General features: G+C 47.2%; 46 protein-coding genes, 6 tRNA genes and 1 pseudogene (1 of these 53 cut by a window edge). 25 read left to right on the forward strand and 28 right to left on the reverse strand.

Annotation, left to right across the window (positions count from 1 at the left end; translation table 11 throughout):
• Together FTT89_RS05505 and FTT89_RS05510 are read right to left on the reverse strand one after the other, a co-directional pair.
• On the reverse strand, nucleotides 1-2 hold a 2-nt sliver of the coding sequence (locus tag FTT89_RS05505; RefSeq protein ID WP_180057351.1) for a PilN domain-containing protein. It extends 634 nt beyond the left edge of the window; just 2 of its 636 coding nucleotides fall inside the window; the start codon is cut by the window's left edge — 2 of its three bases fall inside, at nucleotides 1-2; the stop codon falls past the left edge of the window.
• The gene (locus tag FTT89_RS05510) at nucleotides 2-1,060 is read right to left on the reverse strand and encodes a pilus assembly protein PilM (RefSeq protein ID WP_075174946.1); all 1,059 of its coding nucleotides are present in this window, start codon (nucleotides 1,058-1,060) and stop codon (nucleotides 2-4) included. The genes FTT89_RS05505 and FTT89_RS05510 overlap by 1 nt, the downstream gene beginning before the upstream one ends.
• A 171-nt stretch (nucleotides 1,061-1,231) precedes the next feature.
• On the opposite strand from FTT89_RS05510, the gene ponA reads away from it, so the two are divergent.
• Entirely contained in the window at nucleotides 1,232-3,808 is a 2,577-nt protein-coding gene (gene ponA, locus FTT89_RS05515) for a penicillin-binding protein PBP1a (protein ID WP_180006566.1), read from the forward strand.
• A gap of 49 nt (nucleotides 3,809-3,857) precedes the next feature.
• Here ponA and FTT89_RS05520 read toward each other — a convergent pair whose 3' ends face one another.
• The 8 genes and pseudogenes from FTT89_RS05520 to FTT89_RS05555 all read right to left on the reverse strand — a co-directional run bounded on the left by FTT89_RS05520 (nucleotide 3,858) and on the right by FTT89_RS05555 (nucleotide 13,070).
• Nucleotides 3,858-4,661 carry a putative RNA methyltransferase gene (locus FTT89_RS05520; protein WP_160232275.1) on the reverse strand — a complete coding sequence of 268 codons (804 nt, stop codon included), beginning with the start codon at nucleotides 4,659-4,661 and terminating at the stop codon, nucleotides 3,858-3,860.
• A gap of 65 nt (nucleotides 4,662-4,726) precedes the next feature.
• The gene (gene mraY / locus FTT89_RS05525) at nucleotides 4,727-5,845 is read right to left on the reverse strand and encodes a phospho-N-acetylmuramoyl-pentapeptide-transferase (RefSeq protein WP_005180530.1); all 1,119 of its coding nucleotides are present in this window, start codon (nucleotides 5,843-5,845) and stop codon (nucleotides 4,727-4,729) included.
• Nucleotides 5,846-7,255: a UDP-N-acetylmuramoyl-tripeptide--D-alanyl-D-alanine ligase gene (gene murF, locus FTT89_RS05530; RefSeq protein WP_180172754.1), complete on the reverse strand. Its 1,410-nt coding sequence runs from the start codon at nucleotides 7,253-7,255 to the stop codon at nucleotides 5,846-5,848.
• Between the two features lie 12 nt (nucleotides 7,256-7,267).
• On the reverse strand, nucleotides 7,268-8,761 hold the full coding sequence (locus tag FTT89_RS05535; RefSeq protein ID WP_016658439.1) for a UDP-N-acetylmuramoyl-L-alanyl-D-glutamate--2,6-diaminopimelate ligase: 1,494 nt from the start codon (nucleotides 8,759-8,761) through the stop codon (nucleotides 7,268-7,270).
• Nucleotides 8,762-8,764: 3 nt separating this feature from the next.
• Nucleotides 8,765-10,596: pseudogene (gene ftsI, locus FTT89_RS05540) on the reverse strand (penicillin-binding protein PBP3).
• A gap of 12 nt (nucleotides 10,597-10,608) precedes the next feature.
• A complete protein-coding gene (ftsL, locus tag FTT89_RS05545) occupies nucleotides 10,609-10,941 on the reverse strand; it encodes a cell division protein FtsL (RefSeq protein ID WP_005180539.1) in 333 nt (110 codons plus the stop codon).
• Between the two features lie 11 nt (nucleotides 10,942-10,952).
• Nucleotides 10,953-11,864 carry a 16S rRNA (cytosine(1402)-N(4))-methyltransferase RsmH gene (gene rsmH, locus FTT89_RS05550; RefSeq protein ID WP_005180541.1) on the reverse strand — a complete coding sequence of 304 codons (912 nt, stop codon included), beginning with the start codon at nucleotides 11,862-11,864 and terminating at the stop codon, nucleotides 10,953-10,955.
• A gap of 186 nt (nucleotides 11,865-12,050) precedes the next feature.
• Complete coding sequence (locus FTT89_RS05555; protein ID WP_005180543.1) at nucleotides 12,051-13,070, reverse strand: sulfate ABC transporter substrate-binding protein; 1,020 nt, start codon at nucleotides 13,068-13,070, stop codon at nucleotides 12,051-12,053.
• A 570-nt stretch (nucleotides 13,071-13,640) separates the two neighbouring features.
• On the opposite strand from FTT89_RS05555, the gene FTT89_RS05560 reads away from it, so the two are divergent.
• From FTT89_RS05560 to FTT89_RS05580, 5 genes are all read left to right on the forward strand, one after another.
• Nucleotides 13,641-13,952, forward strand: a complete 312-nt coding sequence (locus FTT89_RS05560; RefSeq protein WP_180172755.1) for a hypothetical protein — start codon at nucleotides 13,641-13,643, stop codon at nucleotides 13,950-13,952.
• A gap of 151 nt (nucleotides 13,953-14,103) precedes the next feature.
• On the forward strand, nucleotides 14,104-15,612 hold the full coding sequence (gene gltX, locus FTT89_RS05565) for a glutamate--tRNA ligase (RefSeq protein WP_016658437.1): 1,509 nt from the start codon (nucleotides 14,104-14,106) through the stop codon (nucleotides 15,610-15,612).
• 57 nt (nucleotides 15,613-15,669) lie between these two features.
• Nucleotides 15,670-15,745: transfer RNA gene (locus FTT89_RS05570), tRNA-Ala, on the forward strand.
• A gap of 28 nt (nucleotides 15,746-15,773) precedes the next feature.
• Nucleotides 15,774-15,849, forward strand: a tRNA-Glu gene (locus FTT89_RS05575).
• A 150-nt stretch (nucleotides 15,850-15,999) separates the two neighbouring features.
• Complete coding sequence (locus FTT89_RS05580; RefSeq protein ID WP_005180548.1) at nucleotides 16,000-16,341, forward strand: hypothetical protein; 342 nt, start codon at nucleotides 16,000-16,002, stop codon at nucleotides 16,339-16,341.
• Nucleotides 16,342-16,597: 256 nt separating this feature from the next.
• On the opposite strand, the gene ettA is transcribed toward FTT89_RS05580, so the two are convergent.
• Nucleotides 16,598-18,259: an energy-dependent translational throttle protein EttA gene (gene ettA, locus FTT89_RS05585; protein WP_005180550.1), complete on the reverse strand. Its 1,662-nt coding sequence runs from the start codon at nucleotides 18,257-18,259 to the stop codon at nucleotides 16,598-16,600.
• A 316-nt stretch (nucleotides 18,260-18,575) separates the two neighbouring features.
• On the opposite strand from ettA, the gene FTT89_RS05590 reads away from it, so the two are divergent.
• From FTT89_RS05590 to FTT89_RS05600, 3 genes are all read left to right on the forward strand, one after another.
• The gene (locus FTT89_RS05590; RefSeq protein WP_005180552.1) at nucleotides 18,576-19,853 is read left to right on the forward strand and encodes an O-acetylhomoserine aminocarboxypropyltransferase/cysteine synthase family protein; all 1,278 of its coding nucleotides are present in this window, start codon (nucleotides 18,576-18,578) and stop codon (nucleotides 19,851-19,853) included.
• A 308-nt stretch (nucleotides 19,854-20,161) separates the two neighbouring features.
• Nucleotides 20,162-21,049 (forward strand): SDR family NAD(P)-dependent oxidoreductase, encoded by an 888-nt coding sequence (locus FTT89_RS05595; protein ID WP_005180554.1) that lies wholly within the window; start codon nucleotides 20,162-20,164, stop codon nucleotides 21,047-21,049.
• Between the two features lie 81 nt (nucleotides 21,050-21,130).
• A complete protein-coding gene (locus tag FTT89_RS05600; protein WP_005180556.1) occupies nucleotides 21,131-21,445 on the forward strand; it encodes a hypothetical protein in 315 nt (104 codons plus the stop codon).
• A 51-nt stretch (nucleotides 21,446-21,496) separates the two neighbouring features.
• Here FTT89_RS05600 and FTT89_RS05605 read toward each other — a convergent pair whose 3' ends face one another.
• A complete protein-coding gene (locus tag FTT89_RS05605) occupies nucleotides 21,497-23,848 on the reverse strand; it encodes a Tex family protein (protein ID WP_180172756.1) in 2,352 nt (783 codons plus the stop codon).
• A gap of 335 nt (nucleotides 23,849-24,183) precedes the next feature.
• Between FTT89_RS05605 and ompR the strand changes: the two genes are divergently transcribed.
• From ompR to FTT89_RS05620, 3 genes are all read left to right on the forward strand, one after another.
• Nucleotides 24,184-24,948 (forward strand): two-component system response regulator OmpR, encoded by a 765-nt coding sequence (gene ompR / locus FTT89_RS05610; protein WP_005180561.1) that lies wholly within the window; start codon nucleotides 24,184-24,186, stop codon nucleotides 24,946-24,948.
• 260 nt (nucleotides 24,949-25,208) lie between these two features.
• Nucleotides 25,209-26,669 (forward strand): ATP-binding protein, encoded by a 1,461-nt coding sequence (locus FTT89_RS05615; RefSeq protein ID WP_005180564.1) that lies wholly within the window; start codon nucleotides 25,209-25,211, stop codon nucleotides 26,667-26,669.
• A 207-nt stretch (nucleotides 26,670-26,876) separates the two neighbouring features.
• A complete protein-coding gene (locus tag FTT89_RS05620) occupies nucleotides 26,877-28,394 on the forward strand; it encodes an acetyl-CoA hydrolase/transferase family protein (protein WP_005180567.1) in 1,518 nt (505 codons plus the stop codon).
• An 82-nt stretch (nucleotides 28,395-28,476) separates the two neighbouring features.
• On the opposite strand, the gene FTT89_RS05625 is transcribed toward FTT89_RS05620, so the two are convergent.
• The 4 genes from FTT89_RS05625 to FTT89_RS05640 all read right to left on the reverse strand — a co-directional run bounded on the left by FTT89_RS05625 (nucleotide 28,477) and on the right by FTT89_RS05640 (nucleotide 30,108).
• Nucleotides 28,477-28,986, reverse strand: a complete 510-nt coding sequence (locus tag FTT89_RS05625; RefSeq protein ID WP_168393890.1) for a hypothetical protein — start codon at nucleotides 28,984-28,986, stop codon at nucleotides 28,477-28,479.
• Nucleotides 28,987-29,247: 261 nt separating this feature from the next.
• Nucleotides 29,248-29,323 (reverse strand) — tRNA-Phe (locus tag FTT89_RS05630).
• Between the two features lie 133 nt (nucleotides 29,324-29,456).
• A tRNA-Phe gene (locus FTT89_RS05635) sits at nucleotides 29,457-29,532 on the reverse strand.
• 198 nt (nucleotides 29,533-29,730) lie between these two features.
• Complete coding sequence (locus FTT89_RS05640) at nucleotides 29,731-30,108, reverse strand: GNAT family N-acetyltransferase (RefSeq protein WP_180172757.1); 378 nt, start codon at nucleotides 30,106-30,108, stop codon at nucleotides 29,731-29,733.
• A 96-nt stretch (nucleotides 30,109-30,204) separates the two neighbouring features.
• Between FTT89_RS05640 and hisB the strand changes: the two genes are divergently transcribed.
• The 6 genes from hisB (at nucleotide 30,205) to FTT89_RS05670 (ending at nucleotide 34,732) form a co-directional block, all read left to right on the forward strand.
• Nucleotides 30,205-30,798, forward strand: a complete 594-nt coding sequence (gene hisB, locus FTT89_RS05645) for an imidazoleglycerol-phosphate dehydratase HisB (protein WP_005180581.1) — start codon at nucleotides 30,205-30,207, stop codon at nucleotides 30,796-30,798.
• Nucleotides 30,798-31,415, forward strand: coding sequence for an imidazole glycerol phosphate synthase subunit HisH (hisH, locus tag FTT89_RS05650; protein WP_005180583.1), 618 nt, complete (start codon nucleotides 30,798-30,800; stop codon nucleotides 31,413-31,415). Before hisB ends, hisH begins: the two co-directional genes overlap by 1 nt.
• Nucleotides 31,416-31,567: 152 nt before the next feature.
• Nucleotides 31,568-32,056: a DUF805 domain-containing protein gene (locus FTT89_RS05655; RefSeq protein ID WP_016658424.1), complete on the forward strand. Its 489-nt coding sequence runs from the start codon at nucleotides 31,568-31,570 to the stop codon at nucleotides 32,054-32,056.
• 74 nt (nucleotides 32,057-32,130) lie between these two features.
• A complete protein-coding gene (locus tag FTT89_RS05660; RefSeq protein WP_016658423.1) occupies nucleotides 32,131-32,799 on the forward strand; it encodes a 3'-5' exonuclease in 669 nt (222 codons plus the stop codon).
• Between the two features lie 178 nt (nucleotides 32,800-32,977).
• The gene (gene hisA / locus FTT89_RS05665) at nucleotides 32,978-33,709 is read left to right on the forward strand and encodes a 1-(5-phosphoribosyl)-5-[(5-phosphoribosylamino)methylideneamino]imidazole-4-carboxamide isomerase (protein ID WP_005180591.1); all 732 of its coding nucleotides are present in this window, start codon (nucleotides 32,978-32,980) and stop codon (nucleotides 33,707-33,709) included.
• Between the two features lie 87 nt (nucleotides 33,710-33,796).
• Nucleotides 33,797-34,732: a DMT family transporter gene (locus FTT89_RS05670; protein ID WP_180172758.1), complete on the forward strand. Its 936-nt coding sequence runs from the start codon at nucleotides 33,797-33,799 to the stop codon at nucleotides 34,730-34,732.
• Nucleotides 34,733-34,765: 33 nt separating this feature from the next.
• Here the strand turns inward: FTT89_RS05670 and FTT89_RS05675 are convergent, their stop codons facing one another.
• From FTT89_RS05675 to FTT89_RS05685, 3 genes are read right to left on the reverse strand one after another with little or no spacing between them, the layout of a single operon-like run.
• A complete protein-coding gene (locus FTT89_RS05675) occupies nucleotides 34,766-35,158 on the reverse strand; it encodes a membrane protein (RefSeq protein WP_045795233.1) in 393 nt (130 codons plus the stop codon).
• Between the two features lie 32 nt (nucleotides 35,159-35,190).
• Nucleotides 35,191-35,817 (reverse strand): DUF1294 domain-containing protein, encoded by a 627-nt coding sequence (locus FTT89_RS05680; RefSeq protein WP_005180601.1) that lies wholly within the window; start codon nucleotides 35,815-35,817, stop codon nucleotides 35,191-35,193.
• Nucleotides 35,818-35,834: 17 nt separating this feature from the next.
• Nucleotides 35,835-36,785: a homoserine kinase gene (locus FTT89_RS05685; RefSeq protein WP_005180603.1), complete on the reverse strand. Its 951-nt coding sequence runs from the start codon at nucleotides 36,783-36,785 to the stop codon at nucleotides 35,835-35,837.
• A 110-nt stretch (nucleotides 36,786-36,895) separates the two neighbouring features.
• On the opposite strand from FTT89_RS05685, the gene hisF reads away from it, so the two are divergent.
• Nucleotides 36,896-37,657, forward strand: a complete 762-nt coding sequence (gene hisF, locus FTT89_RS05690) for an imidazole glycerol phosphate synthase subunit HisF (protein ID WP_303113667.1) — start codon at nucleotides 36,896-36,898, stop codon at nucleotides 37,655-37,657.
• Between the two features lie 424 nt (nucleotides 37,658-38,081).
• Here hisF and FTT89_RS05695 read toward each other — a convergent pair whose 3' ends face one another.
• A complete protein-coding gene (locus tag FTT89_RS05695) occupies nucleotides 38,082-38,714 on the reverse strand; it encodes a hypothetical protein (RefSeq protein ID WP_104490373.1) in 633 nt (210 codons plus the stop codon).
• Between the two features lie 110 nt (nucleotides 38,715-38,824).
• Here FTT89_RS05695 and FTT89_RS05700 point away from each other — a divergent pair, with 110 nt between their 5' ends.
• Together FTT89_RS05700 and aqpZ are read left to right on the forward strand one after the other, a co-directional pair.
• Nucleotides 38,825-39,841: an AraC family transcriptional regulator gene (locus FTT89_RS05700; RefSeq protein WP_005180609.1), complete on the forward strand. Its 1,017-nt coding sequence runs from the start codon at nucleotides 38,825-38,827 to the stop codon at nucleotides 39,839-39,841.
• A gap of 103 nt (nucleotides 39,842-39,944) precedes the next feature.
• On the forward strand, nucleotides 39,945-40,631 hold the full coding sequence (aqpZ, locus tag FTT89_RS05705; RefSeq protein WP_180172759.1) for an aquaporin Z: 687 nt from the start codon (nucleotides 39,945-39,947) through the stop codon (nucleotides 40,629-40,631).
• 107 nt (nucleotides 40,632-40,738) lie between these two features.
• Here the strand turns inward: aqpZ and FTT89_RS05710 are convergent, their stop codons facing one another.
• A complete protein-coding gene (locus FTT89_RS05710; protein ID WP_005180612.1) occupies nucleotides 40,739-40,984 on the reverse strand; it encodes a hypothetical protein in 246 nt (81 codons plus the stop codon).
• A gap of 70 nt (nucleotides 40,985-41,054) precedes the next feature.
• Entirely contained in the window at nucleotides 41,055-42,137 is a 1,083-nt protein-coding gene (locus FTT89_RS05715; protein WP_005180613.1) for a DNA/RNA non-specific endonuclease, read from the reverse strand.
• A 264-nt stretch (nucleotides 42,138-42,401) separates the two neighbouring features.
• Between FTT89_RS05715 and FTT89_RS05720 the strand changes: the two genes are divergently transcribed.
• Complete coding sequence (locus tag FTT89_RS05720; protein WP_160255422.1) at nucleotides 42,402-43,049, forward strand: hypothetical protein; 648 nt, start codon at nucleotides 42,402-42,404, stop codon at nucleotides 43,047-43,049.
• An 88-nt stretch (nucleotides 43,050-43,137) separates the two neighbouring features.
• Here FTT89_RS05720 and FTT89_RS05725 read toward each other — a convergent pair whose 3' ends face one another.
• On the reverse strand, nucleotides 43,138-45,018 hold the full coding sequence (locus FTT89_RS05725) for a potassium transporter Kup (protein WP_104490119.1): 1,881 nt from the start codon (nucleotides 45,016-45,018) through the stop codon (nucleotides 43,138-43,140).
• A gap of 121 nt (nucleotides 45,019-45,139) precedes the next feature.
• On the opposite strand from FTT89_RS05725, the gene FTT89_RS05730 reads away from it, so the two are divergent.
• The 3 genes from FTT89_RS05730 to FTT89_RS05740 all read left to right on the forward strand — a co-directional run bounded on the left by FTT89_RS05730 (nucleotide 45,140) and on the right by FTT89_RS05740 (nucleotide 46,528).
• A tRNA-Ser gene (locus FTT89_RS05730) sits at nucleotides 45,140-45,229 on the forward strand.
• 772 nt (nucleotides 45,230-46,001) lie between these two features.
• On the forward strand, nucleotides 46,002-46,229 hold the full coding sequence (locus FTT89_RS05735) for a hypothetical protein (protein ID WP_005180651.1): 228 nt from the start codon (nucleotides 46,002-46,004) through the stop codon (nucleotides 46,227-46,229).
• A 223-nt stretch (nucleotides 46,230-46,452) separates the two neighbouring features.
• A tRNA-Thr gene (locus FTT89_RS05740) sits at nucleotides 46,453-46,528 on the forward strand.
• Between the two features lie 39 nt (nucleotides 46,529-46,567).
• Here the strand turns inward: FTT89_RS05740 and FTT89_RS05745 are convergent.
• The 5 genes from FTT89_RS05745 to FTT89_RS05765 all read right to left on the reverse strand — a co-directional run.
• Nucleotides 46,568-47,410 carry a cyclopropane-fatty-acyl-phospholipid synthase family protein gene (locus FTT89_RS05745; RefSeq protein ID WP_180172760.1) on the reverse strand — a complete coding sequence of 281 codons (843 nt, stop codon included), beginning with the start codon at nucleotides 47,408-47,410 and terminating at the stop codon, nucleotides 46,568-46,570.
• 3 nt (nucleotides 47,411-47,413) lie between these two features.
• Nucleotides 47,414-48,712, reverse strand: coding sequence for an FAD-dependent oxidoreductase (locus FTT89_RS05750; protein WP_034598019.1), 1,299 nt, complete (start codon nucleotides 48,710-48,712; stop codon nucleotides 47,414-47,416).
• 433 nt (nucleotides 48,713-49,145) lie between these two features.
• On the reverse strand, nucleotides 49,146-50,021 hold the full coding sequence (locus tag FTT89_RS05755) for a pirin family protein (RefSeq protein ID WP_180172761.1): 876 nt from the start codon (nucleotides 50,019-50,021) through the stop codon (nucleotides 49,146-49,148).
• Between the two features lie 201 nt (nucleotides 50,022-50,222).
• Nucleotides 50,223-50,786: an alkyl hydroperoxide reductase subunit C gene (ahpC, locus tag FTT89_RS05760; RefSeq protein WP_016658414.1), complete on the reverse strand. Its 564-nt coding sequence runs from the start codon at nucleotides 50,784-50,786 to the stop codon at nucleotides 50,223-50,225.
• 716 nt (nucleotides 50,787-51,502) lie between these two features.
• On the reverse strand, nucleotides 51,503-51,669 hold a 167-nt coding region (locus tag FTT89_RS05765; RefSeq protein WP_180047395.1), incomplete at its 5' end, for an integrase core domain-containing protein.

The raw sequence follows: 51,669 nt of genomic DNA on the forward strand, positions 1-51,669 counted from the left end.
ATTAATCAAAACTCCTCAATGCCAAGCCACATGCCACCATCAATGAAGAGGCATCGCTTTCAATTCTTTTAATATCAATTTTGGAGGAGAAACCCATCTGTAAAAACGGATTGGCAATGGTGACGCGGTAACCCAGTTTTTGCTGTAGTAGCTTGGCCAGGCCTGGAATATTGGCATTCCCACCGGCCAGCAGAATATGGTCAATTTCATTAAACTGCGATGAGGAGAAGAAGAACTGCAGCGAACGTGCCGCCTGCTGCACCACCGCCTCAAGGAATGGCTCCAACACTTCAACATCATAATCATCTGGCAAGGTACGGCTTTTCTTGGCGCGGCCGGCTTCTTCAAAGGACAGACCATAACGGTTCTGGATTTCCTGGGTCAGCTGCTTGCCACCAAAGACCTGCTCGCGAGTATAGATAATTTTATTGTCTTTGAGTACCGACAGCGTGGTCATAGTATGACCAATGTCTAACACACCAATGGTATTTACCCCCATCGGCAAGGTATCGGCGAAGACTTTAAAGGCATTTTCAATGGCAAAGCTTTCAACATCTGCCACTTTTGGGGTTAAACCGGCCAGTTCAATCGCTTCACAGCGACTCTCGACATTTTCCAGTCGTGTCGCCACCAGCAAAACATTGACCCGGTTTGGATTGGCCAGACGATCAGGCAGCACCTCAAAGTCCAGGCTAACTTCATCTAATGGGAAAGGAATATATTGCTCTGCATCCATCCGGATTTGAACTTCACGTTCGTCATCCGTCATATCGGCATCCATCTCAATGGTCTTGCTAATTACCATTGAGGTTGGAATCGCTAAAGCGGCAGCTGTTGTCGGTGTATTGGCCAAATTAAAGGCACGCTCGAGCGCATCCCCTACAGCTTCAGGATTCAGAATATTTTTCTCAACCACACTGCCCTCTGAGAGCGGTACCAAGGCGTAACTTTCCACCCAGTAACGATCATTCTTTACAGAGAGCTCCAATAACTTAACAGAAGTAGAACTAATATCTACACCTATTAACCCCTTACTCGGTTTACGATATAACCTGCGCACAATAAGTTTTTCCTATTATTTTTTTATCCCCAAAAAAAATGCCATTCACTAAGTTGCTTTGTGGTCTATATTTTTGTACGGATACAATAACTCATCTAACAATCCGTATGGGTAAAGGCTATACTGACCAGCAATTAGTTTGCCATTAGCTCTTATTAAAACTTACTTGTTATGAAAAAGCTATCTTGTTCGGGCCGTGTTCATCCATTTTTTTTGCTCATAATTATTGTGTTAGTTTCCATTCCGATGGGTTTTTATGGCATGTATCTCTATATTGCCCCATCTTTGCCGGAAATGACCACTCTAAAAAAAGCGCCTCTTTTGAAGCCTTTACAAGTTTATAGCACGGATAATCAGTTAATTGCAGAGTATGGTGGCAAACTTTCTGTACCTGTCGAGTACAACCAGATTCCCGAAAAGTTTATCTATGCCTTTTTAGCGGCTGAAGATTCGGCCTTTTTCGAACATAGCGGCATCAGCTTTAAAGGCCTAGGCCGTGCGGTGAGTGAAGCGGTGACCGGTTCTAATGTGCAAACCGGTGGCTCGACCATTACCATGCAGGTGGCCAAGAACTATTATTTAAGCCCGGAACGCACTTTAAGACGCAAACTGACTGAAATTTTTCTAGCCCGAAAAATTGAACAGAACCTGTCCAAAGAAGAAATTCTGACCCTGTATGTCAATAAAATCTTTCTCGGTAAAAATGCTTACGGGATCGCGGCAGCAGCCAAAATTTACTATAACAAAAGCTTGGAAGAACTGAGTATTGCGCAAATGGCGATGATTGCTGGTCTGCCAAAAGCGCCATCACGTTACAATCCAGTGGTCAATCCGGAACGTGCCTTAGAACGTCGCAACTGGATTCTGGGCCGGATGCTGCAACTCGGTTATATCAACCAGAATGAATATCAGGCTGGGATTGCCGAGCCAATTAACCTGGATATGCCGGATCGCAGTATCAGTAATATTCACCCCTATGTTGGGGAAATGGTCCGAGCTGAACTGGTCAAAAAATTCGGCAAGCAGGCGGTTGATTCTGGTTATAAGGTTTACACCACCATTGACAGTAAACGTCAGGCTTATGCCGAACAGGCGGTGCAAAATGGTCTAGAAGCATATGACCGCCGTCATGGCTGGCGCGGTGCCGAAGCGCATGACCAGCCACTGAGTGACTTTCGTGCCTTTGCCAACACCTATCCCGCACAAGTCACCAAAGTCCTGAACAATTCTTTTGAAGCTCTGATGCAGGATGGTTCTACCGTCACTGTCCCGTGGTCTGGCATGTCCTGGGCGCGTCCCTATCGCAATGCCAATAGTGTTGGCGCAGCACCAAACCGGGCAGCTCAAATTGTCAAAGTTAACGATATTGTCCGTTTACGCCCCAACCAGAACAAAAGTTCCTGGTCACTGGTGCAAGTTCCCAAAGTTCAGGGGCAGCTGATTGCAATTAACCCAAACAATGGCGCGATTGAAGCCATTGTCGGCGGTTATAACTTTTATCAATCGACCTTTAACCGTGCCTTGCAAGGCTGGCGCCAGCCAGGCTCAATTATCAAACCCTTTGTTTATGCGATGGCGCTGGAACGCGGCATGACTCCGCATACCATGCTCAATGACAGCCCAATTACCATTGGCAAATGGTCACCACGTAACTCGGATGGCCGTTATCTGGGCATGATTCCTTTACGCCGTGCGCTGTATTTATCTCGAAATACCGTTTCAGTCCGCTTACTTCAAACCGTCGGTCTGGACCGTACCCGCCAACTATTTATGGATTTTGGCTTGCAGGAAGACCAGATTCCGCGTAACTACACCATCGCCTTAGGTACGCCACAGGTGCTGCCGGTGCAAATGGCCACCGGCTATGCCACCTTTGCCAATGGCGGTTATCGGGTACAACCGCATTTTATTCAGCGTATTGAAGATGCGTATGGCAAAACCATCTATCAGGCCAATCCTGAATATGCCTGCATTGCCTGTATCAGTGAAGATGAAAAAAATCCTGAAACAGCTGAAGTAAAAACGCCAGATGATGAAGTGATTGAAGTCACCAATCAGTCAATCCAAACTGCAGATGCAGCGCCAGCCAACAAGATTGAACGCAGCCAGTATCGTCAGGCACAGCGTATTTTAAAATCCAGCTCGGCCTATGATATGGCCAATATTCTACGTGATGTGATTCAGTACGGTACCGGACGCGCTGCCCTGCGTATTGGCCGTAATGATATTGGTGGAAAAACCGGAACCACCAACGATGCCAAAGATGCCTGGTTCGCCGGCTTTAATGGTAAACTGGTGACCATTTCCTGGGTCGGTTTTGACCAGCCAACGACTTTGGGTCGTCGTGAATATGGCGGTGTCGCAGCCCTGCCGATCTGGACCGAGTTTATGGGTAAAGCCCTGCAAGGTACACCGGAAGCCTGGGTCAGTCTGGACCGTAAAGGCAACCAGCTAAGCCGCGATAGTGCCAGCAATGACAGCATGGAGCAGGAGTTGCAGCAGCGCTATCGTTCATCACCGCCATTGGCCCGTCCGCTGTATCGTCCTGCGCCGGCACCGGTCGCGCCTGCGCCACAGCATGATTTTGATGATTTGCCGGGTGAGGAAATCCTGATTCCGGATGAGGCGACTCCACCACCAATGCAGCCTCAGCCACAGCAACCGGCACAGCCGCAACAACCAGCGCAAAATCAGCAGCAGAATTCTCGCCCTGATGCGATTGAAAACCTGATTGATGAAGTCTTATAAACGCACAACAAAAAGCCCTCAACTGAGGGCTTTTTTTAGGACTAAACACTTACTTTTTCTGAAACAGATACATCTGGTATTGCGCATTCAGCGGGAACTGATCTTGCTGCTCCAGCGCCTGACGGCGTTCCGGTTTGGCCTTATAGGCATATGGCGTCATCGCAATCAGATGTTTTAAATCGCTCTGATTTAAGCACATTGCTGCATCAACCACATCTTCACTGACCAAGTCAAACGCATCTTTTAGCTGTTCCACAAACTTCTGCGGCTCATGCGCTTTAACTTCTTCAAACAAGGCTTCGCGCATCGCAAACAGATGCTGCGGTCCCGGGGTTACCACCATCAGATAAGCTTCCGGTTTCAACACCCGCAGAATTTCCTCTTTCGGAATTGGGCTAAATAGACTGGTACACAGATCAATTGATTTATCCAAAACCGGCAAAGTCGCACCGGTTCCCACCACCCAGGTCACGCCTTTATTCAGCTTGGCCGCCACCTGTACTGCATTTTTGGCAATGTCGACGCCCACACATTGCAGCACTTCAGCCTGCATGGCGTTGGTGTAATAGCCTTCCCCACAGCCAATATCGAGCAGGTTTTCAATACGCAGGCTGCGAATTTTCTCTACCACCGCCTGCTGCAGCGGCGCATAGTGTCCTGCACTTAAAAATGCCCGGCGCGCCTGTACAGACTCCGGGGTATCGCCCGGATTTTTACTGTGCTTATGTTGCACCACATGCAAATTGACATAGCCCTGTTTGGCCACATCATAACTGTGCTTGTTGTCACAGCGCCATGTTCGGTCGGTCAGGCTTAAGGGCTGACGACAGACAGGACACATCAGCAGGTTCATGTTTTTCTCCCAAGCTTGCTGCCATAAAAAAAGCCGGCAAGCGCCGACTTTTCAGTTCAATTTGCTTAGCGCAATTTTAAGGTCATTAAGCCTAAAACCACCAGCATAATTGTAATAATCCAGAAACGAATCACCACCTGGGTTTCACGCCAGCCTTTCTTTTCATAGTGATGATGCAGCGGCGCCATTAAGAACACGCGTTTATTACGCATCCGCAGTGAGCCGATTTGCAGGAAGACCGATATCGCCTCAACCACAAACACGCCACCCATAATCGCAAAGACGATTTCCTGACGCACCATCACCGCAATTGTGCCGAGCATCGCGCCTAACGATAAAGCGCCGACATCACCCATAAAGACTTGCGCCGGATGCGCGTTGTACCAGAGGAAGGCCAGACCGGCACCAATCATGGCGGCACAGATCACCACCAGTTCAGAGGCGTATTTGACATAAGGAATATGCAGATAATCGGCAAAGCGCACATCACCGGCCAGATAGGCAAATACACCTAAACCGGCCGCAACCAGTACAATTGGCATGATCGCCAGACCATCCAGACCATCAGTCAGGTTCACCGCATTGGAAGCACCATTAATCACCAGATAGGTGAAAATAATAAAGCCAATACCCAGTGGAATCATGGATAACGGAATGCTGAAATCTTTAAAGAACGGAATTAAGACATCCAGCATATCGGCGGTTTGCGCCGGGTTCGGCTGCTGTGTGGCAATATAGTACAGCGCAATACCTGCGCCCAAAGAGGCCACCGAAGTCCAGAAGAACTTCTTGCGTGCCGGTAGTCCGGCATTGTCTTTATAGCGGATTTTAATCCAGTCATCGGCCCAGCCGACTGCACCGAAGATCACCATAACCGCCAGCACAATCCAGACATAGGGGTTGGAAAGATCGGCCCAGAGCAGGGTCGAAATCCCAATCGACAGTAAAATTAGCACACCGCCCATGGTCGGGGTACCCATTTTTTTAGCATGCCCTTCTGGCGCAAACGAGCTGACTGCCTGACCGTATTTTAATGCCTGTAACTTACGAATCATCACTGGTCCAAGCAAAAGACCAATCCCGAGCGCTGTCAGGACACTCAGCAATGAACGTAATGTTAAATAACGAACCACCTGAAACGAGCTGTGATAGCCCGCAAGCTGTTCAAACAACCATAACAGCATTTAAAGTTTCTCCATCAATGCAGTCATCAACGTTTCCATATGGGTATAACGAGAACCTTTGAACAGGAAACTCATGGACTGAGGTTGATGTGTTTCGACTAGACTAATTAAAAATGGCAAGGCCTGTTCCTGATTCAAAAAGGCCTGGAGTTTTTTGCCGTATTGGGTACTGCGTGCCCCTTCCTGGCTGGCCGGAGCAAACTCGCCCACCGCCACCACAAAGTTCAGGCCTTTGAGCGACACCAGATCGCGGCCGAGCTTATAATGCTCAATTGCCGCCGATGCACCCAGCTCGCCAATATCACCGATGACCATGACCCGAATCCCCTCCTGCTGCGCCAGCACTTCACCGGCCGCCCGCATTGAGGTCGGGTTGGCATTATAGGTATCATCAATCAACAGATGCGCACCGTGCTGAATAAAATTCAGACGACCTTTGGCACCTTGGGCCTGTTCCAGTCCGACAACAATATCATCCAGACCAATGCCAATCGCCAGCGCAAACGCCGCTGCGGCTGTAGCATTCTGGATATTATGTTCACCAGCAAACGGTAAATCGACTGCACGCACGCCTTGCGGGGTATGCAACTGGAAACGGGCCGATTGGGGTTGGAGTTGAATGTCGGTGGCAAACACATCACCGCCATTACCAAAGCTGAGGCACTGTTCAGTGCGAACCGCCTGACGGATCGAGTCAGCAAAATCATCTGCGGCCGGTACAATCGAACATCCATCTGCCACAATATGCGCATAAATTTCAGATTTGGCCCGGCAAATACCCTCACGACCACCAAACTCGCCCAGATGTGCGGTGCCGATATTAATGATCCCGGCTACCTGTGGCTGTACCAGCTGTGAGGTATAATCAATTTCACCCTGATGGCTGGCCCCAAGCTCCATCACCGCATATTGATGTTCCGGACGCAGCTCCAGCAACATCATCGGTACGCCTAAATCATTATTCAGGTTACCGCGGGTAATTAAGGTCGGCGCCAGACGCGATAAAATACTGCCCAGCATTTCCTTGGTGGTGGTCTTACCACTGCTACCGGTCAAGGCAATTACTTTCAGATCGGGATATTGAGCACGACGATAAGCACCCAAATGACCCAGTGCCAAGCGGGTATCCGGCACCACCAACTGGAAAATATCGGCATCGACCGGCTGGCTGACAATCGCCACCTGACAGCCGCTGGCCGCCACTTGCGCCACAAAATCGTGGGCATCAAAACGCTCACCTTTCAGTGCTAGAAAAGCATCGCCGGCTTCGGCATGACGGGAGTCGGTTAAAATACGTTTAATTTCAGTGCTTGGCGTACGACCATTCAGCCAATAACCCTGGGTAGCCTGTTGTAACTGCGCTGCGCTCCACGGCGTTAGGACCGCAGTACTGGTGGTTGAAGTATGCATAAAAATTCCTGATTAGGCGGGATAGGCAGAGCTGGTAGCATGATGCTGGGCATCAATTGCAGCCTGAACTTCAACGACATCATCAAACCAGTGTCGCACCCCATCAATTTCCTGATAATTTTCGTGACCTTTACCGGCAATCACCACGATATCGCCCGGCTGGGCCTGCTTCACCGCAAACTTGATCGCTTCACGACGATCACGGATTTCATGATAGCTGTGGCCGCTAAAATCAATGCCCTGCTGCATGTCAGCAAAAATCTGGTCAGGCGATTCAGTCCGTGGATTGTCCGAAGTGAGCAAGGCGATATCGGCCTGCTCTAGCGCGGCTTGGGTCATTAACGGACGTTTGCCGCGGTCACGATCGCCGCCACAGCCAAAGACAGCCCAGAGCTGCTGCGATACATGCCGTTTCAGGGTAATTAACACCTGTTTCAAGGCATCTGGTGTATGCGCATAATCGACCACAAACAGACGTTCGCCATCACGAATCACCTGCATCCGTCCCGGTGCACCTTGCAGCTGTGGTGCGCTGGCAATTAAATCCGACAAGTCAAATCCGGCCTGCTCAACGGCAATCAGACTGGCCACCAGATTTTCCACATTAAAATGGCCCAGTAACGGACTGTGTACACGATAACGCTGCTGGGCGCTGATCAGTTCAAACTGCGCACCAGCCAGACTGTATTCGATATTCTGCACCTGATAATCCGCCGCTTGCGTGGTGGAATAAGTCAGGATTTTTGGTTGTGCCGGATTCTGACGCGCGGCGGTCAGCATAACTTCAGCAAAGGCATCATCCAGGTTAATGACCGCCACTTTTAAGCTGGCAAAACGGAACAGCGCGGCTTTGGCTTCAGCATAGGCCTCCAGCGTACCATGATAATCCAGATGGTCACGGCTTAAGTTGCTGTACACGGCAATTTCAATGCTACAGCCATTTAAACGACCCTGTTCCAGTCCGTGTGAACTGGCTTCAATTGCCGCAAATTCAGCGCCTTGCTGGGCATAGCTGTGCAGGGCCTGCTGGAGCTGTAAGGCATCTAGCGTGGTATGCGAAGAGGCTTCCAGATTCGGCAAAATGCCATTGCCGGTGGTGCCCATCACCGCACACGGTTTGCGCTGTAACATCAGCAGTTCTGCCATCAGACGGGCGATGGTGGTTTTGCCATTGGTACCGGTAACCGCCAGAATACGTGCAGCCTGCAGCGGCTGCGTGGCATGCAGATACTGTTTTTGCCACTGCCCCATTAAGTGACGTACCTCCGGTACGATCAGCTGATTCGGCAGACCCAAATCGGTTTCTGCAATAATGGCCAACGCGCCACGTGCCAACGCTGCTTCGGCAAACTGGACGGTTTTTTCAGGCTGCGAAAAACTGGTCAGGGCAATAAAAATTTGCCCTGCTGTAACTTTGCGGCTGTCTAAGCTGAAGCCTGCAAAGGGTTGTGACCTCCATCCAGCAACATGCTCAACGGTGTAAAGATCTTGAAATGTAATGGACATTCATCACCTATTTACTGGATTTGTGCTGTATCTAAAGGTTTATCTAAAGGTACATTCATTAAACGTAAGGATTCCTGCATCACCCGTGCAAACACTGGCGCAGCGACCAGACCGCCATAGTATTGACCGGTCGGGTTTTCTACCACCACAAACATGGCCAGACGCGGGTCACTGACCGGTGCAATTCCGGCAAACAGGGCGCGGTATTCATTTTGCGAATAGCCTTTGCGGTCGGCACGCAATTTATGTGCGGTACCGGTTTTACCGGCAACACGATAACCCGGAATATTGGCCTGACGCGCCGTACCGCCCGGTAAAGTCACCGCTTCCATCATCAGCAGAACCTGCTCGGCAATTTTCGGGTCAAGAATCTGCTCGCCCTGCACTTCGCCTTCCAACTTATACAGACTCAGCGGCAGTTTTTTGCCCTGATTGGCAATCATGGCATAGGCATCGACCAGTTGCAGCACGGTCGCATTCAGACCATAACCATAGGACATGGTTGCCACTTCAGAGACATTCCACTTGCTTGGCGGTAAAATCAGGCCGGCACTTTCACCCGGGAATTTCACAGCCGAACGCTGGCCAAAGCCCAAGCGTTTATAGAAGGTGGGCAAGGTTGAATAGGGCAAAGACAGGGCAATTTTCGCCACGCCGACGTTAGACGATTTCTGGATAATGCCAGCCAGGGTCAAATTGCCATAATTGCGGGTATCACGGATGGTATGGTTACCAACACGCATCGAACCACCCCCTAAATTGACCACAGTATTGGCCGAATATTTACCACTTTCCAGCGCCATGGCCACGGTAAATGGCTTCATGGTCGAGCCCGGCTCAAAGGAATCGACTGCCCCGCGGTTACGCATGGCATCTTTGTTCTCCAGGCCCTTTTTGTCATTCGGGTTATACGATGGCCAGCTGGTCATGGCTAGAATTTCACCGGTTTTCACATCGACTGCAATGGCTGTGGCAGAACGGGCATTATTGGCCACGCCGGCAGCGGTCAGTTCACGATACATGATGTATTGCAGGCGCGAGTCGATACTTAAAGTGATATTTTCACCGTGCTCGACTTCTTTAATCACTTCCGGATCTTTAACCCGGTTACCACGTTTATCACGGATAATTTGCTGTTCGCCATCGACCCCAGCCAGACGGCTGTTCAGCTGCATTTCCAGACCTTCAATCCCGGTGCCTTCACTATTGGTCAGGCCAATAATCTGGGCATTCGGCTGTGGCTGCGGATAATAACGCTTATAGTTTTTCTCGGTATAGACACCCTGGAAGTTGCGCTTCAGGATCAGCTCCGCCTGCTGTGGCGGTACTTCTTTTTGCAGCACCAGATAACGCGAACGCGGACGCTCATGCATTTTCTGATGCAATTCCTGACGGTCCATGCCCACCGCATCGGCCAGTTCATCCAGATTCAGGTTTTTATTGGGCAGTTGACGCTTGAGTTTGCGGTTATTCGGGTCTTTGGCCAGCTCGGCCATGGTGTCGTCATACAGCTCTTTGGCCTCAAAATAATCACGCGGATCAATCACCACTTTCATGATGGGGGTACTAATCGCCAAAGGCACGCCATGCCGGTCGTAAATCACGCCGCGCATGGCTTTGAGTTTTTCAGTTCTTAGAATATTGGCATTGGCCTTATTCTGCAGAAAATCATGATTGATAATCTGCACATAAAAGGCCCGGCAGACCAGCGCCACAAAGACCAGCAGCACCGTTCCCCACATCAGGTAGAAGCGCCACATATCGACATTTAAACTGCTTTTTTGGGTAACAGACTGCTGTTTTTTACCTGTTTGCTTCTTACGCGAATTTACCATGTACAGCCAGCCCTATTGTTTCTGTTCTGAAGTCGTCGGCAATGAAATCACCACAGTTTGTGCGGTGGGTGGTGAATACATGCGTAACTGGGTTACGGCACGTGTCCCGATCTGGGCGGTGGCACCAAAGGTCTGCTGTTCAATCAGCAGACGGCCCCACTCGGCATTGAGATCATCGCGCTCACGCATAAAAGAACTGAGCTGACGATAATCATGTCGATATTCAAACACCTGAAAGACCACCATGAGCGCACTGATAAACACCAGGGCCAACAAAATCAAATAGACGACCATTTTTTTCAGTCGTGACTGTTCTGTATTGTTTTCAACTGCTTTGGTTTTCATTCTTCGCCTGTTCAAGCTAACTTTTCAGCCACACGCAGCCACGCACTGCGTGAACGCGGATTGGCTTTGACTTCCTCTTCACTCGCACGGATACGAGCAATCTTTTTTAAACGGCGGGTATCTTGTTGTACTTGCGGCAGCCCCCAACCGGTATCTTCTGCCAAGCTTGATTCTTTTTGAATAAACTGTTTAATCAAACGGTCCTCTAAAGAGTGGAAGCTAATGACCGCCAGACGGCCTTCAGGCTTCAGCACTTCCACGGCCTGAGGCAAGAAAATATCAATATCTTCTAATTCTTTATTAATAGCAATACGAATGGCCTGAAATGTTCGCGTTGCCGGATGTTTATGCTTTTCCCATTTTGGATGGGCAGTTTTTACAATTTCGGCCAGCTGGCCGGTGGTTTCAATCAAACCGGCGTTTTTAATGGCTTTAGCTATACGGCGGCTATAACGTTCTTCGCCATATTTAAAAATAATATTGGCCAGTGCTTCTTCTTCAATCTGCAGCAGCCACTCTGCCGCGGTTTCACCTTGCGAGTTGTCCATACGCATATCCAGCGGGCCATCCTGCATAAAGCTAAAACCGCGTTCAGCCTGATCCAGCTGCGGAGACGATACGCCCAGGTCGGCCATCACGCCATCGACCTGTTCAATACCACGTGCGGCCAGTTCCTGCTTTAAATCGGCAAAGCTGGCATGAATAATTTTAAACCGCGGATCTTGCTGTTCCAGTTCTGCTGCAACCGCTAAGGCTTGTGGGTCTTTATCAAAGGCATACACACGCGCATGTTCATCTAATTTGGACAGCAATAAACGGGTATGCCCGCCGCGGCCAAAGGTGCCATCGACATAAATTCCTGTATTGCGTTCTGCCAGCAAGGCATCAACAGTTTCGTGGAGTAATACAGAAATATGCGACATAGGGATTCAATCAATACAGCCAAAATTTAACTGCACATTATTACCTTGTTTTGACAAAGCTCCAAACGACTTTTTGTACAGAAATATTACTTTTCATAGAGAAAACCGTTTTGTGATTTTGCCAAATATTCAAAAAGCCTCACAAGGAGGCTGTTTGAATTTATTTTTTAACCAGTCCGCAGATGATTAACGCTTGCTGCTATAAATCTGGTCGAAGATGGCGCCGTTCGCAAAGTGGGTTTGCTGTGCTTTGGCCCAGCCACCAAATACTTCATCAATGGTGAAGGTTTTCAATTTCGGGAACTGATGCGCATACTTGGCCAGTACCTTTTCATTGCGTGGACGATAGAAATGTTTGGCTGCCATTTCCTGACCCAACGGTGAATATAAATAGTTGATATAACCAGTTGCCAGCCACTTGTTGCCATTACGCTCTACGGTACGGTCAACAATTGCCACTGAAGGCTCGGTTAAAATCGACATCGATGGATAAACAATATCGAACTTGTCTTTACCCAAGGTTTTCAGGGTCACCAGCGCTTCGTTTTCCCAGGTCAGCAGTACATCGCCAATACCACGTTCTGCGAAAGTGGTCATTGAGGCACGTGCTGCAGAGTCCATCACTTTAACGTTGTGATACATCTTGCTGACAAAATCTTTGGCTTTGGCTTCATTGCCACCCGGCTGTTTCAATGCATAGCCCCATGCAGACAGGTATACCCAACGTGGCAGACCACCGGTTTTCGGGTTTGGGGTAATAATCTGTACGCCCGGTTTGGTTAAATCGGTCCAGTCTTTGATGTGCTTTGGATTGCCCTTACGCACCATAAATACGATGGTTGAGGTATATGGTGCCGAGTTATGCGGGAACTCTTTTTGCCAACCCGGCTGGATTTGACCCGATCTGACGATTTCTTCAATATCGTTGGCCAGTGCCAAAGTCACCACATCACCTTTCAGGCCATCGACCACTGAACGCGCCTGTTTGCCTGAACCGCCATGAGACTGCTTGAAATTCACGCTTAAACCGGTGCGCTTTTTCCAGTAATCACCAAACGAGGCATTAAATTCATCATAGAATTCGCGTGTCGCATCATAAGACACGTTTAAAAATTGACGATCTGCTGCCTGGGCAGAATTGACTGTTGCCGCAAGGCCGGTTGCCAGCAAAGCCGCTGAAAATAAAGCTTTAATTTGAGATTTCATGACAGCACAAATAGGTTATCTACATTAATGCTAACTATATGAAATAAAATCATAAATCGCAATTCAGAAAAATTTTTACTTTCGTTTTAAGATGGGCAATTTTTTCTTTTAATCATTTGTTTTTCTTTTAAAAAGCAGCATAACCGATGGGCCAAAATCAGGTTATAGCTTTTTATGGAATAGATATTCAAAAATATGAATAAACCCGGCTTTCAGACGCTTGGCAAACCGTGCTGATTTAAAGCAAGATTAAGATGAGATAGCCCGCGCTTGATCCATTCACCTAAATACCCAGTTACATATCAATAAAATGCGAAACTTGCATAATTATATATAAAAAAATATGATATAAGATAAGTTTTGTTGCTGATCTTCACTTTCTCTTCACAGTTATTTGCTAAAACATGTACTCAACAGCGAAATGTGAATAGAAGTAACCAGCAGCCTGACATTTTTTATATTTTTGTAAAAAGTGTGATGCAGTTCTTACTTTTTACATTTTATCTGTGGTTATATAGTAGCCACAACGTAAAAAAATTAAATCCAAAACCAGTTTGGGGGAGTATCAGGATGAAACAGTCAGTCTATGTACTGTATTTAAGTTTAGGATTGGGCCTGATGGCGCAAACCAGCCATACGGCAGTGGTTAAAAATACCCATACTGCGGTGAAAATGACGCCAGCAAAACCTTCCCTCATTGAAAAAGCCCTGTTGCAGCAAAAAGAACAGTTAGGCACCACCAAAACAGACAAGCTGCAAGCCGATAATGACCTGAAAATGATGACGTCAATTAAAGCAGCGCCAACCCAGAATTTCTTTGCTTCACAAAACCAGCGTTTTAGCCGTTTTGTACAATCCTTCTTCAGCTCGAACCAGTCTTAATTGACCGGATTGAACTGAACCTGCGCGCGACTGATTCCCCCTCAAGCCGCGTGCTGTTGCAGCCTGATCATCGAATGCAGAATAAAGCATTAAGTGATCAGGCTTTTTCGTTATAATAGATTCCAATTTACATTCTGACTCATTACTGATTATGACTGTTCGTACCCGTATTGCTCCTTCTCCTACCGGTTTTCCGCATGTAGGCACTGCATATATTGCCTTGTTTAACCTGTGCTTTGCCAAACAGCATGGCGGCGAGTTTATTTTGCGTATTGAAGATACCGACCAGCTGCGCTCGACCCCTGAATCTGAACAAATGATTCTTGATTCTTTGCGCTGGTTAGGCCTGAACTGGTCAGAAGGTCCAGATGTGGGTGGCCCACATGCGCCATACCGTCAATCGGAGCGTATGGACATCTATAAACAGTATGCCCTGGAACTGGTTGAAAAAGGTCATGCCTTCTACTGCTTCGCGACTGCAGAAGAACTGGACCAGATGCGTGCTGAACAGCAAGCACGTGGCGAATCTCCACGTTATGACGGTCGCGGTTTACAGCTTTCTGCCGAAGAAGTTCAGCGTCGTCTGGCGGCAGGCGAACCACATGTAATCCGCATGAAAATTCCAACCGAAGGCATCTGCAAATTTAACGACATGCTGCGCGGTGAAGTGGAAATTCCTTGGGCGCAAGTCGACATGCAGATTCTGCTGAAAACTGATGGCCTGCCAACCTATCATTTAGCCAACGTGGTCGATGACCATTTAATGCAAATCACCCACGTCATTCGTGGTGAAGAATGGATTCCATCAGCACCAAAACATCAGTTGCTGTATCAATACTTTGGCTGGGATATGCCAGTACTGTGCCACATGCCGCTGCTGCGTAACCCGGACAAATCCAAACTGTCAAAACGCAAGAACCCGACTTCAATCAACTACTATAAAGACATTGGCGTACTGCCAGAAGCCTTGCTGAACTATTTGGGCCGCATGGGCTGGTCAATGCCAGACGAGCGTGAAAAATTCACCCTGGCAGAAATGATTGAACACTTTGACATCAACCGTGTGTCTTTGGGCGGTCCAATCTTTGATGTGGAAAAACTGAACTGGCTCAACGGTCAGTGGATTAAAGCCCTTTCTCCGGCTGAACTGCTGGATACCTTGTTAGCCTGGAAAGCTGATCGTGCCAAACTGGAAGAAATTGCTGCCGCGATTCAGCCACGTATCAACTTATTATCTGAAGCCGTGAACTGGTCTGCGCACTACTTCAACCATTTCCCGACACTTTCAAAAGAACAGTTTGAAAATAAAAAACTGTCTGAAGAACAGGTTCGTCAAAGCTTGCAGTTTGCCATCTGGCGTCTGGAAAGTCTGTTCACCTGGAACAATGACACCGTGAGCCAGACCTTAATGGACCTGGCCGCACAAATGGAAATTAAACTGCGCGACTTTATGCCGGCATTCTTTATTGCCATTGCCGGTTCAACTGCCTCTACGCCAGTGATGCAGACCATGGTCACTATTGGTCCGGATTTAACTTTTGCCCGCCTGCGCCATGCGCTGGAAATTGTGGGCGGACCAAGCAAAAAAGAGCTAAAAGCTTGGGAAAAACTCAATGAAAGCTTAAAATTGCCGAAAAATGATGCAGTTGATGCAAGTTAATGCAGTTTTTTGTTGACGTGTGAGCATTATCTTCATAATATAGCGCTCACACAGACTGGGGCCATAGCTCAGTTGGTAGAGCGCTACAATGGCATTGTAGAGGTCAGCGGTTCGATCCCGCTTGGCTCCACCATGGTTTCATAATTGTGTTGCCTCAATAAGTCCCTATCGTCTAGAGGCCTAGGACATCGCCCTTTCACGGCGGTAACCGGGGTTCGAATCCCCGTAGGGACGCCATATTTAAGCTCACTTTTAAAGTGATCTGATAAAAAACCCAAGCATTATGACTTGGGTTTTTTATTGCCTGTTGTTTTATTTTGCTGTGCTTTTTTGCTTTCTGATGTATTCCGATTAAAATAAACCACAGATTAGAATTTTGGAGTTGTAATGCAATACCGTTGCCCGAAGTGTCAAAGCCCGAAAATCATGCCTGTTGCGCAAGCAGGCCAAGCAGCTCCACGTCCGGTGGTGCCAAAAAGCCTGGTATTTCTGATTCCAGCCATTTTTATTTTATTGCTGCTGGTGCTGATTAGTATTGCCATGTGGATTTTTGGTGATGGTGCGGGCACTACCCTGCAAACAGCAACCGTAATTGTCTTTGTGATCTGTTTAATTGCTGGCTTCATGTTCTATCGTGATTTGCCAGATTTTAAAATTTCAATGCAGGCTTTTATGCAAAACCAGAAGAAATGGAAATGCCGCGAATGCAACCATGAGTGGGAAATCTGATTTTTCTCATTGATTCAAACAAAGCTGCATCTGGCGTTGATCAGGATAGCTCCCAACGCCAGCCCATGATTATAAAAAGGTAAAAAATCATCTCCTTCAATGAAGTGCTAAAAGTATTGCACACTTCCTGCGATCGCTACACGCCTTCCTTCTATATCTATATAGCGCGACCAGGATAATACCCATCTCTTTATAGCTCTCTATTCAAACTACATAAAAAAACCAGCCCGAAGGCTGGTTTTTTATTTAGATGGGATTAACCACCAATTTTGCGATATTTCTGACGCTTGGTAATCAGGTCATCACCATCACGTTTACGACGGTATTCTTCGAACTCCGCATAGTTACCAGTGAAGAATTCAGGGGTTTCACCTTCGAATGACAAGATGTGCGTTGCAATACGGTCCAGGAACCAACGGTCATGCGAGATCACCATCACGGTACCCGGGAAGACCAGAATTGCATCTTCAAGCGCACGTAAAGTTTCGATGTCCAGGTCGTTTGACGGTTCATCGAGCAGGATGACGTTAGCGCCCATTTGCAGGATTTTTGCCAGTTGTAAACGGTTACGCTCACCACCTGACAATTGACCAACACGTTTTTGCTGATCTTGGCCTTTAAAGTTAAAGCGACCAATATAAGCACGTGACGCAATTTCGTATTCACCAATACGTAAGATGTCTAAACCGCCAGACACTTCTTCCCACACGGTTTTGTTGTCATCTAGCGTGTCACGAATCTGACCCACGTAAGCGACTTTAACCGATTCACCCAGTGTTACCGTACCGGTATCTGGTTGCTCTTCACCGGTCATCATACGGAACAGTGTGGTTTTACCTGCACCGTTCTCACCCACAATACCGACAATTGCTGCAGGTGGTACAGTGAAGGTTAAATCTTTATACAGGGTACGATCACCAAATGACTTGCTGATGCCTTCAACCTCAACGACCTTGTTACCCAAACGTGGACCAGGTGGAATGTAGATTTCAGAAGTTTCGTTACGCTGCTGGAATTCGCGTGAGTTCAGCTCTTCAAAACGCTCCATACGCGCTTTGTTTTTCTTTTGCTGACCTTTAGCATTTGAACGAACCCATTCAAGTTCTTTTTTCAATGCCTTCGCAAAAGATTCTTCCTGCTTCTGCTCTTGCTCTAAACGCGCGTTCTTTTGCTCTAACCAAGACGAATAGTTGCCTTGATATGGAATACCATGTCCGCGGTCAAGCTCCAGAATCCACTCGGCAACGTTATCAAGGAAGTAACGGTCGTGCGTAATCGCCACGATGGTGCCCGGGAAGTCTTTTAAGAAACGTTCTAACCAGGCTACAGATGAAGCATCTAAATGGTTCGTCGGTTCGTCCAGCAGCAGCATGTCTGGTTTAGACAATAGCAAACGGCACAGTGCCACACGACGGCGCTCACCACCTGAAAGCTTAGTCACATCTGCATCCCATGCTGGCAGGTTTAATGCCGCTGCGGCTTGCTCCAGCTGGTTATTCAGGTTGTGCGCATCCCAAGTCTGAATAATGGCTTCCAGCTTTTCCTGCTCTTTTGCAAGCGCATCAAAGTCTGCATCTTCAGCTGCATATTCAGCGAATACTTCGTCCAGACGCGCCAATGCATCAAGCGCTTCACGTACGCCATCTTCCACGTTACCACGAACGTCTTTGGTTGGATCGAGCGGTGGTTCTTGCTCAAGGTAGCCGATTTTAATTCCTGGCTGTGCACGTGCTTCACCAGAGAAATCTTTATCTACGCCCGCCATAATACGAAGCAAGGTCGATTTACCTGCACCGTTTAGACCAAGCACACCAATTTTTGCGCCTGGGAAAAATGATAAAGAGATGTCTTTTAAGATTTCGCGCTTCGGCGGAACCATCTTCGACACTCGGTTCATCGTATAAATATATTGGGCCACGTAGGACTCCTCAATAGAAAAACCAATTTCGGGGGCAAAACCGCCACCCCTACTCAAATGAGCGAAAAAATAATCGGCTATTATACCTGAAAGCCAGAAAAAGATAAGGGATCGGCCTCATCTTCCACGCTTTGTTACAACTCTTTAAAGTGCCCAAAATTCAGGCATACATTGCAGCCTTATCCGCCGTTGAAATTTTAAAATGAGGGCGTCTTTATGAAATTTAAAGATAATTATTGCAGATATTTCCCTCTTTATTTCATAAATAGACCTGCTACACTTGATCAAAATATAACTCACGCAAGATGAACGAAAAATGACGTATAAAGCTGAAACTTTGGCCATTCATGCTGGCTACACCCCTGAACCGACCACCAAAGCTGTGGCAGTACCCATTTACCAGACCACCTCTTATGCCTTTGACAATACCCAGCACGGTGCCGATCTGTTCGATTTAAAAGTACAAGGCAATATTTATACCCGTATCATGAACCCGACCACGGCAGTGCTGGAACAACGCGTGGCAGCGCTCGAAGGCGGGATTGGTGCGCTGGCACTCGCATCGGGGATGGCGGCAATTACCTATACCATTCAGACTCTGGCCGAAGCCGGCGATAATATTGCATCGGTTTCAACCCTGTATGGCGGTACCTACAACCTGTTCGCACATACGTTGCCCAAACAGGGCGTCGAAGTCCGTTTCTTTGATTATCAGAACCCGGAAGCCTTACGCGAACTAATTGATGACAAAACCAAACTGGTTTTTGTGGAATCCATTGGTAATCCGCTCGGCAATATTATTGATTTAGAAGCCATCTCCCAAATTGCGCATGAATATGGCATTCCGGTGGTGGTGGATAACACGGTGGCCACACCGGTGCTGCAAAAATCCTTTGATTTTGGTGCCGATATTGTGGTGCATTCACTGACCAAATATATTGGCGGCCATGGCACTTCGATTGGTGGAATTATTGTCGATAGCGGTAAATTCCCGTGGGGCAAATATCCTGAACGTTTTAAATCTCTAAATACCCCTGACCCAAGCTATCACGGGGTGAATTATGTCGAAGCCTTGGGCGAAGCGGCCTTTATTGCCCGCGCCCGCGTGGTGCCGCTACGCAATACCGGTGCAGCGATTAGCCCGCATAATGTTTTCCTGATTCTACAAGGACTGGAAACCTTAAGCCTGCGCATGGAACGTCATACCGAAAATGCCCAAAAAGTGGCGGAATATTTGCAGCAGCACCCTAAAGTGAAATGGGTCAATTACGCCGGCTTAAAAGATCATCCACAACATGCGCTGGCGCAAAAATATGTTAAAGGCAAACCGTCTGCGATTCTATCCTTTGGTGTGCAAGATGGCCGTGAAGGCGGCACCCGCTTTATTGATGCGCTGCAACTGTTTACCCGTTTAGTCAATATTGGCGATGCCAAGAGTCTGGCCTGCCACCCGGCTACAACAACGCATCGACAATTAAATGATGAAGAGCTGAAAGCGGCGGGGGTAAGTGAAGATATGGTGCGCCTGTCGATTGGCATTGAACATATTGATGATTTGATTGCCGATCTGGAGCAGGCACTGGCTAGCGTCTAATTATTGCAATTTCACGACAAACGGTCTGCTTTTGCGCTGCAATGGCAGACTTTTTGCTTTTTAAACATAGAAACAAGGACTTGCTTTGTCGAAAAATTTTAAGCAGAATTTACCAATCCACCAAAACACCCCATTAGAGCAATTACTCTAAAATAACTTTCAATTTCAAGCACTTATTTTATAGCTTTTTTTTAAACTTCGGTTATTATAATGCCCATCATAACAGCCCGAACCAATGAGATTGGGCGCAAAAATTCAAATAACAAAGACCATTGAGTCTGATCTTTTAATCAAGCAGGGATACGAGTGTGAAGGCAAAACTAGAGAAACTTTTCAAGAAAAAAGTAAATGGAAAAACCGTACTGATTACCGGTGCATCCAGTGGTATCGGACTGACCACCGCTTATCGTCTGGCAGAGGCGGGAGCGCATGTACTGCTGGTGGCACGTACCCAGGAAACCCTGGAGCAGGTCAAAGCAGAGATTGAAGCCAAAGGTGGCAAAGCATCTATTTTCCCGTGTGATTTAAACGATTGGGAAGCCATTGACCAGACTTCAAAAGATATTTTAGCGTCTGTCGATCATATTGATATTTTAGTTAACAATGCCGGACGTTCAATCCGTCGTGCCGTGCATGAATCTTTAGACCGTTTCCACGATTTTGAACGCACCATGCAGCTGAATTATTTTGGTGCCGTGCGTCTGGTGATGAATATCCTGCCACAAATGATGGTACGTCGTAGCGGCCAGATTATTAACATCAGCTCGATTGGCGTATTGGCCAACGCGACCCGTTTCTCGGCTTATGTTGCCTCTAAAGCCGCATTGGATGCTTTTAGCCGCTGTCTATCGGCCGAAGTACATTCACACAATATTGCAATTACCTCCATTTATATGCCGCTGGTGCGCACTCCAATGATCGCACCGACCAAGATGTATAAATATGTCCCTACCCTTTCACCAGAACAGGCTGCCGATTTAATCTGCTATGCCATTGTTAAACGTCCGAAAAAAATTGCCACGCATTTAGGCCGTTTGGCTTCAATTACTTATGCGATTGCACCGGATATTAACAACAAGCTGATGTCGATTGGTTATAACCTGTTCCCAAGTTCATCGGCTTCGGTGGGTCAGCCACAAAAGCTGAACTGGGTACAAAAAGCGTATGCCCGTTTGTTCCCGGGTGAACACTGGTAAAACAATCCTTTTAAAGACCTGTCTAATGACAGGTCTTTTTATGTTATAAAACCCCTCATTTTGAACAGTTAAAGTAAGACTATGCGGACCTTTTCCCTTATTCTGCAATATGGGTGTTTTGCCTTTGCCCTATTTCTGGGCTATCAGGTGGCGATGGCGCTGTATCATCAGGATTATGAGCTGATGGAATTGATTGCCGATGTGGGCACGATTCTGATCTGTATTGATTTAGGTGTGTTTTTATTTTCCAGTAAAGCTGCCAATAAGCTGAGTTTGCAGGAATATGCCAAACAGCTGGAACAGCCGCCTACGCCACTGGTGAGTTTTACCCGCAAGCTGGGGCATTTGGGCATTATGCTGATTTTATGTAGCTGGATTGTGCCGATGGTCAATTAAATAGGGCAATAAAAAAACCTCCCAATTGGGAGGTTTTTTCAGAGCTAAAGATTACTTTGAACCTTTAATCCCGGCTTGCAATAACAATGCACCTAAACCACCAATCTTATTGTCTTGTGGTTTTGCCGCTTGCGACTTTTTGCCCTGAGGACGATCACCCTGCGGACGCGCCTGTTGCGGACGTTTACCCTGCGGCTTACGTTCAGTACGCTGTTCATTTTGGTCACGGCGTGGCTGACGTGGCGCTTTCGCTGCAGCAGCACCTTCCGGACGCATCGACAGGTTCACACGGTTACGCTCAACATCTACCGTTAAAACACGCACCTGAACAATTTGACCCGGTTTCACCACTTTATGCGGATCAGACACGAATTCATTGGCCAGTTCAGAAATATGGACTAAACCGTCCTGATGTACACCGACATCTACAAAGGCACCGAAGTTGGTGACATTGGTGACCACACCTTCTAGCTGCATGCCTTCAGACAATTGTGATACTTCAGTAATATCATCACGGAATTTAGCGGTACGGAATTCCGGACGCGGGTCACGGCCCGGCTTTTCAAGTTCGCTCAGCACGTCCTGAATGGTTGGTAAACCAAACTGGTCATCTACAAATTCTTCTGCATTGACCTGACGGATAATTTCAGTATTGCCAATAATATCTTTGACTGTGGTCGCTTTGGCTTCGACAATTTTAGACACCAGCGCATACGACTCCGGGTGCACCGCAGAGGCATCTAAAGGCTCAGAACCATTTTGAATACGCAAGAAACCTGCCGCCTGTTCAAAAGTACGCTCACCTAAACGTGGCACTTTTTTCAGGGCCTGACGATTATCAAAACGGCCATTTTCCTTACGGAAGTCCACGATTTGCTGGGCAATTGATTTGTTCAGACCAGCGATATAACCCAGAATTGCTGCAGATGCCGTATTCACATCCACACCCACCGAGTTCACACAGTCTTCCACCACTGCTTCCAGGGTTTTGGCCAAACCGGTCTGGTTTACGTCGTGCTGGTACTGACCCACACCAATTGATTTCGGATCAATTTTCACCAGCTCTGCCAATGGATCTTGTAAACGACGGGCAATGGATACTGCACCACGAATCGACACATCCAGTTCTGGAAGTTCTTGTGAAGCCAGTTCAGAAGCTGAATAAACCGAAGCACCTGCTTCAGACACCGAAACACGGGTCAGTTTCAGGTCAGAATTCGCGGCCATCATTTCAGCCACTAGCGCTTCAGTTTCACGGCTTGCGGTACCGTTACCAATCGCGATTAAATCGACGTTAAATTCACGGCAAAGACGCGCCAGTTCCGTTAATGAACCGGCTTTATCATCTTTTGGTGCAAATGGATAAATAGTGCTGTGTGCCAATACATCGCCTGATTCATTGACTACCGCCAGTTTCACACCGGTACGGATGCCCGGGTCAACGCCCAGCGTCGTACGTGCACCAGCAGGTGCAGACAGCAGCAGATGACGTAAGTTTTCAGCAAACACCTGCATCGCTTCTGCTTCAGCCGCCAGACGTTTTTCAGTCAGCAATGAATGCTCAATGGTCGGGCGAACTTTACCGAGCCAGAACAGTTTTGCGGTCTGCTTTAAATAGTCCTGACGCGCTTGTGGCTGCACGGCATCTAAGTTGTATTCGGTTTCAATACGTGCCAGTGGCGCTTCATCTTCACCATCAACTTTTAAGCCCAGCACGTTTTCCTGACGGCCACGCAGCATGGCCAGTAAACGGTGCGATGGTACTTTGTTCAGGCTTTCAGAGAAATCGAAGTAATCACGGAATTTTTTACCAACTTCTTTTTTCTCATCACTGGCCACCAGACTTTTCAGCACGGCGGTTTTGGCGAAGGTTGCTTTCAGTTCTGTGGTGAGTGCAATATTTTGCGCCCAGTCATCAATTAAAATATGCTGAATGGCATCGAGCTGGCTTTCCAGGTCTGGATAATCTTCATGGCTAAAGCCTGCAAGCGCTTCTGCTGGATCAATCGCTTCTGCAAAGATTTTCTCTGCGATTGGACCCAAGCCGGCTTCTTTGGCTTTAAAAGATTTGCTGGTACGTTTTGGACGGTACGGCGCGTAAATTTCTTCTAAGGCATTTTTAGTTTCAGCCGCATTCACACGTACCAATAAATCATCAGATAATTTATTTTGTTCTTTTAGTGATTCAATCACTTTTTCACGGCGTTCAAACAAATCACGCAAATACGCTAAACGTGTATCGAGCTGGCGAAGTTGCGTATCGTCTAAGCCCTGCGTTACTTCTTTACGGTAACGTGCAATAAAAGGAACACTGGCACCTTCATCAATGAGTTTGATGGCAGCTTCTACCTGATTTGGACGTACGGCAAGTTCTTTTGCCAACTGCTGAACTAAGTCAGTCATCGTGTTTGATCCCACAAGGATAAGTACTAAATGGCATGATTATAAAGACCAGGCCCATAAAATCCACAATTGTTTTATGAAATTTACAGATGGCGATTCTTGCCAATTCGCAGATATTTCACATTTTTGCGGTAAATTCATCATTTCAGGGCCTTTTCTTCCCCAAATTGTGGGATTTATCTTCTATCATAGATGTATATATTTGGTATCTATGTCTTGATTTTAACTGCAATATTTGTTGCTTTAGAGCATAGTCAAGGCATACAGATGAATCGTATACTCAAAGTCAGTGAAAGCTTTGCATACGACCACAATAAAGAATAAAGGAGCACATCATGAGTTTAGTTGTACCTGCTGAAAATACAGATGCCGTACATACCGAAACTGACCGCGTTGAACGCATTCTCGTTGTCGATGATGATGTGCGTTTGCGTACGCTGTTACAGCGTTTTCTGGAAGATAAAGGTTTCGTGGTCAAAACTGCCCATGATGCTACGCAAATGGATCGCCTGTTACAACGCGAGCTGTTTTCCCTGATCGTGCTCGATTTCATGCTGCCGGTTGAAGATGGCCTGAGCATTTGCCGCCGTTTACGCCAGTCCAGTATTGATACGCCAATTATCATGCTGACCGCACGCGGCAGCGACTCAGACCGTATTGCCGGCCTTGAAGCAGGTGCCGATGACTATCTGCCAAAACCGTTTAACCCGAACGAACTGTTAGCGCGTATTCGTGCCGTATTACGCCGTCAGGTACGTGAAGTCCCAGGCGCACCAAGCCAGCAGATGGAAGTGGTCAGCTTTGGACCGTGGGCGCTAGATCTTTCGACCCGTACCCTGACCCGTGAAGGTCAAGTCGTGACTTTAACTACAGGCGAGTTCGCAGTGTTAAAAGCGCTGGTACAACATCCTCGTGAACCGCTGACCCGCGACAAGCTGATGAATCTGGCGCGTGGCCGTGAATGGGGTGCAATGGAACGTTCGATTGATGTGCAAGTGTCTCGTTTACGTCGCCTGATTGAAGAAAACCCGGCACGTGCGCGTTATATTCAAACGGTGTGGGGTGTGGGTTATGTCTTTGTTCCAGATGGTGCGGAATAAAGCTCACTCATCGAATCTATGACGGAGTCTTACGGTCTACTCCCCACTGATGGGATACAACCTGCGGTTCGCCTTACTTTTGTTTCGGCAAAAGTAAGCAAAACCATTGTCATCCGCAAAACTCGGCAAATTCCGTCATTTCAACCAATATTTCGCAGAAACATAAGTAATTTACTTGAGTCCTGCCTCAAACAGTTGCGGATGACCTAACGCGTATCCAATTTTGGGGGAGAACTTTCCCTTTTTAAAAAGGACTCATTGTGAAACTCGACCCCATCGATCCACAAGACTTTACCGACTTTGAAACCTATTCAGAACGCAAACGCACGCCGTGGGAACGCTTTCTGGATAAAATCAAACCGCGCTCGGCTGCCATGCGGACCACCGTGCTGGTGTTGTTTGTGGTGATTTTCAGTCTGTTTATGTCCCTGTGGTTCTTTTGGCGCACCCTGTATCTGCCGGAAATCCAGCAACATGCCCGTTATCTGGCGGTTGAACTGGAAATTCTGAACAATCCGGAATTACGGATTTTCCATAATGATGCCGAAGTCGATGTCGATGCCTGGCTAAAAAACCGGGTCGGGATTGAATACATTACCGATCCCAAGGAATATCCAAATGTCCGCGACAAGGTTATTGCCGAGTTCTTTACCCGACAAATTGAGAAAAAACTGGCCAATGAACTCAAAGCCGATGATGTAACCGTGTATTTCCAGTTCAAGCCCAGCCCACGCATCTGGATTCAAACGCCGGAAATGAACGGCCACTGGGTCCGTGAACCATTAAAAACCTATGCCAACTACAGTCCGGAACTGGTGTTTGGCTGGCTGCTCGGCATTCCACTGCTGTCTGCCATTATTATTCTGACCCTAGTGCGTCAGCTAAACCGGCCATTACGCCGTTTGCAGGAAGCCGCCAATACCTATAGTCAAACCGGTAAAGCGCCTTATCTGGAAACCAACCACGGGCCGCTAGAAATCCGTCAGGTGAACCAGGCCTTTAACCAGATGATTTTTACCCTGGAACAGACCGAGCGTGACCGCCGGATTATGCTGGCCGGAATTTCGCATGACCTGCGCACGCCTCTGACCCGGATTCGCCTGAGTGCAGAAATGATGCCGGATGAAGACTTTTTAAAAGAAGGCCTGATTTACGATGTCGAAGATATGGACGCCATTTTGGACCAGTTCATTTCCTATATGCGCGATGGCTCGGATGAAGAACTGCAAGATACCGATTTAAATGCCTTGTTACAGGAACTGGTGATCCAGTTTAAACCGCTGGACATTCGCTTTAGCCCGGAAGAATTACCGATTTTGCAGGCACGCAGCCTGTCGCTGAAACGCTTGATTGGCAACCTGATTAACAATGCCAAGCGTTATGGCACTGAACCGATTGAGCTGTCTGCCAAAGTGCAGGAACAATTTATCTGCATTAGTGTGGCCGATCATGGTGAAGGCATTCCTGAAGATCAGATTGAATCTTTAATGCAGCCTTTTGTGCGTGGGAATGCCGCACGTACCGTCCAAGGTAGCGGTTTAGGTCTGGCCATTGTGAAACGGATTGTCGATATTCACCAAGGCGAGCTGATTATTCGCAATCGCGAGCACGGTGGACTGGAAGTCATCATCTCTTTACCGCTGCCCGAACAGCCAGATGATGAAAAAAACAACAGCAGCACCCTAGAAAAAATTAAGCAAAGTATTACAGAACATTTCTAAATCATGCTTAAACATTGATCAATCAGTTCTTGGTGAAGATTTGGCTTTTAATTTTTATTATTGAATTTTCAACAAGATAAAAAGCATCAAATATATTTATACCTGCATTTTTTGAAAAAATTAGACCTTAGCCTAACAGGTATGCAAAATGGCTTTTTTGATGGGTACAATCGCCATCAGTTCTGATTTTTCAAACGAGAGTAAACCATGTCCCTAGATCGCATCCGTTTAGCTTCCCTACATGACAAGGTTATGAGTGCGGAGCAAGCTGCTCAATTCATCCAAGACGGTATGACTGTTGGTATGAGTGGCTTTACACGTGCCGGTGAAGCGAAAGCTGTTCCTTTGGCTTTAGTGAAACAAGCACAAGCGAATCCTCTAAAAATTACATTAATTACTGGTGCGAGCTTAGGGAACGATCTCGACAAACAACTGACTGAAGCCGGTGTACTGGCACGTCGTCTGCCTTTCCAAGTGGATAACACTTTACGTAAAGCCATCAACAAAGGCGAAGTCATGTTCATCGATCAGCACTTGTCTGAAACAGTTGAGCAAATGCGTAACCAGCAGCTGAAAAAGCCAGATGTAGCGGTAATTGAAGCCGTTGCAATTACTGAAGATGGTGGCATCGTGCCAACCACTTCTGTAGGTAACTCTGCAAGCTTTGCAATTTTTGCTGAAAAAGTCATTGTTGAAATTAACACCAACTTAAGCCCGGCATTTGAAGGCTTACACGACATTTATATCCCGACCTATCGTCCAACCCGTCAACCAATTCCATTGACCAAAGTTGACGAGCGTATCGGTACTCAAGCAATTAACATCGATCCTGCAAAAATCGTTGGTATCGTATTTAACAGCGAATTACATGACTCTCCATCGACTGTCACTGCACCAGATGACGAGACTCAATCGATTGCCAACCACTTGATCGCGTTCTTTGAAAAAGAAGTAGCTGAAGACCGTTTACCGAAAAACCTCGGTCCTTTACAAGCAGGTATTGGTTCAATTGCCAACGCAGTATTGACCGGCTTGAAAGAATCAAACTTCGAAGACCTGATCATGTACTCAGAAGTACTGCAAGACTGTACTTTCGAACTGATTGATGCCGGTAAAATGAAGTTCGCTTCAGGTTCATCTATTACCCTGTCTGCGAAATACGGCGAGAAAGTATTTAACAACCTGGAACAGTACAAAGATAAACTGGTTCTGCGTCCACAAGAAATTTCAAACCACCCTGAACTGGTACGTCGTTTAGGTATTATCGGCATCAACACTGCGCTTGAGTTCGATATCTACGGTAACGTGAACTCCACTCACGTATGCGGTACCAAAATGATGAACGGTATTGGTGGTTCAGGTGACTTCGCGCGTAACGCTCACCTGGCCATTTTCGTGACCAAGTCTATTGCCAAAGGCGGCGACATTTCATCTGTTGTTCCATTTGCATCACACATTGACCATGCAGAACACGACGTTGACATTCTGGTGACTGAACAGGGTCTTGCCGATCTTCGTGGTCTGGCACCGCGTGAGCGCGCTCGTGCGATTATCGACAACTGTGCACACCCAATGTACCGTGATGCATTAAATGACTACTTCGACCGCGCATGTGCAAAAGGCGGCCACACGCCTCACCTGTTACGTGAAGCGTTGGCTTGGCACAGCAACTTCGAAGAAAACGGTCACATGCTGGCCCAAGAAGCAGCGGTAAAAACGGCTTAATCTCGGCCTGAATCAGATCTAAAAAAACGCTCCTCTGGAGCGTTTTTTTATGGTTGGATAGTTTCCCCTATCACGTCATCTATTATCGGGTCGGGTTGCGTAACTGTGAGCTGATATCGGGGAACAAGCTATTGCCCAGATTCATCTCATAATCGACCACGCCTAAAGAGATATTGGGTAAATCAAGCTGGATCTGTCCATCCGGGCCACGAAATGGCGCCAGCAGGGTTTCCAGGCCACGTAGCGGGTTATCCGACTGCAAACCGGCGGCAATCGCCAGAATATGCTGCTGCAACGCCGGAGAAAGGTGATCCATATTGACCGGTTCTTTGGCCGGCATGGTAATGAGAACAGGCGGGTCCGGGTCAATGACCCGGTTTTGAGTGTCCTGCTGAATTTGCATGATCCGGTGCTGTAATGCCTTACGCTTTGCACGATCTTCCTGATACGGAATAAAGCCCACTTCCTGACGTAGTTCAGGTTCTGCCATGACCTGAAGCATTGCTAGACGCTCGGGTTGCGCCCAGACCGACGTTGAGCCGATTCCCAGCATAATCATTACAGTCGAGGAGAACATCTGAAAGCGCGTCATACACGGCCTCCTGAACAGTAATGAAACATGTCTCTCTATTAAGCACCAGAATGCAACCTTATTCAGCAGGATTCGTGTTATTGAGCTGTTATTAGCGTAACACTGCTCCTGATTTGATAGTCAACAATCTGAAAGATGAAAGATGAAAGATGAAAGATGAAAGATGAAAGATGAAAGATGAAAGATGAAAGATGAAAGATCATCGCACAGTTTTTAAATGACATAAAAAAAGCCCCTGCAATGCAGGGGCTTTTTTGAATATGGTGGCGAGACCCAGGATCGAACTGGGGACACACGGATTTTCAATCCGTTGCTCTACCAACTGAGCTATCACGCCGATGCCGTGTATTAAGCCGCATCTGGGGAAATTAGTCAATATAAATCATGACATTTTTATTTAATCGAGTATTTTTTACCCAAAAAAAATCCCTGATGGGATCAGGGATTGAAAACGTTTAAACGTTTGAATATGGTGGCGAGACCCAGGATCGAACTGGGGACACACGGATTTTCAATCCGTTGCTCTACCAACTGAGCTATCACGCCGATGACGCGTATTAAACAATCTCCGCCCGGTGCCGTCAAGCAGCTTTTGCATAAATTCAAGCATTTGTTTACTTTTACAGCATTTTGTACGCTGTCTGCTTATTTTTTAAGTGAAACGCCCATGATTCCAGTCATTTGCAGGCCAGCAGATAAAAAAAGAGAGGCGATTAGCCTCTCTTGAATTTCATTTTAAATTGTTTAGAGCTTGTCCAAATGTGCCAGACAGCGGTGAATTGCGCCACAGCCCGGTTCAAACTGATTCACGCCTTTGGCTTCTTCCATACGGCAGACTTCACTGACCAGACGCTCGGCCACACCACGACCACGATTGGCCGGATGCACCACAATATATTCCAGGGTCCTGCTTTCGCCCTGCCCGGTACACCAAATTGCACCAATTAATTTTGTATTAAATTCTGCGGTATAAAGTAGGGTATACTGGTTCAGATGTTGCTGGAGTTGCTCTACCGCATCCTGGCCATCACCAAACTCTGGACTGGTGTCATACAGTCGCTCAAGCTGGCTGCGCACTTCATCATTTTCCAGTGAAGTATAAGCATGTACGGTAATAGGCATTGATTAACCCTCCTGAGCAATCTAATATGCTGGGACTTCGTCGCAGCGAAACATTTTTACATCCATCATTTTTAACGTTTTTTGAGGAACGTGTCCATGACAGAGCGTATCAGTGAAGTGGTAAGAAACACTAACGAAACCAAAATTCGAGTTCGTTTAAACCTCGACGGTACCGGTCAAGGCACACTCAACACTGGTATTCCATTTTTAGACCATATGATTGATCAAATCAAGCGACACGGTTTGTTTGATATTGATATTCATTGTGATGGCGATCTGGAAATTGATGACCACCATACCGTAGAAGACTGTGGTATTACCCTGGGTCAGGCCTTTGCACAGGCACTGGGCGATAAAAAAGGCTTAAAGCGTTATGGTCACTTCTATGCCCCACTCGATGAATCTTTAAGCCGTGCCGTGGTGGATTTATCTGGTCGTCCGGGCCTGTTTATGGATGTACCATTTACCCGCGCCACCATTGGCCGTTTTGATGTCGATTTATTCTCTGAATTCTTCCAGGGCTTTGTGAACCACTCGCTAATGACCGTACACATCGACAACCTGAAAGGCAAAAACAGCCACCACCAGATTGAAAGTGTGTTTAAAGCATTTGCGCGCGCACTGCGTATGGCCTGTGAAATTGATCCACGTGCTGCCAATACTGTGGCATCGACCAAAGGTACCCTGTAATGACCCGTATTGCCCTTCTTGATTATGGCATGGGGAATTTGCACTCTGCCGCCAAAGCCTTGGAACACGTCGGTGCTACGGTGGATGTCACCAATGACCCGAAACTGATTGCCCAGGCCGATAAAATCGTGTTTCCGGGTGTCGGTGCCATGCGTGACTGTATGCAAGGCATGCATGAAGCCGGGATCGATGAGGTCGTGCGTCAGGCGGTGTTTAATAAACCGGTACTGGCCATTTGTGTGGGTATGCAGGCGCTGATGCAACATTCCGAAGAAAATGGCGGTGCCGATGCACTGGGTATTTTTGAAGGGGTGGTAAAACGCTTCCCGGAGGTTGAAGGTCTAAAAGTGCCACACATGGGCTGGAACCAGGTGCATCAGGTTGACCCGAGCCATCCAATGTGGAACAACATTGAACAGGATGCACGTTTCTATTTCGTGCACAGCTTCTATGTCGAGCCGAAAGACAGCACAATTGTGGCAGCGACCTGTGACTATGGGCTGCAATTCTGTACCGCCCTGCACAAAGACAACCTGTTCGCGACCCAGTTCCACCCGGAAAAAAGCCATACTGCTGGTCTGCAACTGTTAAAGAACTTTGTCGACTGGAAGATTTAACACCCTTCCTCTGTTGCGCAAGATGTATAAAGCCGGGTTCGTCCCGGCTTTGTTTTCACCTATTTTTTATTTCTTTCTTTTTTAAGCAATTTTTAGTAATATTTGACTGCTTTTTATACAACTCAATAAAAAATAAAACAGGTAATTCAAAAATGCATAGCACCACTCATACCCAACACATCACGACACAAGATTCGGCACTCAGCGCGGCGGGGCGTTTTGGACGTTTCTCCTATCTGGCCTGGAACTGCCTGATTGCACTGTTAATGATTCCGGTTTTTCTGGTTTTGACCCTGCTCTTTCCCGGGCTGATGAATATTGACCCTGCTGGCGGCATTCCGCTCACCCCGCTGGTGCTGGGCGCACTGATTTATCTGGGGGTGTTATATCTGATGTTTATTTTCACCATCCGCCGTCTGCATGACCGTAACCATACCGGCTGGCTGTCGTTACTGATGCTGGTTCCAGTGGCCAACCTGTTGCTGATGCTGTATCTGTTTTTCGCCCCGGGTGATCAACGTGTTAACAGCTATGGTCCACCACGTGCTACGGCTGGCTGGGAAGCGGCGCTGGCCTGGATTTATATTATTCTGTTGGTACTGCTATTTGCTTTTGCCATTTTTGGTGCAGTACTGGCCTAAAAGGTCCCGCTTGCTTAAAATAAGGCCTGACAATTCAGGCCTTATTTTTATCGCCAGCCCAAGGAAAAGATGGCATGAGCTTATCTTCAACATCACCCCATATGCCCTCTTCCAGCCAGCTGGAACAGCTGCCGCGCTTTCAAAGTCTGCCACCCTCTAAAATTCATCTGATTCAAACGCTGGCCGAATGTCAGCACTATGCGCATGAACTGAATATTGCAGCGGTACTCGGCTTTGATTCGGAATCCAAACCGATTTTTAAAAGTGGCGAAGTGTCGGATGGCCCGCACCTGATTCAGCTGGCCACACTAGATCGGGCCTATCTATTTCAGATGAATGAGGAAATCTGGAACTTTCTTAAGCCAATCTTCGCCAACCGTGACCAGATTAAAGTCGGCTTTGGCCTGAAAAATGATGCCCATCTGTTTCGCAAAAAAGGCGTAGAACTGAACAGTGTGCTGGAACTGTCCAAATGCTTTCACAGCTTTGGCTTTAAAAACCCGGTCGGATTAAAACATGCCATGGCGCTGCTGTTTCAGGTCTATTTTCCCAAAAGCAAACGGCTCAGCACCTCGAACTGGGCCAATCCGGTATTAAGCACAGCACAAATGGAATATGCCGCCGCCGATGCTTATGCCCCGGTACTGGTTTTTGAAGAATTGTTGCGTTTGGGCCTGTTGCCGAAACAGATTCCCAATACCTCGCTCAAACTCAGAATCCGGCCATCTAAAACCCCGCCCTAAACCGCTTTGAAGATCAAGCTGCACAGACAGCCGGATTTTCTTCATCGAACCTTTGTTGACCGCCTGACACAGCACAGGCTGTTTTTATTTTTGCATGCAAATATGGCATTTAGAAAATTTTCGTTTATTGCTAAGATGGGCGGCAAGAAATTTAACCGATGAAGCAAGGAGCGAAAGCATGCTGATCATCCCTGCAATTGACCTGAAAGATGGAAAATGTGTCCGTTTAAAACAAGGTCGTATGGAAGACGATACCGTATTTTCTGATGATCCGGTGGCCACTGCACAGCATTGGGTCAATGAAGGTGCGCGTCGCTTGCATCTGGTCGACTTAAATGGCGCTTTTGCAGGTACCCCAATCCATAAACCGGTGGTCGAGGCCATTGCCAAGGCACAGCCAGACCTGCCAATTCAGATTGGTGGCGGTATTCGCTCATTTGAAACCATTGAACACTACCTCGATGCAGGCGTATCTTTTGTGATTATTGGCACCAAAGCCGTTCAAGAGCCAGAATTTGTCGAACAAGCCTGCAAAAAATTCGCCGGGCATATCATTGTCGGCATTGATGCCATGAATGGCATGGTCGCGACCGATGGCTGGGCCAACGTGACTGAAGTGAAAGCCACCGATCTGGCCAAACGTTTTGCCGATGCCGGTGTCTCCAGCATTGTGTATACCGACATTGCCCGTGACGGCATGATGCAAGGCGTAAACGTCGAGCAGACTGTCAATCTGGCGCAATATTCAGGTTTACCAGTGATTGCTTCAGGCGGCGTGACCAATCTGGATGATGTCCGTAACTTAAAAGGCCAACCGGGCATTTTAGGGGCGATTACCGGTCGTGCCATTTATGAAGGCAGCCTGAATTTGCGTGAAGCGCAATTGCTGCTGGATGAGCAAGCCCTCTAAGTGCTGCTGTCAGAAAGAGGTCTTCGGGCCTCTTTTTTTATGCCCTCACCGGGTTGATGTCTTTTTTCGAATACTCGCTGATCTGCCATGTCTGATGCCCCTGTGAACCTTAAAACCACACTTAACAGCAAAGCGCCACAACTGGCCCTGATCATGATTACCATGCTCTGGGGCGGTACCTTTGTGGCAGTCAAGCTGGCGCTGAATTATGCCAGCCCGATGTTTTTTGTCGGCTGCCGTTTTGCCGCCGCTGCACTGGCAGTCGCACTGATTTCGCTGCCGCATTTACGCGCTGTGCAAGCCAAAGAACTCTGGGCCGGTGCATTAATTGGGGTCAGCCTGACTGTCGGTTATGGTACGCAAACCGTGGGGCTGCAGACCATCAGCAGTAGCGAATCAGCATTTTTAACCGCGTTATATGTGCCGCTGGTGCCGATCTTGCTGTGGCTGCTGTTCCGGAAACGGCTGCACATCATGATCTGGCTGGGCGCAAGCTGTGCCTTTATCGGGCTGGTTTTACTGACCGGCAATGGTTTGGGGCAGCTACAGCTGAGTTTTGGTCAGCTGATTACCCTGCTCGGCGCCATTGCGATTGCACTGGAAATTATCCTGATCAGCCATTTTGCCGGACGGGTTAATCTGCAACGGGTCACGGTGATTCAACTGCTGTTCGCCTCCCTGTTTGCCTTTCTTGCCATGCCACTGGTCGGTGAGCAGCAACTGCCGCAATTTTCCTGGATGTTGCTACTCTTGGCTGGCGGTTTGGGGCTGGCCAGTGCCTTGGTTCAGCTGGTGATGAACTGGGCGCAGCGCGCAGTCAGCCCGGCACAGGCGGCAATTATTTATGCCGGAGAACCGGTATGGGCTTCGCTGTTTGGCCGTCTGGCCGGCGAGCGTTTACCGTTTATGGCTTTGGTCGGTGGTTTTCTGGTGGTGCTGGGCGTGATCATCAGTGAATGGAAACCGAAATTTCTGCGTCAGAAACAGCAGCACACGCCATCAGCGAGCGATCTTCCGGACTAAATTTTAGGAAGATCGGTCTGATCATTTAAGCAATTAAGAATACATCGGCTCATTGTCATTCAGGCGCATAATACCGCGAATGGCCCGATAGACAATCCACAGCCAGGACAGACCAATCACCGCCAGACAGAAGGCCGAAGCACCAAAAATCACTTGAGCAAAGCGGGTCGGGTCTTCATCAATAAAGAAAATAAAAAAGAACGGCACAAAGGCCACAATATTCCAGAACAGATACCACCAGAAGCTGCGAATTTGCCAAGTAAAGTGACTTTCAAAAATTGAACCGCGTACCGCACCGCGTTTTACATAATTGATGATTAGCGCGACGATTGCCAGCAAGCCGGCACTAAAAATCGCCACGATATACAGAAGGTACAGAATAAAGGTCAGACTACGATTCGGGTCACGGTCAATGGAAGTATTCATATTGTTGTCCTGCACTCCCCGCCCCGCTATGCTCAGAGCGTCAACAGATTAAAAGGAGAAATAAACCATAAAATCAAAAGAATGTTTAAGCCGATTGTACAAAAATAAATTTTACGAAAAGGTTGTTTTTGTGTTTTATGTCGCATTTTTTCCTGTGCCAGCCAGGCCGCCGGCCAGCCCCCCAGAGCCGAAACCAGATGCAGGCTCTGTTCCGGAATCCGGCGGTGACCGAGTTGGGCCGCTTCCTTGTCTTGTGCATACAGCCAATAGCTGAGTGCATTCATCAGGCTGATCAATAACAGCAGCAGGCCGTGCAATAAACCGGTCAGGGTCAGTACCGCCAGCACGAGAATATAGGCCACACACAGGATTTGCATGGCCGGACGTTTGGCCGCAGGACGCTGCCGCGGCTTGCTCACCACATCAGCACGCGGCTTGACCTGCGAGGCTTTTAAATACACCACCTGCTGGGCCCGATAGCGGCCGCGTTCATCTAGAATGACCTGATAATCCAGTGCACAACCGACAATTGGGCGCGGCCCCGGACGGGCAAAATCCTTGATATGCAAAAATACGCGGTCTTTGTCCGGATCATTGGGCTGAATAAAGCCATAGCCCTTGTCATCAAACCATTCAATTAACCGGCCCTGATCGCGCATTTCCCTACCCTTTATGTTTAAGCTGTGACGAACTTTAAGCGTTCAATCAACATATTACGCATCTCGAGCGGATTTTTCTGCAAAATTGCGTCACCGCTGCGTCCTTGCAAAGCATTTTTTTGTGCCACCTGTAAACGCATCATCCAGAAACGGCCAGCAGCCATTGCCAGATACAGCTCCAGACAGGCTTTTTCATCTTCGGTTAAAGGACGAATGCGGTCATAGGCTTTTAAAAAGGCCATGGCTTTGTCTTCATTCAGGCTGACCTGCGGATACTCGGTACAGAAGTCATTTAAGGTAATGGCAATATCAAACAGCCATTCATCCTGATTCAGCTCATAAAAATCCAGAATGCCCTGCAGCTGATCGCCTTCAAACAGGGTATTGTCGCGGAATAAATCGGAATGGATAAACCCTTTTGGACGGTCCGGATAAATCGCGGTAAGCGCTTCATACAGTCCCAGCAATTTGCTGAGCAGGACTTTATCTGCCTCGCTCAAGCTGGGTTTAATTTCCTGGGATACCGCCAGCCAGTACGCATGATCGCGGACAAAAGCGCGTTTTAAAGGAAAATCTTTTAAGGCCACATGCATTTTGGCCTGTGCCACGGCAATGGCTTCCACCTGAGCGATGCTGGCCGGCATTGGATGCTCGCCGATTAAACGCGGCGCAATCTGGGCCGGTTTCTGTTTAATCGAGTGGATGGCCTTGCCAGCATAACTGAGCGGCACCGCCACAGCCAGACCTGCCTGACCCAAATGTTCCAGTACCGGCACCAGTTCACCGGCTGCCTGTTCATCCATGTCTTCAAACACGGTCAACACATAGTGTGTACCGTCCTGAGCCACCAAAAAGTAATTGGTATTTTGAATACCGCCTTGAATCGGAATCAGATCGACCACCTCAAGTCCATAAGGGGCTGCAAAATCCTGAACTTCCTTTAAAGTCAAAGGCGTATAAACCGACATAGAAAACCTGCGAAAAATCTTACATAAGTTTGATAGAATAGCGTGTCCATCTGCCAAGGTGTAGCGCTTGTGTGGGTGAGTTTCATAATCAGCTGAAATGACTGGAAAAAATTATGCTTGCTAAACGTATTATTCCTTGCCTAGACGTAGATAACGGCCGCGTGGTGAAAGGTGTGCAATTTCTGGATATTCGTGATGCAGGTGATCCGGTTGAAGTGGCGCGTCGTTATAACGAACAGGGCGCTGATGAAATCACCTTTTTAGATATTACCGCTACCCATCATGGCCGTGACACCACCTACCGTACCGTTGAGCGTATGGCAGAAACCGTGTTTGTTCCACTGACTGTGGGCGGCGGCGTGCGTAAGGTCGAAGATATCCGTTTATTACTGAATGCCGGTGCCGACAAGGTCAGCATTAACTCGGCTGCGGTGTTTAATCCGGAATTTGTGCAGGAAGCCTCACAACGTTTTGGCGCACAATGTATTGTGGTGGCGATTGATGCCAAAAAAACCGGCGACAACAAATGGGAAATTTTCACCCACGGTGGCCGCAAACCGACCGGGATTGATGCTATTGAATGGGCCGTGAAAATGGCTGATTACGGCGCGGGTGAACTGCTAATTACCTCTATGGATGCCGATGGTACCAAAGCCGGTTATGACCTGGCACTAATGCGAACCATTAATGACCACGTCAATATTCCAACCATTGCTTCTGGCGGTGTTGGCAATTTACAGCATCTGGCAGACGGAATTTTACAAGGCGGCGCCGATGCAGTTCTGGCGGCCTCAATTTTCCACTTTGGTCAGCACACCATTCCGGAAGCCAAGCAATACTTGGCGGCACAAGGTATTGAAATGCGCCTTTAAGCCCGCTGGCTCAAAAATTTCAGAACTGAAAAAGAGTGTAGTCATACACTCTTTTTTTATACGGCAAAGCAAAACAAATAAAAAATGAAGATAAAAAAAAGGAGTCCTGAAGACTCCCTATAAACCAAGAATTGCTACAGCGCTTGGCATTAAAACGTACATATTTCAACAGAATCACCTTCGATGTAGGCAGAAGTTCTGCCGCTATCTTCAGCTTCTTTACTATAGAAAACTTCCCTGAACAGATATTGACCATCAACGCCAATTTTATTGACAATTCACGACAACAGCTTACAAAGCAGTTGTTTTCAATCAGTTTTATTTGATCTCTATCACATAATTGATCCAGTATTATTGTTCCGCGAATATACTGACTTTGGGCCAATCAACGATGAATTTGCTCAGCAGATAAACAACCCTCTCATTAACTGGCTTTAGGCAGTGGCTCAAGATCTGGGGATGGCTTTTCATTCCGGTCGACCCATTTGGCCGGGAAGAATTTTTCCGCGCCGCGGTTTAACAGTGCTGACAGCGGCTGTGGCAAGGCAATCCCGAGCGGATTCTGCTCCTGCAAATCGGGTGAAGATATAACCCGGGTGCCCAGAATATAGTCAAACCAGGGCTTGGTCACACACCAATTGGCATCCTGATTGCTGTTCATATGATGGTCATAGTGCCAGGGAATTTTTGTTCTGGCCCACTCTGGCTCCAAATGGGCACGGCGGTGAATATAGTAATAATTCAGGGCGCTATACATGCTGCCGGCCAGCATGCCTTTGGAAATCGGGAAAAAGACCAGCCCAAACACACCCGCGGCGGCGGCCAGCGAAATAATCTCGTTTTTATTGCGCCAGTGCGACCAGCCAATCACATAGCTTTCATCATTAAACTGATTTTTCCGCACCTCACGATGATGCTCCCAATGCGAACGCATACTGCGTGGCACCGGACTGTGACGCGGCTGCCCCGGCCGATGGGTACCATGTAATACATATTTATGTGCCACCCATTCAAAGGCATTGGCCACCAATAAACCTGCAATAAATCCTTTTAACATGCTCCAGTCCTCCTGTGCTTTTCCTTCACTATAAGCGTCGGCACAGGCTAGATATTGACGGAAAAATTGAATATGATTGACAAATCACGACAAGAATAAAATGACAAGCTATGCAACGGATAAAGGATTATACCGGCTCGATTTATGGCGGCTTGGCCCAGTTGCTGTACGACTTTTATCAAGCACAACAGCTGCCGGTTCCAGAAAAATTACAGCAGGTTCAACATCAGGAACGTTTTGATTATATTCTCTGGCGCGACTTGCTGACCGAACTGGAACAGCAGCTACAGCGTCCGGCGTTGGGACTAGAAATTGCCGCGCTGGTGCAGCCCAAACATCTGGGCATTATTGCCTATATTGCCCTGTCCTGTGACAATCTGGGTGAAGCGTTGCAACGCTATCATGACTTTCACCGGCTGGTGTATGACGGCAGTCCGTTACAGGTGGAAGTGCAAGGCAATTATCTCTCCATTCGCTGGGCTGACCTGCCGCCGACCATGACCACGCAACTGACCAATGAAATTGCCATTGCGCTGATGGTGGAATTCCTGAAACATTTTATGGAATTTCAGGATATTTGCCTGCATGAAGTACATTTCCAGAATCCGGCGCCACGGCATGTGGCGCTGTATGAGCAGTATTTTCATTGCAAGGTACGTTTTTCCCAGGAAAAAACCCAGGTGCTGATGCCATTGCAGGAACTGTCGAAACCCTTTTATCAGGGGGATCAGACCTTACAGCATTTATTGCTTCAACAGGCCAAGGCTCTGCTGGAAAAACTGCCAAATTCCACCCAGATTGACCACCGTTTACAGCAGGCGATTCTGACCGGTTTACAACGCAATATGTACCAGATTGAACATATTGCCCAGCAGCTGAATTTGTCAGTACGGCAGTTACAACGGCATTTACAGCAGCAAGGCACCACCTATCAACAACGGATTCAGGAAGTACGCTGCTTACTGGCCGAACAATATTTAAAAGATCCACATTTAAGCCTACAGGAAATTGCCCTGCTGCTCGGCTATTCGGAACAGAGTGCCTTTCAGCGTGCCTTTAAACAATGGACCCAACACACTCCACAGCAATGGCGTCAGAACAACTTAATCAATCTTTCATCTTTTTAGTTTAATTTGAAGCGTATAAAAAAAGAGTATTTTACAAAAATAGTGTGATATATTTCACACTTTATAATTTTCATCACATAAATAAAATTCTGAAGACATGAAAATGAATAAATATTGTGCAGAATTTCTGGGGACCTTCTGGCTGGTATTCGGCGGCTGTGGTAGTGCCGTGCTGGCTGCAGCCTTCCCTGAACTAGGCATTGGCTTTGTTGGCGTATCGATTGCCTTTGGTTTAACCGTTTTAACCGCGGCCTATGCCCTGGGGCATATTTCAGGCGGTCACTTTAACCCGGCGGTGAGTCTGGGCTTATGGGCCGGCGGCCGTTTTGAAGCCAAAGAACTGCTCCCGTATATCGTTGCCCAGGTATTGGGTGCTGTCGTCGCGGCCTGGATTTTATACCTGATTGTCCAGGGTCAGGCCGGTTTTAGCGGCACCGGTGGTTTTGCCAGCAATGGTTTTGGTGAATTATCCCCGGGGCAATATTCACTCGTTTCAGCACTGATCATTGAAATTGTCTTAACCGCCTTTTTCCTGATTATTATTTTAGGCGCTACCGATCAGCGTGCGCCGGCCGGTTTTGCGCCAATTGCAATTGGTCTGGCCTTAACCCTGATTCACTTAATCAGTATTCCGGTCACCAACACCTCAGTCAACCCGGCCCGTAGTACCGGTGTAGCGTTCTTTGCAGAAACTGCAGCCTTAAGCCAGCTCTGGTTATTCTGGGTTGCACCAATGATTGGTGCGGTAATTGGCGCGGTGATTTATAAAGTGGTTGGCAAGAAGGACTAATCTTGCTGCACGTCCTACAAGCTCACTTCGGTGGGCTTTTTTATATTTTAAATGAACAGTTTATTAGTTAGAGCGTAAAAACCCTGTCCTCTAAGACAGGAAGAATGTCAAAGAAAAGGATTTTCGATTTCCCGTACTTCGGTACGCTGGACTTTTTCAGGCAGATTTGGCTCTTTTTCCAGAGCCGCAACCACCTCATTCAGCAGTGCCTGCAAGGCTTTAGCCGCAGCCAGACCCGCCTGGTCCTTGGTGAGCTGTAAATTGCCATAGACATTCACGCAGTCCAGATCATTCTCGACAGTCAGATCATGAATGGCATGAGATTCTGTCCCATGTTGAAACGGTTTAAACATACCCACCTCGGCCGTAATGCTGGTTGTTGTGGCAGGATCAATTGCTCATCCTGCCGTTTATATGTGCTGATCAGCTTTTATTCATTAACTGTAAGATATAGTGCAACAAGGCCTCAATCAACTGCTTAATGATGGCATCCTGAGTTTCAGCATCCAGGGTTGTACCACTGGCAGTGGCCGTGCTACCGCCAGATTTAAACTGACGCTGTAAGGCCTGTAGCTGCTCCGGGGCAACATCTTCAGCACACTGACTTTCTGCATCCCAATGCGAATATTCCAGTGGTTTATTGGCTTTTACTGCGTTGGCGGTCAGCGGCAATTTATAGGTATTGCGTTTTTGCTCTTCGGTCAGCTGCGGAAACAGGTTAATGCCTAACTGTTCTTCTAAATAACAGACGCTGACCACCTTGACCTGCAGGGAATTGTCATTCGGTGCGTAGTAGGCGCCAATTGCGCCGGTTTTAGGTAAGTAAATGGCTTTATACACCGAGGTCGGAACAATCACCCCATTACCAATCGCTTTCAGTTTTTTGCCACTAAAAGTCGGCCCGGTGATGACATACACATCCTGTTTATGCTTGGTCACCAGCGCACGGGTGGCTTCTTCCAGTTCACGCCAGACCTGCTGATTATTCTTCGGCGCTTGTGGCACCATATTGGCCAGCGAGAAGCTGTCGTATTGTGCCGCTTTATTGGACATATCGGCATTTGGCGCCATATGTCCGCGGTCATAGCCTGAACCGCGATAATCCGCTAAGGTCGCGCGGTGCTGCTCTCTCACCCGCTCTTCTTCATGAAAACTGTCTTCACGTGGAATTTTCTGGCTTAAACGCGCCGGGGTCAGACTTTCTGCCACCCACAGCGGAGTTTTGGACACGCCGGAATACATCACATTAAAACCATTAAAACACAGCGGATAACTGTCTTTGCGCAGGCTGTCTTTAATTAAATACGGCGGCACATCGCGGTAAAACTGTTCCAGACAGGCACTATTCGAAGTGCTTGGTGTCAAGGACATCCACTGGCTGATTTTTTCCTGTCCAAAGGCAATCGCAAAACTGCCAGCGGCCACCACACCTAAAACAACTTTTAAACTTCCTTGATGAAAAAAGGGAAAGAGAGGCGGATTTGTACTGCGCTTTTTTCTGGCCATTACACTGCTAAAAACTATAAGAATCACATATTGGCCGAGCTTAACAAGGGGTCTGCAGCTTGTATATGTTCTGGCTGTTGTTCGCTTAACAATTAGACAATAAACCGCTGTACAGGCGGTGACTGTGTAACAGTCTGTCAGAGTTTTAACACAGTTTATGATAAGTCTGGATGGCTTTCAGTGTGCTGCGTTGCGTCAGGCCAGTGTTATATGCCAAGGTAGTTCACGAAAAAATCGTGTGATAAAAATTTGATGGAGGAATCTATGTATTCCAAATTACTGGGTGCCGGCCTGATTACCGGTTTAATGAGTGCAACTGCCTTTGCCGAACCTCCCATTCAACCGGGTGATACCCTGGAAAGCTTATCGAAAGCCAAAGTGGTGACCACGGTTAATGGTCAGCCGGGTTCATTGCAGGATATCGTGGCCAGCGGTCAGGTGCGCATTGTCTCTGAAGCCAATCCGCAAGTGGTTCAGCCGATGCCGACCAATCCGCAGCTGGATGTGATTCCGGCAGATGCACCCGCCCAGGCGCCAGGCCATGATGCCCCGGCACAAGCGGTTGCACCCGATGCATCAGCGCTGACCTCACAACCGGTACCGGCTGGCCAGTCAACTGATCCGTTGGCCCAGGGCGCACAGCCTATTACTGAACCACCCGCAGCAGAGTTGACTGCACCTGCAGCGGAAGCCGCCCAAAATGCAGCGCCCATGATGGACTCCTCAGCTGAAGCGCCGGTGAATGGTATAGAAGCCGAAACCGATGTTACCCAGGAAGCCTTAGCCGCTGCACCAGAAGCAGCACCAATGGCAGACCCTGCTATTCAGGCCGCACCTGAAGCTGGCGCCGAGCAAATGCAAGCGCCTGTTCAAGCCTTACCTGAAGCCCCAAGCCTGAATGAAGCCAATTAAAGACCTGTTTTAGGCTTTTATCCTCCAAAAAAACCAGAGCTATGCTCTGGTTTTTTTATTGCAGTTGCGTTGAGACCACGCCGTTGCATCAGATCTGGATTTGACTGCCCAGCTCCACAACCCGGTTGGTCGGAATCTGGTAGAAGTCACTGACCGGACTGGTATTGCGCTGCATCGAAATAAACAGCTTTTCCCGCCACGGTGCCATGCCTTCGCCGACTGTGCTGATAATGCGTTCACGTGAAATAAAGAAGCTCATTTGCATCATGTCGAATTCAAAGCCCAATTCATCATAGGCCTGCTTTAACGCGCGCGGAATATTCGGCTGATCTTTAAAACCGTAATAGATAAAAATCCGGTAAAAACGTTCATCTAGCCGTTCAATCTGCACCCGCTCTTCTTGCGGCACATACGGAATATCGCGCGTCACCACCGTCACCATAATATTGCGCTCATGCAACACCTTATTGTGCTTGATGTTATGCAGCATCGCATGTGGCACGATATTCGGCGTACCAGTCAAGAATACCGCTTCGCCCGGCACAAATTTGGTGTCATTGCCCATGCTGATACTTTTAATAAACAGCTCAATCGGCAAGGCATCTTTTTCCAGATGATGAATCAGCAAGGCACGGCCATCTTTCCAGGTCATCAGGAGGGTAAATACAATGGCACCAATTAAAATTGGTACCCAGCCACCGGCGACAATTTTCAGTGAGGTTGAACCGACAAAAATCAGATCCAGAATTAAAAAAGGCAGTGCAAACAGCAGCACTTTCCACACCGGCCAGCGCCAGAAACCATAGGCCAGAATGGAAATTAAAATGGTGCCGCAGAGCATGGTCATGGTCACCGCTACGCCATAGGCACTGGCCAGATTGGCACTGTTTTCAAACAGCAGAATCAGAATCACCACCGATACAAACAGTACCCAGTTAATGAACGGCAGATAAATCTGGCCCTGTTCCACTTCTGAGGTATGTTTGACCGATAAACGCGGCAAATAACGCAGCTGAATAGCCTGATTGACCATCGAAAATACGCCAGTAATCACCGCCTGTGAGGCAATCACCGCCGCAGCCGTGGCCAGCGCAATCATCGGATACAGACCCCAGTCCGGCACCAGCAGATAGAAAGGATTGGTAATCGCATCCGGATCACGCAGCAACAAGGCACCCTGTCCAGCGTAATTCAATAACAGACATGGCAGCACAATCACAAACCAGGCCATCCGGATTGGCAAGCGGCCAAAATGGCCCATATCGGCATAAATCGCTTCACCACCGGTCATGGTCAGAATCACCGCGCCCATGGTTAAAAAGGCCACATAAGGCTGTTCCAGCACAAAGTTAATGGCCCAGTGCGGACTAACCATCGCCAGCACATACGGCGTCTGGATAATGCTCCACAGCCCTACCCCGCCAATCGACAGGAACCAGAGCAGGGTCAACGGCCCAAAGAAGGTGCCCATGATGCCAGTGCCATGACGCTGTACCAGAAACAGTCCAGCCAGAATCCCGATAGATAAGGGAATCAGCCACTGGTTAAACATCGGGGTGGCAATACTCAGCCCTTCAATCGCCGACAGCACCGAAATGGCCGGGGTAATAATCCCATCACCAAAAAACAGCGATGCACCAATAAAGCCCAGTGCAATCAGGTAGATTTTCTTCTGTTCAGAAATACGGGTGGTACGCAGGTTTAAGGCCAGCAGCGACATGATTCCGCCTTCACCGTTGTTGTCTGCGCGCATGATGATGGTGACGTATTTAAAGCTGATGGTCAGCATCATGCACCAGAAGATCAGCGATAAAATCCCCAGAACACTGCCTTCAGAAATGGCCAGATGTGCGGTCAGGAAACATTGACGCAAGGCATAGAGTGGACTCGTTCCAATGTCACCAAAAACTACGCCCAGTGCCGCGAGGGTAATCACAGGCAGGGCGGCTTTTTTTGCAGTACTTTGCATAGAATGTCTTCATGGATAGACCGTATTTTTGCGCATAATAGCACCAGCCCAAAAGTTTTTCCGCAAATCAATTGTTTCAGCTTGGCAGAGTGACTTTTTTTGGGTATTATCCACGGCCTATGGTGAGGTGTCCGAGTGGCTGAAGGAGCACGCCTGGAAAGTGTGTATACGTTGACGCGTATCGAGGGTTCGAATCCCTCTCTCACCGCCAGAATGTTTAAAAAGACTCAAATTGTAAAATTTGGGTCTTTTTTTATGCTTCGACTTTTCTGCTTTTTCAAAATTATTCAGTTCCAGACAGTGAAATTATCTGATTGTTTCTGGATTAGATTTTAAAATAACAACAGTACTTTTATTTTTTTGAATTTAAAAACTTGAGCCTGAATACATCCGCTAAGTTTTAAATTCATCGGCTTTTGAATTTAAATTTACAATTGAAAAAGCAGAGCCTCTATCGCATCTGCTTCCCTAAAATTTAAATGGATGGTCAAGTTTTTAACACAGATAAAACAGGAAACCTGAGATAGACTTTTTCTATTAAATTCAAAACTATATTGATAAATTCATTGACTTGAAGCGCTTATTTTTTCAGCACCATCTCTAGCTTTGCTGAAAATAGCATCAATTTTTCTGACTTCCCGTTCATCTCTTGGGTTGTTAAGCATGATCTTCGGGTTATGCCATCCTGCCGCATATATGTGAAAGTTACAGCCTGCCACAGTTCCAACCTGTTTTTAAACCACAGATGTCAACAAAAAGTCATCATCTCATGCTACAACAATAAAAAGTGGCATAGAATTCGCAAGCTTTACAGCAGCAAACATTGTGCTATGTTAAACACAGACCTAAACAGAACAAGGAGAACAATAGGCAAAATAAACAACTGTTTAAAACTATTTAACTTAAAAAATATTCTTCATTTAATCGTGCCAAAAAAGATGTTTAAAGCCAATCAGTCAAAAAACTGCTATTCGGGAGCGAGCATGAATAACAGCGCAAATTATGTCAAACAAATTAAAAATGCCAAACGTGGTGGTTATACCCCCACCATCGCCAAAGACCTCAACCGACATAAAATTCAAAAAGCCCTTAAACTTATTGAGCAGTGGAGATCTCTCGCCAACGAACTCAAACCACAAATGCAACTCGATATGGCTTTTACCCTTGAAGAATGTGCACAAGATTTAGACCGTATTTTAAGGAGCAAGTAGCACGTCTCTGCGGCACTTAACCCCCCTTTATTTTAAATTCAAAACAATAGCTCGCCCTGAACGTGAGCTATTGTTGTCTTGAGCAGAAACTTGCCTCTTCCACGATGTTTAAGCGCGAAAACAAGAGCTGGATAAAAATAAAACAGCGCCTGTCGCCTACTTTTAATTGCTTATTTTTTCGCTTGCGCCCGAATTAAAAATCTGTAAAATGCAACTCCACAATGCCGGCATAGCTCAGTTGGTAGAGCAACTGACTTGTAATCAGTAGGTCCACAGTTCGAATCCGTGTGCCGGCACCATTTTCTTAGGCTCGCTATTTTAGTGGGCCTTTGTTGTTTTTATGACGCTATTTTTTCTGCTTTATTGCGTGCGGTTACTTGCACATATCTCACCCAGCCATCTTTATATAAACGTCGGCACAGCTTTGCGGTCATGGCAATCTTGATCCGGTCCAGACCTGGACTGTGCTGCAGCCAGTGCAGCTGCTGGATATATTCGGCAAATCCGTTTAACACTGGTGCAGATAAATCTTCAATCTGAATCTGGGTAAAACCGCGTTCCTGCAAACACTGCTCCAGTTGTACTACGGTTTTCAGTTCCGGCAACGACACATCCGCCGCCTTTAATAAAGCACGATAAGCGTGCTGTTGTAAGGTATTTGAATTTAAAAACTGCGGTGACAATATCAGGGTATGGAAACCCAGACGGCCTTTTGAATTTAAAACCGGTTGCACGGCATCCAGAAATGAATTCAAAGCATGATGATAGGCCGCATCAATACACAGCACCACATCAAACGGTGCCAGAGGCATGAGATTTTTTAAATTTAAAAAAGACTGCGCATAAATGGGCAGTGCTGGCCAGCGCGCTTGAATCTGCTCGACACAGGTCGTTTGCAGTTCAACAGCAGTGATATTTGAAAGTTGATAATGCTGTTGCCAGTGCAACAGGCTGGCGCCCTGTCCACAGCCTAAATCGAGCAGACGATCTGTGGATTGCAACTGAACGGCTTCGGCCAAATGATCGGCCATCTGCTGGCACGCCGCCGGATAGTCCTGTGCAGATGAGTGCCAATAGCCCAGATTGCTCCAGGGCAACTCGGCAGGATCTCCCAAAAGCGCTGCATTGATTGCATATTTATGGGAAGGAGCCTGTCGAAAAATTGCCTGAAGCCAGCGCATAGATTAGTAGCCGAGTTGGGGAGCAACCTCTACTTTAGGTTTTAAGCCCACAAACGGCAACGGTGCACCAAAAATTTCTGCAATATGCATGGCTGAAGTCACGGCTGATTCTAAAATTGGCAAGCCGTCACATGACCATGAACCACAGAAGAACACCTTGCGATCAGCCACTTTATGACGCTGTTGCAATTCTTTGTTCAATGCCACGGTTTTTGAATCCACCACCGCACGGGTCAGGGTGACAGAAGAAATAACTTTCTTCGGATCAATAGGCGTGACCGGACGCCAGGTCTGGAACACCGGCGTTTTACCGACCAGCGATGGCTCAATCGAGTTTAGCCAGACAGTAAATTGCTGACGGGTAAACTTGCGGTCCATCATATAGCTCAGTACCGACCAGTCTTTGCGTTTTGGCGGCATCACTGTGCTATCGGTATGAATCACCAGTTCGCCCTGTTCAAACTTGAACTGCTTTAACAAGGCAATATCTTCGGCAAACTGTTCACGATCGAGGAAGTTCTCGATATTGGTGGTTGGGGTGGCCACCACCACACGGTCAAATACCGCAGTTTCGCCTTCGGCATTTTTAACATAGACCTGATCATCTTGCTGGCTAATATGGGTGATGGGTGAACCACTCTTGATATGAATACCTTCAATCAGCTTATTCACCAGCGCCGGAGTGCCACCCTGAATACGCAACAGCGCATCACCATCGGTCAATTGACGCAAGAAGGTCAACAGCGGCTTCGCTGGCCATTCGCCAATGGTTTTCGGGTTACAGGTACAGATGGTGTACAACACCGGCATTACCGCGCCATGCCAGAACACTTCTTCAATTTCATTCTGGTTGATGAACTCAGCCAGGGTAATGTCCTGATTCTTCGACCGGAAGAATTTGGCAATTGCCGTTTTTAACTGCAACATGCCTTTAACCAGACGCCAGCCGTATTGCTGCAAGCCTTTACGGTTATTGATAATCGGGAAATTCCCGATACGCGTACGCGAGGTGGTTAACCAGGTTTCGGTCCGGTCTTCAAATAACCAGCTACAGGCCATATAGGTCCGTACCGGGAAGGTCGGAATACCCAGATAGGTGGCTAAACTGAGTGTGTTTTTCCACAAATGCGGATTCATGACCCGCAGCGGTGCGTCAATTAAACCGCCTTCAAACTCAGTACTGTGGCTGTCCATTCCACGTCCAGGCAGAGCTTCAAAAATTGTAATGTTATGCCCTGCATCTTTAAGAATTCTTGCGGTAGCTAGCCCAGCCATGCCACTACCGATGACTGCAATATCCAAAACGTCTTATCCGTTAATGAAAACATTGACCGAAATTATGAACCATGCCTTGCCAAAATGAGCTATTAAAAACTACCAGATTCACCCTTTTTACAAAGTGTAATAAAGTTCTAAAATGCCACTTCTGTTACATTTTTTAACGTATTTTCAAGCCCCGTGTAAATATAAGAAATACCTGAAATTTTATTTATTAATTTTTAAAAATCATTTAAAAACAATAGGTATAAATTAACCAGTTTTAGAATAGTTGTTTTACAAAGTGCGTGCTTTCCGCTAGTATACGCTCCACACAAGAATGACAACCACATCACATAAAATCATTACAGATAATGATACAAATGAGATAAAACAAGAAACTTAACAGCGCAATAACAAGAAAGCCTTTGATTTTTATCAGAGGCTTTTTTCTTTTCGCAGCAGGATCGCTGAATGCTTAGCTTTGCAGCGGAATTTGGCCAAACTTACCAGAATGAAAGTCCTCAAAGGCCTGAATAATTTCCTGTTTGCTGTTCATCACAAAAGGACCATGGCCTTGAATTGGCTCATTTAATGGCTCACCGGTCAGAATTAAAAACTGTGTTTCCTGCTGCGCCTGCAACTGAATGGTCGGCTCGGCATCGCGGGCAAACATCACGATAGAACTGTCCTGCACCTGTTGATTGCCATTCACCAGCAGCTCGCCTTTTAGCACCACCAGCAGGACATTGTGAGTCACCGGGACATGCACAAAGGTTTGTGCATCTTTGTGCAAGCTGCCATCCCAGACATTGACCGGGCTAAAGGTCTGTGCCGGCCCGGTGTGACCTAAATAGTTCCCGGCAATCACCCGGAGGTGCCCGGCGGCATCGTCCAGTTCAATTCGGGGAATATCGGCAGCGGCAATGGCCTGATAACGCGGCGTGGTCATTTTGTCTTTGGCTGGCAAATTGACCCAGAGCTGGACCATTTCAAACAGTCCACCGGCTTCGGCAAAATCGGCAGAATGAAATTCTTCATGCACCACGCCGGCACCGGCTGTCATCCACTGCACATCACCCGTCTGAATGGTGCCCCCGCCACCGGCCGAATCTTGATGGGTGACGGCGCCCTGATAGGCCAGAGTCACGGTTTCAAAGCCACGATGCGGATGTGAACCCACACCACGCTGCGCTGTCGTTGCCTCAAACGGATAAGGCGCAGCATAGTCGAGCATTAAAAACGGGCTGATGGCCTGACCTAAACGGTCATAAGCAAACAGGTTCTGTACCGGAAAACCATCACCGACCCAGTGCATGTTTTTGTTTCGATATAAACCAATTATTTTTTTCATACTGTCCTGCGCCTGCAAGGAGAATTGATCGTTTCATGTTAAGCCTTTGCGGTGCGGCCAGCTAGCGCAAATCTGGCATACTGCATTGCAAGAATAGAATCATCCAGGCGCATCCGGATGCTGCTTGGTTTCTCTTTCAACAGACAAAAAAAATCCAGAACCGGAGTTCTGGATTTTCATCAGAAGATAAATGCAACTGGATTAGATTTTACCGACCAGGTCGATTGAGGGTGCAAGCGTTGCTTCACCTTCTTTCCATTTTGCCGGGCAAACTTCACCTGGGTGTGCATGGACATATTGCGCTGCTTTGACTTTACGTAGCAGTTCCTGGGCATCACGGCCAATACCGCCAGCGTTAATTTCAACAATCTGGATGGTACCTTCCGGATCAATCACGAAAGTACCACGGTCAGCCAGACCTTCAGCCTCAATTAACACTTCAAAGTTTTTTGCCAGAGTCCAGGTTGGATCGCCAATCAGCGGATACTGGATTTTACCAATCACGTCTGAAGTATCGTGCCAGGCTTTATGGGTGAAGTGGGTATCAGTGGATACGCCATAAATTTCAACGCCCATTTTCTGGAATTCAGCATAATGATCAGCCAGATCGCCTAATTCGGTTGGACAGACAAAGGTAAAGTCTGCAGGATAGAAAAACACCACCGACCATTTACCCATCATGTCCTGCTCAGACACTTCAATGAATTGACCATTCTGGTAAGCAGTAGCGTTAAAGGCTTTCACTTGGGTATTGATTAAACTCATTCTGTATTCCTCAGTGCGTTGTGGGGATTGCTTATCTTGTGAAACTAGAATACAAAACTGAGATAAATCGGTAAAACAGTACTTTTTTATAAAAATAATCGGAAATATAGATTTAAATATTCTATCTCCATTGAAGTTTTTATCGTTTTCTTCAATTGATCGATCCTACTTTTCACACAGCCAATAAAAAACCCTTTGTCAAAACAAAGGGTTTTTATTTATTTTCTGCTTTAGATGATGGCCTTAAAAAGCATATACATACCAAATTATAATTAATATATATATTTCAAAAACTTAATGAATTATGTATTGTATTTTGTAAAAATTCAATAAAAAATACTTAAAAATTTACACTTTTTATCTCACTGAAATTTAGTGTTAATTCGGAAGCTATGAAAAATAAATATACTAAACTGGAACATAAGCCTGAGCTAAACGCTTTTCTGTAGATGCTTGTGTTGTGTAAAAACGCTCTTAGATGGCATATACAAAATTCTTTAAGGACTCTTCGTCTGTAATCGTGTATTTACCATTTGCATCCATAGGTAAGCCCAAGGTTTGGATATAGCTATGTAAGTTTTTTTTAACTTGAGGGCTATACGCATTGTAAGTATCTAATGCTTTAGCAATATTCTTACGATTTGGAATGCCTACTTTATCTACAGTATATGAGGGGTGGTAATCCTCCCATAAATAACCGAAGTTAAAAGTAGAGGTTAAGCAGCCATTAGAGGTGGCCTTCCTTTGTTTGCTTGGTGTGGTCTTTCATGGTTGTAATGCCACAACCAGTTTGTTGCATAATCTTGTACTTCATCCAAAGTATCAAATAAATGCTTGCTCAGCCAACTATAACGTATGGTCCGATTATAGCGTTCAATATACG

This window comes from Acinetobacter sp. YH01025 (assembly GCF_013420185.1).
GTDB lineage: Bacteria > Pseudomonadota > Gammaproteobacteria > Pseudomonadales > Moraxellaceae > Acinetobacter > Acinetobacter indicus.

Excerpts from the sequence above, each read along its gene's own strand:
- ponA (WP_180006566.1), top strand. The coding sequence starts at position 1,232 with ATGAAAAAGCTATCTTGTTCGGGCCGTGTTCATCCATTTTTTTTGCTC.
- FTT89_RS05520 (WP_160232275.1), bottom strand. The coding sequence starts at position 4,661 with ATGAACCTGCTGATGTGTCCTGTCTGTCGTCAGCCCTTAAGCCTGACC.
- mraY (WP_005180530.1), bottom strand. The coding sequence starts at position 5,845 with ATGCTGTTATGGTTGTTTGAACAGCTTGCGGGCTATCACAGCTCGTTT.
- murF (WP_180172754.1), bottom strand. The coding sequence starts at position 7,255 with ATGCATACTTCAACCACCAGTACTGCGGTCCTAACGCCGTGGAGCGCA.
- FTT89_RS05535 (WP_016658439.1), bottom strand. The coding sequence starts at position 8,761 with ATGTCCATTACATTTCAAGATCTTTACACCGTTGAGCATGTTGCTGGA.
- ftsL (WP_005180539.1), bottom strand. The coding sequence starts at position 10,941 with ATGAAAACCAAAGCAGTTGAAAACAATACAGAACAGTCACGACTGAAA.
- rsmH (WP_005180541.1), bottom strand. The coding sequence starts at position 11,864 with ATGTCGCATATTTCTGTATTACTCCACGAAACTGTTGATGCCTTGCTG.
- FTT89_RS05555 (WP_005180543.1), bottom strand. The coding sequence starts at position 13,070 with ATGAAATCTCAAATTAAAGCTTTATTTTCAGCGGCTTTGCTGGCAACC.
- FTT89_RS05560 (WP_180172755.1), top strand. The coding sequence starts at position 13,641 with ATGAAACAGTCAGTCTATGTACTGTATTTAAGTTTAGGATTGGGCCTG.
- gltX (WP_016658437.1), top strand. The coding sequence starts at position 14,104 with ATGACTGTTCGTACCCGTATTGCTCCTTCTCCTACCGGTTTTCCGCAT.
- FTT89_RS05580 (WP_005180548.1), top strand. The coding sequence starts at position 16,000 with ATGCAATACCGTTGCCCGAAGTGTCAAAGCCCGAAAATCATGCCTGTT.
- FTT89_RS05590 (WP_005180552.1), top strand. The coding sequence starts at position 18,576 with ATGACGTATAAAGCTGAAACTTTGGCCATTCATGCTGGCTACACCCCT.
- FTT89_RS05600 (WP_005180556.1), top strand. The coding sequence starts at position 21,131 with ATGCGGACCTTTTCCCTTATTCTGCAATATGGGTGTTTTGCCTTTGCC.
- FTT89_RS05605 (WP_180172756.1), bottom strand. The coding sequence starts at position 23,848 with ATGACTGACTTAGTTCAGCAGTTGGCAAAAGAACTTGCCGTACGTCCA.
- ompR (WP_005180561.1), top strand. The coding sequence starts at position 24,184 with ATGAGTTTAGTTGTACCTGCTGAAAATACAGATGCCGTACATACCGAA.
- FTT89_RS05620 (WP_005180567.1), top strand. The coding sequence starts at position 26,877 with ATGTCCCTAGATCGCATCCGTTTAGCTTCCCTACATGACAAGGTTATG.
- FTT89_RS05625 (WP_168393890.1), bottom strand. The coding sequence starts at position 28,986 with ATGACGCGCTTTCAGATGTTCTCCTCGACTGTAATGATTATGCTGGGA.
- FTT89_RS05640 (WP_180172757.1), bottom strand. The coding sequence starts at position 30,108 with ATGCCTATTACCGTACATGCTTATACTTCACTGGAAAATGATGAAGTG.
- hisB (WP_005180581.1), top strand. The coding sequence starts at position 30,205 with ATGACAGAGCGTATCAGTGAAGTGGTAAGAAACACTAACGAAACCAAA.
- hisH (WP_005180583.1), top strand. The coding sequence starts at position 30,798 with ATGACCCGTATTGCCCTTCTTGATTATGGCATGGGGAATTTGCACTCT.
- FTT89_RS05655 (WP_016658424.1), top strand. The coding sequence starts at position 31,568 with ATGCATAGCACCACTCATACCCAACACATCACGACACAAGATTCGGCA.
- FTT89_RS05660 (WP_016658423.1), top strand. The coding sequence starts at position 32,131 with ATGAGCTTATCTTCAACATCACCCCATATGCCCTCTTCCAGCCAGCTG.
- hisA (WP_005180591.1), top strand. The coding sequence starts at position 32,978 with ATGCTGATCATCCCTGCAATTGACCTGAAAGATGGAAAATGTGTCCGT.
- FTT89_RS05670 (WP_180172758.1), top strand. The coding sequence starts at position 33,797 with ATGTCTGATGCCCCTGTGAACCTTAAAACCACACTTAACAGCAAAGCG.
- FTT89_RS05675 (WP_045795233.1), bottom strand. The coding sequence starts at position 35,158 with ATGAATACTTCCATTGACCGTGACCCGAATCGTAGTCTGACCTTTATT.
- FTT89_RS05680 (WP_005180601.1), bottom strand. The coding sequence starts at position 35,817 with ATGCGCGATCAGGGCCGGTTAATTGAATGGTTTGATGACAAGGGCTAT.
- FTT89_RS05685 (WP_005180603.1), bottom strand. The coding sequence starts at position 36,785 with ATGTCGGTTTATACGCCTTTGACTTTAAAGGAAGTTCAGGATTTTGCA.
- FTT89_RS05695 (WP_104490373.1), bottom strand. The coding sequence starts at position 38,714 with ATGTTAAAAGGATTTATTGCAGGTTTATTGGTGGCCAATGCCTTTGAA.
- FTT89_RS05700 (WP_005180609.1), top strand. The coding sequence starts at position 38,825 with ATGCAACGGATAAAGGATTATACCGGCTCGATTTATGGCGGCTTGGCC.
- aqpZ (WP_180172759.1), top strand. The coding sequence starts at position 39,945 with ATGAATAAATATTGTGCAGAATTTCTGGGGACCTTCTGGCTGGTATTC.
- FTT89_RS05710 (WP_005180612.1), bottom strand. The coding sequence starts at position 40,984 with ATGTTTAAACCGTTTCAACATGGGACAGAATCTCATGCCATTCATGAT.
- FTT89_RS05715 (WP_005180613.1), bottom strand. The coding sequence starts at position 42,137 with ATGGCCAGAAAAAAGCGCAGTACAAATCCGCCTCTCTTTCCCTTTTTT.
- FTT89_RS05720 (WP_160255422.1), top strand. The coding sequence starts at position 42,402 with ATGTATTCCAAATTACTGGGTGCCGGCCTGATTACCGGTTTAATGAGT.
- FTT89_RS05725 (WP_104490119.1), bottom strand. The coding sequence starts at position 45,018 with ATGCAAAGTACTGCAAAAAAAGCCGCCCTGCCTGTGATTACCCTCGCG.
- FTT89_RS05735 (WP_005180651.1), top strand. The coding sequence starts at position 46,002 with ATGAATAACAGCGCAAATTATGTCAAACAAATTAAAAATGCCAAACGT.
- FTT89_RS05745 (WP_180172760.1), bottom strand. The coding sequence starts at position 47,410 with ATGCGCTGGCTTCAGGCAATTTTTCGACAGGCTCCTTCCCATAAATAT.
- FTT89_RS05755 (WP_180172761.1), bottom strand. The coding sequence starts at position 50,021 with ATGAAAAAAATAATTGGTTTATATCGAAACAAAAACATGCACTGGGTC.
- ahpC (WP_016658414.1), bottom strand. The coding sequence starts at position 50,786 with ATGAGTTTAATCAATACCCAAGTGAAAGCCTTTAACGCTACTGCTTAC.